At 65.1% G+C, this 55185-nt stretch carries 56 protein-coding genes; 14 read left to right on the forward strand and 42 right to left on the reverse strand.

Annotated elements, in window-relative coordinates:
* The 11 genes from ACEN8I_RS21250 to ACEN8I_RS21300 form a co-directional block, all read right to left on the reverse strand.
* A partial coding sequence (locus ACEN8I_RS21250) for a GTP-binding protein (protein ID WP_413328703.1) occupies window positions 1–122 on the reverse strand: 122 nt, incomplete at its 3' end.
* Window positions 123–269: 147 nt separating this feature from the next.
* The gene (gene fusA, locus ACEN8I_RS21255) at window positions 270–2372 is read right to left on the reverse strand and encodes an elongation factor G (RefSeq protein WP_413330606.1); all 2103 of its coding nucleotides are present in this window, start codon (window positions 2370–2372) and stop codon (window positions 270–272) included.
* Window positions 2373–2594: 222 nt separating this feature from the next.
* Window positions 2595–3068, reverse strand: a complete 474-nt coding sequence (gene rpsG / locus ACEN8I_RS21260) for a 30S ribosomal protein S7 (RefSeq protein ID WP_011481226.1) — start codon at window positions 3066–3068, stop codon at window positions 2595–2597.
* Window positions 3069–3304: 236 nt separating this feature from the next.
* A complete protein-coding gene (gene rpsL / locus ACEN8I_RS21265; RefSeq protein WP_007851137.1) occupies window positions 3305–3682 on the reverse strand; it encodes a 30S ribosomal protein S12 in 378 nt (125 codons plus the stop codon).
* Window positions 3683–3929: 247 nt separating this feature from the next.
* Window positions 3930–5144 carry a D-alanyl-D-alanine carboxypeptidase family protein gene (locus ACEN8I_RS21270; protein ID WP_413330607.1) on the reverse strand — a complete coding sequence of 405 codons (1215 nt, stop codon included), beginning with the start codon at window positions 5142–5144 and terminating at the stop codon, window positions 3930–3932.
* Between the two features lie 53 nt (window positions 5145–5197).
* Window positions 5198–5839, reverse strand: a complete 642-nt coding sequence (locus ACEN8I_RS21275) for an alpha/beta hydrolase (RefSeq protein WP_413330608.1) — start codon at window positions 5837–5839, stop codon at window positions 5198–5200.
* A gap of 27 nt (window positions 5840–5866) precedes the next feature.
* The gene (locus ACEN8I_RS21280; RefSeq protein WP_007875021.1) at window positions 5867–6205 is read right to left on the reverse strand and encodes a (2Fe-2S) ferredoxin domain-containing protein; all 339 of its coding nucleotides are present in this window, start codon (window positions 6203–6205) and stop codon (window positions 5867–5869) included.
* 43 nt (window positions 6206–6248) lie between these two features.
* A complete protein-coding gene (locus ACEN8I_RS21285; protein WP_413330609.1) occupies window positions 6249–6521 on the reverse strand; it encodes a DUF2798 domain-containing protein in 273 nt (90 codons plus the stop codon).
* A 177-nt stretch (window positions 6522–6698) separates the two neighbouring features.
* Window positions 6699–7793 carry a VanZ family protein gene (locus tag ACEN8I_RS21290; RefSeq protein ID WP_413330610.1) on the reverse strand — a complete coding sequence of 365 codons (1095 nt, stop codon included), beginning with the start codon at window positions 7791–7793 and terminating at the stop codon, window positions 6699–6701.
* 138 nt (window positions 7794–7931) lie between these two features.
* A complete protein-coding gene (locus ACEN8I_RS21295; protein ID WP_007875025.1) occupies window positions 7932–8360 on the reverse strand; it encodes a CopD family protein in 429 nt (142 codons plus the stop codon).
* Window positions 8361–8433: 73 nt separating this feature from the next.
* Entirely contained in the window at window positions 8434–8715 is a 282-nt protein-coding gene (locus ACEN8I_RS21300; RefSeq protein WP_413330611.1) for a hypothetical protein, read from the reverse strand.
* A 398-nt stretch (window positions 8716–9113) separates the two neighbouring features.
* Here ACEN8I_RS21300 and hemB point away from each other — a divergent pair, with 398 nt between their 5' ends.
* Genes hemB through ACEN8I_RS21325 form a run of 5 tightly spaced genes read left to right on the forward strand, consistent with a single transcriptional unit; the run spans window position 9114 to window position 13268 of the window.
* Window positions 9114–10130 (forward strand): porphobilinogen synthase, encoded by a 1017-nt coding sequence (gene hemB, locus ACEN8I_RS21305; RefSeq protein WP_413330612.1) that lies wholly within the window; start codon window positions 9114–9116, stop codon window positions 10128–10130.
* A 4-nt stretch (window positions 10131–10134) separates the two neighbouring features.
* On the forward strand, window positions 10135–11250 hold the full coding sequence (locus tag ACEN8I_RS21310; protein ID WP_413330654.1) for a magnesium transporter CorA family protein: 1116 nt from the start codon (window positions 10135–10137) through the stop codon (window positions 11248–11250).
* A gap of 41 nt (window positions 11251–11291) precedes the next feature.
* Window positions 11292–11888: a DUF2799 domain-containing protein gene (locus ACEN8I_RS21315; RefSeq protein WP_413330613.1), complete on the forward strand. Its 597-nt coding sequence runs from the start codon at window positions 11292–11294 to the stop codon at window positions 11886–11888.
* A 55-nt stretch (window positions 11889–11943) separates the two neighbouring features.
* Window positions 11944–12666 carry a DUF72 domain-containing protein gene (locus ACEN8I_RS21320; protein WP_413330614.1) on the forward strand — a complete coding sequence of 241 codons (723 nt, stop codon included), beginning with the start codon at window positions 11944–11946 and terminating at the stop codon, window positions 12664–12666.
* A 35-nt stretch (window positions 12667–12701) separates the two neighbouring features.
* A complete protein-coding gene (locus tag ACEN8I_RS21325) occupies window positions 12702–13268 on the forward strand; it encodes a DUF1003 domain-containing protein (protein ID WP_413330615.1) in 567 nt (188 codons plus the stop codon).
* 4 nt (window positions 13269–13272) lie between these two features.
* Here the strand turns inward: ACEN8I_RS21325 and ACEN8I_RS21330 are convergent, their stop codons facing one another.
* From ACEN8I_RS21330 to ACEN8I_RS21345, 4 genes are read right to left on the reverse strand one after another with little or no spacing between them, the layout of a single operon-like run.
* Window positions 13273–13935 carry a glutathione S-transferase family protein gene (locus tag ACEN8I_RS21330; RefSeq protein WP_413330616.1) on the reverse strand — a complete coding sequence of 221 codons (663 nt, stop codon included), beginning with the start codon at window positions 13933–13935 and terminating at the stop codon, window positions 13273–13275.
* Between the two features lie 4 nt (window positions 13936–13939).
* Window positions 13940–14818 carry an amidohydrolase family protein gene (locus ACEN8I_RS21335; protein WP_413330617.1) on the reverse strand — a complete coding sequence of 293 codons (879 nt, stop codon included), beginning with the start codon at window positions 14816–14818 and terminating at the stop codon, window positions 13940–13942.
* 2 nt (window positions 14819–14820) lie between these two features.
* Window positions 14821–15510: a dienelactone hydrolase family protein gene (locus ACEN8I_RS21340; protein ID WP_413330618.1), complete on the reverse strand. Its 690-nt coding sequence runs from the start codon at window positions 15508–15510 to the stop codon at window positions 14821–14823.
* A gap of 54 nt (window positions 15511–15564) precedes the next feature.
* Complete coding sequence (locus ACEN8I_RS21345) at window positions 15565–16173, reverse strand: 2-hydroxychromene-2-carboxylate isomerase (RefSeq protein ID WP_413330619.1); 609 nt, start codon at window positions 16171–16173, stop codon at window positions 15565–15567.
* 139 nt (window positions 16174–16312) lie between these two features.
* Between ACEN8I_RS21345 and ACEN8I_RS21350 the strand changes: the two genes are divergently transcribed.
* The 4 genes from ACEN8I_RS21350 (at window position 16313) to creC (ending at window position 19914) form a co-directional block, all read left to right on the forward strand.
* Complete coding sequence (locus ACEN8I_RS21350; RefSeq protein ID WP_413330620.1) at window positions 16313–17059, forward strand: SDR family oxidoreductase; 747 nt, start codon at window positions 16313–16315, stop codon at window positions 17057–17059.
* A gap of 121 nt (window positions 17060–17180) precedes the next feature.
* Entirely contained in the window at window positions 17181–17813 is a 633-nt protein-coding gene (locus ACEN8I_RS21355; RefSeq protein ID WP_413330621.1) for a MarC family protein, read from the forward strand.
* A gap of 6 nt (window positions 17814–17819) precedes the next feature.
* The gene (creB, locus tag ACEN8I_RS21360) at window positions 17820–18518 is read left to right on the forward strand and encodes a two-component system response regulator CreB (RefSeq protein ID WP_413330622.1); all 699 of its coding nucleotides are present in this window, start codon (window positions 17820–17822) and stop codon (window positions 18516–18518) included.
* Between the two features lies 1 nt (window position 18519).
* Complete coding sequence (gene creC, locus ACEN8I_RS21365; RefSeq protein ID WP_413330623.1) at window positions 18520–19914, forward strand: two-component system sensor histidine kinase CreC; 1395 nt, start codon at window positions 18520–18522, stop codon at window positions 19912–19914.
* Between the two features lie 14 nt (window positions 19915–19928).
* Here the strand turns inward: creC and creD are convergent, their stop codons facing one another.
* From creD to ACEN8I_RS21395, 6 genes are all read right to left on the reverse strand, one after another.
* Window positions 19929–21305, reverse strand: a complete 1377-nt coding sequence (gene creD / locus ACEN8I_RS21370) for a cell envelope integrity protein CreD (RefSeq protein ID WP_413330624.1) — start codon at window positions 21303–21305, stop codon at window positions 19929–19931.
* Between the two features lie 102 nt (window positions 21306–21407).
* Window positions 21408–21989, reverse strand: a complete 582-nt coding sequence (locus ACEN8I_RS21375; protein WP_413330625.1) for a Crp/Fnr family transcriptional regulator — start codon at window positions 21987–21989, stop codon at window positions 21408–21410.
* 13 nt (window positions 21990–22002) lie between these two features.
* The gene (locus ACEN8I_RS21380; protein WP_413330626.1) at window positions 22003–22677 is read right to left on the reverse strand and encodes an ABC-type transport auxiliary lipoprotein family protein; all 675 of its coding nucleotides are present in this window, start codon (window positions 22675–22677) and stop codon (window positions 22003–22005) included.
* Window positions 22674–23606, reverse strand: a complete 933-nt coding sequence (locus ACEN8I_RS21385) for an MlaD family protein (protein WP_413330627.1) — start codon at window positions 23604–23606, stop codon at window positions 22674–22676. Before ACEN8I_RS21385 ends, ACEN8I_RS21380 begins: the two co-directional genes overlap by 4 nt.
* Window positions 23607–23618: 12 nt before the next feature.
* Window positions 23619–24407 carry an ABC transporter ATP-binding protein gene (locus ACEN8I_RS21390; RefSeq protein ID WP_413330628.1) on the reverse strand — a complete coding sequence of 263 codons (789 nt, stop codon included), beginning with the start codon at window positions 24405–24407 and terminating at the stop codon, window positions 23619–23621.
* The gene (locus ACEN8I_RS21395; RefSeq protein WP_413330629.1) at window positions 24404–25534 is read right to left on the reverse strand and encodes an MlaE family ABC transporter permease; all 1131 of its coding nucleotides are present in this window, start codon (window positions 25532–25534) and stop codon (window positions 24404–24406) included. Before ACEN8I_RS21395 ends, ACEN8I_RS21390 begins: the two co-directional genes overlap by 4 nt.
* 335 nt (window positions 25535–25869) lie before the next feature.
* On the opposite strand from ACEN8I_RS21395, the gene ACEN8I_RS21400 reads away from it, so the two are divergent.
* Window positions 25870–27615 carry a GMC family oxidoreductase gene (locus ACEN8I_RS21400; RefSeq protein WP_413330630.1) on the forward strand — a complete coding sequence of 582 codons (1746 nt, stop codon included), beginning with the start codon at window positions 25870–25872 and terminating at the stop codon, window positions 27613–27615.
* A gap of 34 nt (window positions 27616–27649) precedes the next feature.
* Here the strand turns inward: ACEN8I_RS21400 and ACEN8I_RS21405 are convergent, their stop codons facing one another.
* The 14 genes from ACEN8I_RS21405 to ACEN8I_RS21470 form a co-directional block, all read right to left on the reverse strand.
* Window positions 27650–28108: a MarR family winged helix-turn-helix transcriptional regulator gene (locus tag ACEN8I_RS21405; RefSeq protein WP_413330631.1), complete on the reverse strand. Its 459-nt coding sequence runs from the start codon at window positions 28106–28108 to the stop codon at window positions 27650–27652.
* A 168-nt stretch (window positions 28109–28276) separates the two neighbouring features.
* Window positions 28277–29266, reverse strand: coding sequence for a Bug family tripartite tricarboxylate transporter substrate binding protein (locus ACEN8I_RS21410; RefSeq protein ID WP_413330632.1), 990 nt, complete (start codon window positions 29264–29266; stop codon window positions 28277–28279).
* An 87-nt stretch (window positions 29267–29353) separates the two neighbouring features.
* Window positions 29354–29773, reverse strand: coding sequence for an acyl-CoA thioesterase (locus ACEN8I_RS21415; protein WP_413330633.1), 420 nt, complete (start codon window positions 29771–29773; stop codon window positions 29354–29356).
* 5 nt (window positions 29774–29778) lie between these two features.
* Window positions 29779–30564 (reverse strand): SDR family NAD(P)-dependent oxidoreductase, encoded by a 786-nt coding sequence (locus tag ACEN8I_RS21420; protein WP_413330634.1) that lies wholly within the window; start codon window positions 30562–30564, stop codon window positions 29779–29781.
* Window positions 30561–31817, reverse strand: a complete 1257-nt coding sequence (locus ACEN8I_RS21425) for a thiolase family protein (protein ID WP_413330635.1) — start codon at window positions 31815–31817, stop codon at window positions 30561–30563. Before ACEN8I_RS21425 ends, ACEN8I_RS21420 begins: the two co-directional genes overlap by 4 nt.
* Before the next feature lie 19 nt (window positions 31818–31836).
* A complete protein-coding gene (locus ACEN8I_RS21430; RefSeq protein WP_413330636.1) occupies window positions 31837–33696 on the reverse strand; it encodes a feruloyl-CoA synthase in 1860 nt (619 codons plus the stop codon).
* An 82-nt stretch (window positions 33697–33778) separates the two neighbouring features.
* On the reverse strand, window positions 33779–34552 hold the full coding sequence (locus tag ACEN8I_RS21435) for a crotonase/enoyl-CoA hydratase family protein (RefSeq protein ID WP_413330637.1): 774 nt from the start codon (window positions 34550–34552) through the stop codon (window positions 33779–33781).
* A 234-nt stretch (window positions 34553–34786) separates the two neighbouring features.
* Entirely contained in the window at window positions 34787–35620 is an 834-nt protein-coding gene (locus tag ACEN8I_RS21440) for a phosphate/phosphite/phosphonate ABC transporter substrate-binding protein (RefSeq protein ID WP_413330638.1), read from the reverse strand.
* 116 nt (window positions 35621–35736) lie between these two features.
* Complete coding sequence (locus ACEN8I_RS21445) at window positions 35737–36195, reverse strand: hypothetical protein (RefSeq protein WP_413330639.1); 459 nt, start codon at window positions 36193–36195, stop codon at window positions 35737–35739.
* A gap of 36 nt (window positions 36196–36231) precedes the next feature.
* Window positions 36232–37713, reverse strand: coding sequence for an ammonium transporter (locus ACEN8I_RS21450; protein ID WP_413330640.1), 1482 nt, complete (start codon window positions 37711–37713; stop codon window positions 36232–36234).
* A gap of 412 nt (window positions 37714–38125) precedes the next feature.
* Window positions 38126–40198, reverse strand: coding sequence for a penicillin-binding protein 2 (mrdA, locus tag ACEN8I_RS21455; RefSeq protein ID WP_413330641.1), 2073 nt, complete (start codon window positions 40196–40198; stop codon window positions 38126–38128).
* A 249-nt stretch (window positions 40199–40447) separates the two neighbouring features.
* The gene (gene mreD / locus ACEN8I_RS21460; protein ID WP_413330642.1) at window positions 40448–40966 is read right to left on the reverse strand and encodes a rod shape-determining protein MreD; all 519 of its coding nucleotides are present in this window, start codon (window positions 40964–40966) and stop codon (window positions 40448–40450) included.
* Window positions 40963–41886, reverse strand: a complete 924-nt coding sequence (gene mreC / locus ACEN8I_RS21465; RefSeq protein WP_413330643.1) for a rod shape-determining protein MreC — start codon at window positions 41884–41886, stop codon at window positions 40963–40965. The genes mreD and mreC overlap by 4 nt, the downstream gene beginning before the upstream one ends.
* A 61-nt stretch (window positions 41887–41947) precedes the next feature.
* Entirely contained in the window at window positions 41948–42991 is a 1044-nt protein-coding gene (locus tag ACEN8I_RS21470; RefSeq protein WP_007872262.1) for a rod shape-determining protein, read from the reverse strand.
* A 309-nt stretch (window positions 42992–43300) separates the two neighbouring features.
* Here ACEN8I_RS21470 and gatC point away from each other — a divergent pair, with 309 nt between their 5' ends.
* From gatC to gatB, 3 genes are read left to right on the forward strand one after another with little or no spacing between them, the layout of a single operon-like run.
* Entirely contained in the window at window positions 43301–43600 is a 300-nt protein-coding gene (gene gatC / locus ACEN8I_RS21475) for an Asp-tRNA(Asn)/Glu-tRNA(Gln) amidotransferase subunit GatC (protein ID WP_413330644.1), read from the forward strand.
* Window positions 43597–45111, forward strand: coding sequence for an Asp-tRNA(Asn)/Glu-tRNA(Gln) amidotransferase subunit GatA (gene gatA / locus ACEN8I_RS21480; protein ID WP_413330645.1), 1515 nt, complete (start codon window positions 43597–43599; stop codon window positions 45109–45111). The genes gatC and gatA overlap by 4 nt, the downstream gene beginning before the upstream one ends.
* Before the next feature lie 5 nt (window positions 45112–45116).
* Window positions 45117–46574, forward strand: a complete 1458-nt coding sequence (gene gatB, locus ACEN8I_RS21485; protein ID WP_413330646.1) for an Asp-tRNA(Asn)/Glu-tRNA(Gln) amidotransferase subunit GatB — start codon at window positions 45117–45119, stop codon at window positions 46572–46574.
* A gap of 38 nt (window positions 46575–46612) precedes the next feature.
* On the opposite strand, the gene ACEN8I_RS21490 is transcribed toward gatB, so the two are convergent.
* Window positions 46613–47272: a DUF4124 domain-containing protein gene (locus ACEN8I_RS21490; protein ID WP_413330647.1), complete on the reverse strand. Its 660-nt coding sequence runs from the start codon at window positions 47270–47272 to the stop codon at window positions 46613–46615.
* A gap of 9 nt (window positions 47273–47281) precedes the next feature.
* The gene (gene pyrE, locus ACEN8I_RS21495; protein ID WP_413330648.1) at window positions 47282–48034 is read right to left on the reverse strand and encodes an orotate phosphoribosyltransferase; all 753 of its coding nucleotides are present in this window, start codon (window positions 48032–48034) and stop codon (window positions 47282–47284) included.
* Between the two features lie 10 nt (window positions 48035–48044).
* On the opposite strand from pyrE, the gene ACEN8I_RS21500 reads away from it, so the two are divergent.
* On the forward strand, window positions 48045–48911 hold the full coding sequence (locus ACEN8I_RS21500; protein ID WP_413330649.1) for an exodeoxyribonuclease III: 867 nt from the start codon (window positions 48045–48047) through the stop codon (window positions 48909–48911).
* Between the two features lie 223 nt (window positions 48912–49134).
* On the opposite strand, the gene ACEN8I_RS21505 is transcribed toward ACEN8I_RS21500, so the two are convergent.
* The 5 genes from ACEN8I_RS21505 to ACEN8I_RS21525 all read right to left on the reverse strand — a co-directional run bounded on the left by ACEN8I_RS21505 (window position 49135) and on the right by ACEN8I_RS21525 (window position 55116).
* On the reverse strand, window positions 49135–49521 hold the full coding sequence (locus ACEN8I_RS21505) for a response regulator (protein ID WP_413330650.1): 387 nt from the start codon (window positions 49519–49521) through the stop codon (window positions 49135–49137).
* 6 nt (window positions 49522–49527) lie between these two features.
* Entirely contained in the window at window positions 49528–52425 is a 2898-nt protein-coding gene (locus ACEN8I_RS21510) for a PAS domain S-box protein (protein WP_413330651.1), read from the reverse strand.
* 21 nt (window positions 52426–52446) lie between these two features.
* A complete protein-coding gene (locus ACEN8I_RS21515) occupies window positions 52447–52788 on the reverse strand; it encodes an Hpt domain-containing protein (protein WP_413330652.1) in 342 nt (113 codons plus the stop codon).
* Between the two features lie 300 nt (window positions 52789–53088).
* Window positions 53089–54246: an HPP family protein gene (locus ACEN8I_RS21520; protein ID WP_413330655.1), complete on the reverse strand. Its 1158-nt coding sequence runs from the start codon at window positions 54244–54246 to the stop codon at window positions 53089–53091.
* Between the two features lie 27 nt (window positions 54247–54273).
* A complete protein-coding gene (locus tag ACEN8I_RS21525; RefSeq protein WP_413330653.1) occupies window positions 54274–55116 on the reverse strand; it encodes a M48 family metallopeptidase in 843 nt (280 codons plus the stop codon).
* Window positions 55117–55185: the final 69 nt, after the last annotated feature.

The raw sequence follows: 55185 nt of genomic DNA on the forward strand, positions 1-55185 counted from the left end.
CCGAACTTCGATGCCAGAACCGTCGTGATCGCCGCCGTCAGCGTCGTCTTGCCATGGTCCACGTGGCCAATCGTGCCTACGTTGACGTGCGGCTTGGTCCGCTCAAATTTGCCTTTTGCCATTTTTCTCTCCAGATAAAGAACATGCCCGTGTACGGTTTAACGTCTGCACTGTGTTGCTGATTCGCTTCGCACGGGTACAAAGCGGCACACAATCGCAGACAAGAAAAAAAGCTGCCGGCCCCATCCGGGACCGGCAGCTGAGCTTATTTACTTGGCGCGGGCAGCCATGATGGCTTCCGACACATTGCGCGGAGCTTCAGAGTAGTGCTTGAACTCCATGGAGTACGTTGCACGGCCCTGCGACATCGAACGCAGTGTGGTCGAATAACCGAACATTTCCGACAGCGGCACTTCGGCCTTGATGGCCTTGCCACCACCGACCATGTCTTCCATGCCCTGCACCATGCCGCGGCGTGAGGACAGGTCGCCCATCACGTTGCCGGCGTAGTCTTCAGGCGTTTCGACTTCCACAGCCATCATCGGCTCCAGAATCACGGGGCCGGCTTTCTTGCAGCCTTCCTTGAAGCCGAAGATGGCAGCCATCTTGAAGGCCAGTTCGTTCGAGTCCACGTCGTGGTACGAACCGAAGTGCAGCGTGACCTTGACGTCGACCACGGGGTAGCCTGCCAGCACGCCGGACGTGACGGCTTCGTTGATGCCCTTTTCCACGGCGGGGATGAATTCACGGGGAACCACACCGCCCTTGATGGCGTCGACGAACTCGATGCCCTTGCCGGCTTCGTTGGGCTCGATCTTGAGCACAACGTGGCCGTACTGGCCCTTACCGCCGGACTGGCGCACAAACTTGCCTTCGGCTTCTTCCACGGTCTTGCGGATGGTTTCGCGGTAGGCCACCTGGGGTTTGCCCACGTTGGCTTCCACGCCGAATTCGCGCTTCATGCGGTCGACAATGATTTCCAGGTGCAGCTCGCCCATACCGGCGATGATGGTCTGACCGGATTCTTCGTCGGTCTTGACGCGGAAAGAAGGATCTTCCTGCGCCAGACGCTGCAGGGCGATGCCCATTTTTTCCTGGTCGGCCTTGGTCTTGGGTTCCACGGCCTGTGCAATCACGGGCTCAGGGAAGACCATGCGCTCGAGCATGACGATGGCATCGGGATCGCACAGCGTTTCGCCGGTGGTCACGTCCTTGAGGCCCACGCAGGCGGCGATGTCACCGGCGCGGATTTCGCTGACCTCTTCACGGTTGTTGGCATGCATCTGCACGATACGGCCGATACGCTCTTTCTTGCCCTTGACCGGGTTATAGACGCTGTCGCCCTTCTTCAGGACACCGGAATAAACGCGTACAAAGGTCAGCTGACCCACAAACGGGTCGGTCATCAGCTTGAAGGCCAATGCGGAGAACTTCTCTTCGTCGTCTGCCTTGCGGAACACAGGCGCCTCGTCTTCGTCGGTGCCGCTCACGGGCGGAATGTCCACCGGCGACGGCATGAATTCAATCACGGCGTCCAGCATGCGCTGCACGCCCTTGTTCTTGAAGGCGGAGCCGCAGTACATCGGCTGGATTTCGCTGGCGATGGTGCGCGTGCGGATACCCAGCTTGATTTCGTCTTCGGTCAAGTCGCCTTCTTCAAGGTACTTGTTCATGAACTCTTCAGACGCCTCGGCAGCAGCCTCGACCATCTTCTCGCGCCATTCCTTGGCGGTCGCCACCAGTTCAGCGGGAATTTCGCTGTAGGTGAACTTCATGCCCTGGGACGCTTCGTCCCAGATGATGGCCTTCATCTTGATCAGGTCAACCACGCCGGTGAAGTTTTCTTCGGCGCCGATGGGGATCACCATGGGCACGGGGCTGGCCTTCAGGCGCAGCTTCATCTGTTCAACGACCTTGAAGAAGTTCGCGCCGGTGCGGTCCATCTTGTTGACGAACGCAAGGCGAGGAACCTTGTACTTGTTGGCCTGGCGCCAGACGGTTTCGGACTGGGGCTGAACGCCGCCCACGGCGCAGTACACCATGCAGGCGCCGTCAAGCACGCGCATGGAACGCTCCACCTCGATGGTGAAGTCCACGTGGCCCGGGGTGTCGATGATGTTGATGCGGTGCTCGGGCAGGGACGTGTCCATGCCGCGCCAGAAGCAGGTGGTGGCGGCGGAGGTAATCGTGATGCCACGCTCCTGCTCCTGCTCCATCCAGTCCATGGTCGCTGCGCCGTCGTGCACTTCACCAATCTTGTGGTTCACGCCGGTGTAAAAAAGGATCCGCTCGGTGGTGGTGGTCTTGCCGGCGTCGATGTGCGCGGAGATACCAATGTTGCGGTAGTTTTGAATGGGGGTAGCGCGGGACATAAATTACTTTCAGTTCGGGGTTACGAACAAAGACTCGTTGAAAGACTGCCCGGCACCCGGGCATCCTTCATTTCTTCTACGCGTCTGCCTGCAGGGAATCATGTTGTGCACGACACCCGGCTGGCAGAAACTGGGGCTGAACCGCCGGCGATCAAGGTGGCTCACACCTTCAAATCACCCGGCAACCCCTCAATTCAGCGCAGCAAATACTGCGCTCAACAATCAGAAGCGGAAGTGGCTGAACGCCTTGTTCGCTTCTGCCATGCGGTGAACTTCGTCACGCTTTTTCATGGCGCCGCCGCGGCCTTCGGTCGCTTCCATCAGCTCATTGGCCAGGCGCAGGGACATGGACTTCTCGCCGCGCTTCTTGGCGGCTTCCTTGAGCCAGCGCATGGCCAGGGCCATACGGCGGACGGGACGCACTTCAACCGGCACCTGGTAGTTGGCACCGCCGACACGGCGGGACTTCACTTCAACCATGGGCTTGATGTTGCCGATGGCCATGTGGAAGGCTTCCAGCGGATCTTTGCCGGGGTTCTTTTTCTCGATAAAGTCGAGCGCGCCATAAATGATGCGCTCTGCGACGGCCTTCTTGCCGCCTTGCATGATCACGTTCATGAACTTGGCGAGATCAACATCGCCAAATTTCGGATCAGGAAGAATTTCACGTTTAGGGACTTCGCGACGACGTGGCATTTTTTCACCTCTTTGCTTCAGTTGGCATTGCCCAGACATCCTGTCTTTGCAATACCGCGAGAGTTATCAAAACCCTCACTTACTCGACCGGTGCAACCATTTGCACTTGGGTCACTTCGTTTCAAACACCTGCCAGGGCGAGTGAAACACCTGTTTTTTGAAGAACTATCACAGACTTTCGTGACAACTTCTTCTGGCGCGAGCTCTCAATGAAGAGACAACCCGAGCCGATTGGCTTATTTGGCCTTTGGCTTCTTCGCACCGTACTTGGAGCGCGACTGCTTGCGGTCTTTCACGCCTTGCAAGTCGAGCGAGCCACGGACGATGTGGTAACGCACACCGGGCAAGTCCTTGACACGACCGCCGCGAACCAGCACCACGCTGTGTTCCTGCAGGTTGTGGCCTTCGCCGCCGATGTAGGAGATGACCTCAAAACCGTTGGTCAGGCGCACCTTGGCAACCTTACGCAGAGCGGAATTGGGCTTCTTTGGCGTCGTGGTGTACACACGGGTGCACACACCGCGGCGCTGCGGGGAATTCTCCATCGCAGGGCTCTTGGACTTGATCTTTTCGACCTCGCGCCCCTGACGGACTAACTGATTAATGGTTGGCATTGAAAACGTCCCTAAACGTCTGAAAACTGATTTACCGTGTTGATACGGGCACAAATATTTCCCGCCGTGAAAGCGGAAAAGCCTTCTAGTATAAACCGGTTGGGGGAAACGCTCAAGTAAAAGGCGGAAAGCGCCAAGCCATGCCTGCGCGCGCAAGGCAAGGCCAGCAGGCCTTTTCGGGATTTTGACGCCCCGCCAGGCTCAAATCGTCGGGAATGTTAGTGCACACTCCCGATTTTGGCCTGCCTTATTTGATCCAAAGCCGGATCGCATCCCAGGCACGACCCAGAATGCCGGCTTCTTCCACCGCCTCCAGGGCCACCAGCGGCACCTCGGCCACCGGCGTCGGGTTGTCGCCCAGCATGACCTTCAGCGTACCCACCGCCTGCCCTTTGGCAAAAGGAGCCACCAGCGGGTCCGGCCGGGCTACCTGAGTCTTAACTTTGGGTGCGCTGCCGGCGGCCACGGCCACCACGATGGCCTGGGGGCGGCCCAGCTTCACAGTGGACGACTTGCCTTTCCAGACGGATGGGGCGACCACGGCCTGGCCGGCGTCAAACAGCTTGACCGCCTCATAGGCGGTGTAGCCCCAATTGAGCAATTTTTGCGATTCATTGGCGCGGGCGCTGTCGCTGGTCGTGCCCAGCACAATGGCCAGCAGGCGCCGTCCGCCCGGCGCGCCGCCAGCGCCCAGGTTGGGGAAGTCGCGCTTGGCCGTGGCGATCATGCAGTAGCCGGCGGCGTCGGTATGGCCGGTTTTGAGGCCGTCCACCGTGGGGTCGCGAAACAACAGGGTATTGCGGTTGGTGTCGTTGGCGGCCGGCGTGCCGGGATAGCGGTACTTCTTGATGGCCGAGTAGCCGATGTAGTCGGGGAAATCCGTCATCAGCCGCGTCGCCAGGATGCTCAGGTCGCGCGCCGTGGTGGTGTGGCCCACCTCGGTCAGGCCTTCGGGGTTCCTGTAGGACGTCGATTTCATGCCCAGCGCCTTGGCCTGCTCATTCATGAGCTGCACAAAATGCTCGGCCGTGCCGCCCACGCCCTCGGCCAGCGCCATGGTCGCGTCGTTGCCCGATTGCACCACCATGCCCTTGATGAGGTCCTCGACAGGCACCTGCATTTTCGGGTCGATGAACATGCGCGAACCCGGCATCTTCCAGGCACGCTCGCTGACACCGAAGGTCTGCTTCAGGTCAATCTTCTTGGATTTGAGCGCGTCGAAGACCAGGTATTCAGTCATCAGCTTGGTCAGCGAGGCCGGCTCGACTGGGGAGTCGATGTCCTTGGCGGCGAGGATCTGGTTGGCGGTGACGTCCAGCAGCAAATACGAACGCGCGGCGATTTCAGGCGCTTGCGGTGCCTGGGCGTGCGCCTGGGGCAGCACCGCGAAGAAAGCCAGGAGGGCGGCGGCGAAAGCGCGCAGGCCGGGGACCGGGCGGGAAGCCTTGAATGAAAGGTGCATGGGGTATCGCTGAAAAGTAGGAATTTAAAAAACAAAAAGCCTGGCGGCGCGGGTCAGGCTGAAGGCGAGGACAGGTGGCGGACCACGAGATTTTTCAACAGGGGCAATTGTCCATGAAAGAAATGGCCGCCCCCGGGGACAACCGTAACAGGCAGTGCCTGCGGGCGCGCCCAGTCCATCACGGCCGACAGCAGCACGGTGTCGTCCTGCTCGCCGTGCACCACCAGGGTTTTGAGGTGCGCGGCCGGGTCAATCGGCGCGGCCGGCGCGCGGCTCACGCTGGTGCCGACCAGCACCAGCTTCTCGATAGCGCGGCTGGCGGCCAGGCGCTGGAAGGCATGCGTGGTCACAAAAGCGCCGAAGGAGAACCCGGCGAGCGCCAGCGGCTGCCCGGCGCTCGCCGGCGCGGCGTGCTCCACCACCGCCAGCAGGTCCTCGAGCTCGCCCCGGCCTTCGTCGTGGCTGCCCGCGCTGCCGCCCACACCTCGAAAATTAAAGCGTACCGCTGTCCAGCCGCAATGCACAAAAGCCCGCGCCAGTGTCTGCACCACCTTGTTGTCCATGGTGCCGGCAAACAGCGGATGCGGGTGCGCGATGACCGCCACGCCGCGCGACTCGCCGGCGGGGAGGTCCAGCGCTACTTCCAGCGCACCCGCCGGGCCCTGGATGATGGATTTTTGGGTTTGGGAGTTCACGAAAACCGCTTTCTTCAATCGGGAGGCCTAGCGCCCCAGGTGCGCGGGTGTGAGCAGGCGCTCAACCACCTTGCCGTTTTTGAGGTGCGATTCGACGATCTCGTCGATGTCGCTGGCGTCCACATAGGTGTACCAGACCGCTTCCGGGTAGACCACGGCCACCGGGCCGCCGGCGCAGCGGTCCAGGCAGCCGGCCTTGTTGACCCGCACCTTGCCGGGCCCGGCCAGCCCGGCGGCCTTGACCTGTGACTTGCAGCGGTCAAAGCCTTCCTGCGCGCGGTGGTCGGCGCAGCAGTCTTCACCGTTGGCGCGCTGGTTCAGGCAAAAGAAGATATGGCGTTCGTAATAGGAATTGTGTTCAGGCATGTGGTGACTTTAGAGGATGTGGTGGTCGATATGTTCCGCGGGGTCAGGCGGTCTCGACGACAAAAGCCGTCGCCTTCCTCACCAGCGGGATGACCAGCAGCAAGGTCGGGAAGGCAATGACCCAGGAAACAGCCCAGGCGCCCAGCCAGACGCGCAGGACGCCGGGCGCGAGGCCCACGCCTTTGAGGGTGCTGATGAGCGAGACGATGCAGGTCATAAAAACCGACAGCAACAAGGGCGTAACCCAGCGCGCACTGCGTGCGGGGAGCTTGGCGAAACCGAAAGGGGTGCGCGATGAGGATTTCGAAGAGTTCATACATGTTTCCATAAGCCGTCCAGTCAAGGCGCCTTTCCCGCGGCCGGCAGGCCTGAGGGAAAACACACGCCCGGCATGGCCGGCGGTGGTTGGCGCGTTGATTGACGTAAACGCTTACGGCAACTCTTGAGGGAGATCGCGGTGCGATGGTAGCAGATGAAGGGGTGCCGCGTGCGGCTAGGCTTTGGGTTCCCGGCCAGATAGCCGCACCAGTACATATAAAAGCGCCGCATACGGCCAGAGCCAGCCCAGCCACTGGACCACCCCGTGAAAGCGGATGAAACGGCCCTGCTCCCAGGTCTGCAGCGTCTGCGCGAAATAGGGGTCCGCCGGCGCCTGGTTGAGCAGCCCCAGATGAATGGCCAGCGCCAGCAGCGCCAGCGCGGCCGCGGCGCGGCGCGGCGCGGCCAGCATCAGCAGGGCCAACACGGCCGCCAGGCCTATGCCCGCCTGTACGGGTATGTCCAGCCAGGCCCAGGCGTGATCGGGGCCATAACTCAGGGCTGCGGAAAGTGCCGATGCCACGATGCCGGCCGCGATCACCGCCGCCGAGAAGGCAGCCCGCTGCCAGAGCCTGCGGATCACGCAATAGCCGAGCAGGCAGGGAATCAGCGCGCCCAGCGCCACGCAGACCAGTTCCGCGACGGGCACCAGGGGTTGCAGTTCCACATCACGCACCGGCATCCACTGCAGGAAAGGTGTATCGGCCAGCGCATCGGCCAGGGCCGCCTCCAGCCGCTCGAAGACCTGCCCCAGTCCCATGGGCACGGAGGCCGGAAACAGCAGGGCCATCGGCCAGAGCACCAGCAGCACCAGCGCGCCCCGCGCGTCATGGGCAAACCAGCGCGCGCGAAAGCGGCTCCAGCGGTCCACCACGCCGGTTTTCTCCAGCGCCCAGGCAAAGCAGGCCCCCAGCCAGGCACCCAGCGTGTTCAGCAGCAGGTCGAGATTGGAAGGAATGCGCACCGGCAAATAGCTTTGCAGCGTCTCCATGGACAGCGACAGCAGGCCGCTGGCCAGCACCGCCACCGTCACGGCCCAGGACACGCGCCGGCTGCGCAGGGCCGACAGCGCCAGCAAAAACCCCAGCGGCGCGTAACCGAGCAGGTTGGCGCCCACGTCAAAACCGGTCCAGTACTGCGGCAGCGGTGCCGTCAGGAAGCGAAAGGGCGAGATGCCCTGGTCGCGCCAGTCCGTGAAGGGATAAAGGCTGGCGTAAACAATCAGGCAAATGGCGGCCAGTGCGAGGGGCCAGGCAGTGGTTCTGTGCACACCCCCGCCGTCCTCACTGCGCTTCGCTTCGTGTAGTTCCTCCCCCCCTTGCAGAGGGCGACGCGAGGCGCCCGGCAAAGCCGGCTCGCCCGCGTCTGCTGGTGGAGTCGGGGGCTTCATAGGATTGTTGTCTTGCGCCTAAAAAGGCTTGACCACGACCAGGATGACCGCGGCCAGCAGCAGCAGCACCGGCACTTCATTGAACCAGCGGAACCACTTGTGACTGCGCGTGTTGCGATTGGCGACGAACTTCGCGAGCAGGCGGCCGCAGGCATGGTGGTAGCCGATCACCAGCACCACTACGGCCAGCTTGGCGTGCATCCAGCCGTTGCCGGGGCCGCGGCCTATACCGTAACCCAGGTAGAGCCACAGGCCAAAAGCCAGCGCCGGCACGGCCAGGATGGTGGTGAAGCGCATCAGCTTGCGCGCCATCAGCACCAGCCGCTCGCGTTCGGCCACGCTTTCCGGCGGCACCATCGCCAGGTTCACAAAGATGCGCGGCAGGTAAAACAGCCCGGCAAACCAGCTGGCGATAAAAACGATGTGGAGTGATTTGACCCAGAGCATCCGGGTAGTTTAGTCCGCCGGCCGTTCGGCATTGGCAGGCGAAACGCATGCACGGCCGCCTGGCAGCCATGGCTCAATAGGTCACTTTGATGTTCGCGTCCGAGACACTGACCCGGACTTTCTCGGACTCGAGGTCGGCCTTGTTCACGATTTGGGGGGTGCCGACGGCAACCTCAAAAGGATTGTGGAGGCTGGACGATCCTTTGATTGCGCTGACGTATTTGCCTGAGCCTGGCGGCTTCTCGTAATCAATGTGCACGGTGGCCTTGCCGCCGACGGCGGTGATGCTCATGCTGTTGGAATTGCCTAGGTCTATCGTCTTGCTGTCGTCATCGTCAACGGTAACGGTGGTCATGATTGATCTCCTCAAAGAGCGAGGCCCTGATGGAGTAACGGGCCGGTGAGGCCACTGTAGGGCCGCAGCGGCCGGGTGACGATTACAGGCAATTACGCGGCGGCGTATGCGAGTCCGGGCAAAACGCCGGACAAAAAAATGCCCGGTTGGCACGAGGCCACCGGGCTGGCAAGCCTTTTTGCTGTCACACGCAAAGGCCCCGCTCAGGGAGGAAAAGCGGGATGCAGTCACCAAATGGTAACCACACGTATCAATTCTAACCACGGCTGTCAGGCCTTGGCAATGCTTTTCTAAGTAAACTAAGAAACATTCATGTAAAGTCGGCCCATGCGCTCCTGGGCGCGGGCAGTCCGCCAAATAGCTCGCGGCTTTTCCGAAAGCTTTGGCACAATTTGCGCATGACTTTCCACGCCTCCAACTTCGCCCCCTTTCCGGCGGGCCGCCCCCGGCGCCTGCGCCGCGACGCCTTCACCCGCAACCTGGTACGCGAGCACACACTTACCGCAAACGACCTGATTTATCCCGTGTTTGTGGTGGATGGCAAGCAGCAGCGCCAGCCTGTGACCTCCATGCCAGGCGTCGAAAGGCTGAGCCTGGACCTGCTGCTGCCAGTGGCCGAGGAATGCGTGAAGCTGGGTATTCCGGTCATGGCCTTGTTCCCGGTGGTCGACGCCTCGCTCAAGACCTATGACGGCAAGGAAGCCACCAACCCGGACGGCCTGATTCCGCGCGTGGTGCGCGAACTCAAGAAAAATTTCCCTGGCCTGGGCGTGATGACCGACGTCGCGCTGGACCCTTTCACCACGCACGGCCAGGACGGCCTGCCGGACGAGAACGGTTACATCCTCAATGAGGAGACGGTGGCCATGCTGGTCCGGCAAGCGATGTGCCAGGCCGAGGCCGGCGTGGACATGGTCGCGCCCAGCGACATGATGGACGGCCGCATAGGCGCCATCCGCCAGGCGCTGGAAGCCAAAAAGCTGATCCACACCCGCATCATGGCTTACAGCGCCAAGTACGCGAGCGCCTTTTACGGCCCCTTCCGCGATGCGGTGGGCTCGGCCGGCAACCTCGGCAAGGCGGACAAAAAGGTCTACCAGATGGACCCGGGCAACAGCGACGAAGCGCTGCGCGAGGTGGCCATGGACATCGCCGAGGGCGCCGACATGGTGATGGTCAAGCCCGGTATGCCTTACCTGGACGTGGTGCGCCGCGTGAAGGAAGAGTTCAAGGTGCCCACCTTCGCCTACCAGGTCAGCGGCGAATACGCCATGATGAAGGCCGCCGCGCAGAACGGCTGGCTGGACCACGACGCGGTCATGATGGAAAGCCTGCTGGCCTTCAAGCGCGCCGGCGCCGACGGCGTGCTGACCTATTTCGCCATCGATGCCGCGCGCAAGCTGCGGCAAGCCTAAAGCGGTGCGCGTTTTCACCATCAGCGCCGGAAGCCAGGGCGTCGTCGAAACCGAGGCCCTGCCGACCCAGCTGCCGGCGCAGGGTTTTGTCTGGATCGCCTGCGCGCGCCGCGAATTCGAGGTGCTGCAGGCCCAGATCCAGGCCAGCCTGCAGCTGCTGTGCGGCACCCAGCTGGTGGACCTGCATGTCTCCGACCTGCTGAACAACCAGTTGCCCTCACATTACGACTACACCTCGCAGTACGACATCCTGGTGTTCCGCCGCCTGGCCGCGAGCCAGACCGAAACCGACCTCAGCCAGCCCGGCGAGCCATTGCAGGCGCGCCTCAAGCGCAGCGGGCCGCCGGTGCTCAAGCGCATAGATACCAGCCCGGTTGGCTTCGCCGTATTCGACCAGTTGCTGCTGACGGTGCATCCCGCCGATTGCGCGGTGCGCGACGCCTATGCCTCCCGGCTCCTGAACGCCACCACCGCCGAGTCGCGCTCCAGCGGCGTCAAGCTGCCCGCCAGCCCCGCCGACATGATGCTGCGCATCGTGAACCAGATCGTGGACGGCTACCTGGAACTGCGGCGCGAACTCACGCGCCAGCTCGACCACTGGCAGTCCGAACTGCTCAGGCCCGGCACGCGCTTTACCAACTGGAGCTCGGTGCTCGACGCGCGGCTGGCCATGCACCAGCTGGATGAAATCTGCGAAGACCAGCGCTCGGCCGTGCAGGACTGGATCGATTCCGTGGAGACCTGGCCCGAAGGCGGCACGCCCGCCCTGGTGCGCGAACGCGAGCTGCTCAAGGTGCGCTCGCGCGATGTGCTGGAGCACATAGAGCGTGTGGTCCACCACGTGCGCCGCATGGAGCAAAGCGCCGAAACGGCGGTGCAGATGCATTTTTCGGCGCAAAGCAACCGCACCAACGACATCATGCGCACGCTGACGGCGCTGACCGCCATCTTCCTGCCGCTGAACCTGATCACCGGCTTCTTCGGCATGAATTTCGAGTTCATGCCTTTTCTTCACACCTCCACCGGCTTCTGGTGGACCGCCGGTTTTATGGTCCTGATCGTCGCCGTGGTCGGGACGGTATTCTGGCGCAAGCAATATATCGCCCGAACTCGCGGCTAGGCGCGCCGCAATCCCCAGTCCATTCGCAGGAGACGCCGCCCATGTCTGCAGACCTGACCCGCTCCTTCTTCAACGCCATCCGGCCTTTGGCGGTTCTGCTGGCCATCCCGGCACTGCTGGCCGGCTGCGAGAGCCTGAGCCCGGCCGAGTGCGCCACCGCCGACTGGCGCCAGCTGGGCGTGCAGGACGGCAGCCGCGGCCGCACCGACCGCGCCGCCGACTATTACGAGTCTTGCGCCAAAGCGGGCATTGCCGTGAACGTGGCCGTCTACCGCGCCGGCCGCAACCAGGGCTTGCAAAGCTACTGCCAGCCGGCCAACGCTCTCAACGAAGGCCTGGCCGGCAACAGCTACGAAGGCGTCTGTCCCGCGCCCATGGACCAGAACTTCCGCAACATCCACGGCATCGCCTGGCGTGAGCAGGACGCCCGCAAGACCCTGGCGCGGCTGCAGTACGAGCAGGACCAGATGCAGGCGGAACTGCGCGACGCCAAAACCGCCGAAGACCGCAAGCGCACCCTGCGCGAGCAGCTCGCGCGCTCGGACCGGCGCATCGAAGAAGCCCGCTACGCGGTGCGCGATGCCAGCTACCAGCTCGACCGCCTGCGCAGCGACATGCGCCAGCGCGGCCAGTACTGACAAACAGGAACAAGGCCGTCATGCAGCCCGGCGGCACGCATCCCGACAAAACGGCGTGCGGGTGGGCTGCGCGGGCTGGAGCCTGCCGCGCGAGACCTGGCCGGAATTTCCCGAGGGCGGCAGCCACCTGCAGCGTTATGCCGCGCGCTTTAATGCGGTGGAAATCAACTCCTCCTTTTACCGTCCGCACCAGCCGGCCACCTATGCGCGCTGGGCTGCCAGCGTGCCTGCGGATTTCCGCTTTTCGGTCAAGCTGCCCAAAACCCTCACCCACGAAAAACGCCTGCGGGGCGGTGAGGACGTGCTCGACACCTTCCTCGCGCAAGCCAATTGCCTCGGCGAGAAACTCGGCTGCCTGCTGGTGCAATTGCCGCCCAGCCTGGCTTTCGACGCGGCCTCGGTCGGCGATTTTCTGGCCGGGCTGCGACAGCGCCATGCCGGCGGCGTTGCGCTGGAGCCGCGCCACGCGAGCTGGTTCACGGCGCCCGTCGACGCCCTGCTCAAGGAACTCAGGATCGCCCGGGTGTTGGCCGACCCGGTGCTGTTCGACGCGGGCCGTGGGCCCGGCGGCGACCCGGCCCTGGTCTATGTGCGACTGCACGGCTCGCCGCGCATGTATTACTCGGCCTATGCGCCGCAGGTGCTTGATGCGCTGCTTGTCCGGCTCGAACATGAGGCGGCGTCTGACGCCTCGGTCTGGTGCGTCTTTGACAATACAGCCAACGGTGCCGCGGTGCCCGATGCGCTCTACCTCGCACGAGGCCTGGTGCAACGCTGATCCCGCCGGCCGCGCCGCCGGCGAAAGGATGACCCATGAAAAACCGTCTTAACGGGAGCACCCAGCCCAAAGTCTGCGCCGACGATCTCACACGCGAAAATGTGCAGTCCATGCGCCGCGTGGAGGAAATGGCACTGGCCAACCGCAGCCGCGCCGACCGCATGGCAGCCTTCATCGCCGGCTTCTGCGGCTCCATGCCTTTTGTCTGGCTGCACGCGGCCGCTTTCGCAGGCTGGATAGCCCTTAACACCTGGCCGGGGCTGGCGCATTGGGACCCGTATCCCTTTACCTTCCTCACATTGGTGGTCTCGCTCGAGGCGATCTTTCTTTCGTCCTTCATCCTGATCAGCCAGAACTACGAGCTGCGCATCAGCGACAGGCGCAACCAGCTGGACCTGCAGATCAACCTGCTGACCGAGCAGGAAAACACCAAGATGATCCAGATGCTGGAGCGCATCGCCAAAAAAGTCGGCGCCGACAGCGGGGGCGACCCGGATATCCGCATCCTCAAGGAAAACACCAACCCGGAAAAGCTGGTCGCCCAGATCGAGCAGGCGCAGCACGAGGACTCGCCTGCCGCAACGGTCGCGAAGAAAAACTAGCGTTTCAAACCCAGGGCTGGGCCAGGCCTTCGGCCTCGAAGGCCTTGATCACCGCGGGGCGTGCCAGCGCACGCTTGAGGTAGGCACCCAGGTGCGCGCGATCACGCGCGGGTTTGGATGCGAAATTGCGCGTCCAGCGGCACAGCATCAGCGTGTAGATGTCCACCGCCGAATACTTCGCGCCCAGCAACCAGGGCTGGCCATGCGTTTTTTCCAGCCGCGCGAGTTCCGCGTCCAGCTGGTCAAGCATCAGGCCGACCTTGGCCTCGGCGTGCGATTTCAGCTCGGCCACACCCGCGCTGTTGCCGGCATCCATCCAGCGGTCGGTGTAGAAATAAATGATCAGGGTGGACTGCAGGGTGTTGGTCAGCCAGACCAGCCACTTGTAGAAATGCGCGCGCTCCACGGTGCCCAGCGCCGGGGCCAGGCCGGCCTCGGGGTGCATGTCGCACAGGTGCAGGCAGATCGCGGCAGTCTCGTAAAGCACCAGATCGCCGTCGACGAGCGTCGGGATCAGGCCGTTGGGGTTGAGCTTGCGGTAGGCCTCCGAGCGGTGCGCGCCCGTGCTGGTGTCGACCAGGATTTTTTCAAAGGGAACGCCCAGTTCCTGCAGCAGGATATGGGGCGCCATGGCGGCGGTGCTGGGAGAAAAATGAAGTTGGTACATCAAGCTATTGTGCCGTGACGCCGAAGATGCCAGCCGCATTGCCCCAGGCAATTTTGCGCGCCACGTCAGGCGGCAAACCGCCCAGCCAGGCGCGGTAGCCCTTCATGAGCTCGTCGTAATACAGCCAGCGCTGGTTGACCCAGGTGTCGGAGCCGATCATGAAACGGCCCGGGTACTTGAGCAGCAAGGCACGCCACTCAGGGCACAGCTTTCCGGCGTCGCAGGTCAGGCCCGGCCGGTAGGACAGCTCGCCCATGAGCTGCGGGTATTTGCCCAGCAGTGCGTCGACCCTCTCCACGGGTGCGCCGCCTATGCCGGTGTGCGCCCAGACCAGCCGGGCGTCGGGCGCGTGGGCCATCAACAGGTCTATGGCCGTGTCGTCCACATGGGCCAGCACCGACAGCCTGTTTTGCGCGGCGAACTGCATCAGCTTGCGGGCCACCGGGCCGTTGGCATTGGCGCTGTCATAGAGGTGGAACTCGCCTATGCCCTTGTACGGCCCGGCCTGGTCGCCAGCCACGCCGCGCGCGAACTCGGTTTGCACCATTTCGTAAATGGACTCGTCGCGAAACCAGTTGTCGTAGTCGGCCCGATTGCGGTAGAGGCGGATAAAAGGAACCACGGTGACGCCGGCCTTGCGTGTCTCAGCTATGGCGGCCAGCGACTTGGTGCCGTCGTTGGGCCGCGAGTTGGCGACGATGGCCTTGACGCCATTGCGCCGCATGCGCGCCAGCACGTCGGCCGGCGAATGCGGACCCGTGTTCCCGTTCCACGCCTCCTCGTTGTAATGCAGGTGCGTGTCAAACAGCGGCCCGGCATAGTCGGCCGCAAAGCCCGGCGCTGCGCAGGCCGCCAGGATGAGGGCTGCCCATGCGCCGTGCATGCTCAGCCCAGCTTGGCGGCGAAGAAGGCCAGCGAACGCTCGCGCGCCAGCTTGGCCGCCGCTTCGTTATAAGAGCCGCGCTGGTCGCAGTTAAAGCCGTGGTTAGCCGGGTAGACATGCACCTCGACTTCCGGATGCGCCTTGGTGAAAGCCTCTATGCCCTCCATGGGAATCCAGTGGTCCTGATCGCCGAAGTGGGCCATCACGGGGCACTTGGGCTGGCGCGCGATTTCTTCCTCGGCCGTGATGCCGCCGCCGTAATAGGGGATCGCCGCCGACAGGCCGTCCAGCAGGCAGGCCGCCCGCCAAGTCAGCAGCCCGCCCCAGCAAAAACCGATGATGCCGACCTTGCCGCCGCCGGCCTTGGCCGCATGGTCTATCGCCGCTTGCAGATCCTGCAGCACGCCGGCGCCGGGCAAGGCGCTGACGGCGGTTTTGAGTTCGAAGCCGGCTTTCATGTCTTCTTCGCTGTAGCCCATTTCCACGCCGGGCTTGACGCGCTCAAAGGTCGCGGGCGCCACCGCGAGGTAACCCTGCTCGGCAAAGCGGTCCGTGACGGCGCGTATATGCGAGTTGACGCCGAAAATCTCCTGCACCACCACGACGCCGCCCCGCGGCTTGCCTTCGGGTTGTGCGACATAGGCCGGCACGACAAAACCGTCGGCGGCAGTGAGATTGATGAATTGACCCATGGGATGCTCCTTGAGGATTATGTAAGTTGAGTGGTGAATAAGTCAGCAGCCGCTTCAGGCGCCCGCCATGAGTTTGCGCTCGACGAAATCAAGCCGGTCCTGGCCCCAAAACAGTTCGCCGTCCACCACATAGCTGGGCGCGCCGAACACACCGGCGTCTATCGCCTGCTGGGTGTTGGCCTCATAGCGCTCCTGCACCGCCTGGCTGAAGGACTGCTCCAGCCGTTCGGCGGGCAGGCCGCATTCGGCGAGCAGCTCGGCCAGCACCTTTTCATCGGCGATATGGCGCTCGCGCACCCATACGGCGCTGAAGATGGCGCCGCCGATTTTCATCGCGGCTTCGCTGCCGTCATGCAGGTCCACCGCGATGATGAGGCGCGCCGCGTCGTCGCCGGAAACCGGGAAGTACTTGGGCTTGAGGTTCAGCGGCGCATGCAGGTAGTCTGAATAGCGCTGCAGCTCCAGCAGCCGGTAGGCCTGGCGCTGCGGCGCCCGCTGGGCCAGCGGCAAGCCGCCCGAGATCGGGAACACCTTGCCGCCCAGGTCTATGGGCAGCACCCGCACGGTGGCGCCCGCCGCCCGGGCGATTTGCGCAAAGCGCTCATGCCCCAGGTAGGTCCAGGGGCTTTGCGGGGTGAAATAGTAGTCCACGGTGGTGCTCAAGAGTGTCTCCGTCAGTGTCTGTGGATGGGTGGGCCGCGCCGCCGGCGGCCGGGCATTGCGCAAGATACGGCTTAGGGTACATTGATCCGCCCAATCCTTGTTTTTACCCGGGATTGCCATTTTCTGCAGGAGGTGCGGTTTGTCAAAAGTTGTTCTGATCACGGGTGGCTCGCGCGGCATAGGCGCGGCCTCGGCCCTGCTGGCGGCGCGCCATGGCTGGGCGGTGGCCGTCAACTACGCCAGCAACTCGCTGGCCGCCGACGAGGTGGTGCGGCAGATCCGCCAGGCCGGCGGCAACGCCATCACGGTGCAGGCCGACGTGGCCGATGAGGCGCAGGTGCTGGCCATGTTCGAGAAAGTGGACGCCAAGCTGGGCCGGCTGGACGGCCTGGTCAACAACGCCGGCGTGGTGGACCGCACCACCCGCGTCGACGCCATCACCCTGGCGCGGCTGCGGCGCATGTTCGAGATCAATGTGTTCGGCTCCTTCCTCTGCGCGCGCGAAGCCGTCAAGCGCATGAGCACGCGCTACGGCGGCGCGGGCGGCTCCATCGTCAATGTGTCCAGCGCGGCGGCCCGTCTGGGTGCGCCGGGCCAGTATGTGGACTACGCATCGGCCAAAGGCGCCATCGACACCTTTACCGTCGGGCTGGCCAAGGAGGTCGCCACCGAGGGCATACGCGTGAACGCCGTGCGCCCCGGCATCATTGACACCGACATCCACGCCTCGGGCGGCCTGCCCGACCGCGCCCGCGACCTGGCGCCCCAGGTGCCCATGCAGCGGCCCGGCACCGCCGACGAGGTTGCCGCCTCGATTGTCTGGCTGCTCGGCGACAATGCGGGCTACACCACCGGCGCGTTGCTGGATGTGGCAGGAGGCAGGTAATGCCCCCACGCTCGTCACTGCGTGTACTTCGCTGCCCCCCCGAGGGGGCGCTGCGCCTGCGGCCCGGCAAAGCCGGTTCCGCGGCCCTGGCTGAAATTTGGGTTGCCTTTTGGGAGTAACGATGGACTTTAAACCGCTTGTCACTTTGCTGGCCATCGTCAACCCGCTGGCCATCGTGCCTTTCTTCATCCATTACACGCAGGACTTTTCCGACGAGCAGCGCCGCCGCACCGTGCTGGTCGCGTCCTTCACAGCCTTTGTCGTAATCGCCATCAGTGCGCTGCTGGGCCTGCAGATCCTCGACTTCTTCAGCATCTCGCTGGCGAGCTTCCAGGTCGGCGGCGGCATGCTGCTGCTGATCAGCTCCATGAACATGCTAAACGCGCAGCCGGCCGAAGCCAAGCCGCAGACCAATGAAATGGAAGACGGCGCGGCCAAGGCCGCGCGCGGCGCCAGCATCGCCGTGGTGCCGCTGACCATTCCGCTGCTGACCGGGCCGGCCACCATGTCCACCGTTGTGATTTACGCCGAAAAGGCCAAGACGGCGCTTCAGCTGTCCATGCTGGTCGGTTACGGCATCGTGATCGCCCTGGCCACCGCCATCTGCTTTTCACTGGCCGAGCCGATTGCCCGCGTGCTGGGCAAGACAGGCATCAACGTCATGACGCGGCTGATGGGTCTGATCCTGGCCGCGCTGGCGGTCGAGGTGATGGCCGACGGCCTGAGCAAGCTGTTCCCTATTCTTCGTTCCTGAACCCCGATGGCTGGCGCGCGCATCCTGCTGGTGGAGGACGACCCGGCAATCGCCCGTTCCATCATCTACGCCCTGGAGCGCGACGGCCTCACGGTGACACACAGCCTGTTGCTGGGCGACGCGCGCGCCCAGATCAGCCGGCAGCCGCCCGATGCCGTGATCCTGGACGTCGGACTGCCCGACGGCAGCGGCCTGGATTTGTGCCGCGAGCTGCGCGCCGCCGGCGGCCTGCCGGTGCTGATGCTCAGTGCCCAGGGCGAGGAAATCGACCGCGTGCTGGGCCTGGAGCTGGGCGCCGACGATTACGTGAGCAAGCCTTTCAGCCCGCGCGAGCTGCTGGCGCGTGTGCGCAGCCTGCTGCGGCGCGCGCGCATGCCGGCTCCCGCGCCAACGCTGGCGGCCAGCCCTTTCGAACTCGACACCGCCGGCCAGCGCGTGAGCCTGCACGGCCGCCCGCTCAACCTGACGCGCCGCGAGTTCGGCCTGCTGGCCGATTTGCTGCGCCACCGCGGCCGCATACGCTCGCGCGATGAACTGCTGAACGCCGTCTGGGGGGCGGGCACGGACAGCACGGACCGCACCGTGGACACCCACATCAAGACCCTGCGCGCCAAGCTGCAAGAGGCCGCACCGGGACACGACTACGTCACCACCCACCGCGGCATGGGCTACTCCCTTGACATGGCCCGCGGCAAAGGCGACTGACATGCGCCTGGGCATACGCCTGCTGTTCGGTTTTTTCCTGGTCACCGGGCTGGCGGCGTTTTTCACGCTGCGCGTCTTTATGGCCGAGGTGAAGCCCAGCGTGCGCGAGGTCATGGAAGACATGATGGTGGACACCGCCAACATCCTGGCCGAACTGGCCGGCGACGACCTGGCGGCCGGCGCCATCGCCGACGGCCGCTTTGCCAGCCATGTGCGCAACTATGCCAGGCGCCCTATAGACGCGCAGATCTGGGGCCTGGCCAAGCAATCGCTGGATTTTCGCGTGTACGTCACCGACGCCGGCGGCAAGGTGGTGTTCGATTCGGAGAACGCGGCGACCGGCCAGGATTATTCGCGCTGGCGCGACGTGGCCCTGACCCTGCGCGGCGAGTACGGCGCGCGCGCCACCCGCGAGGTGCAGCAGGACGACCGCAGCTCGGTGATGTATGTGGCCGCGCCGGTGCAGCGTGACGGAAAAATCATCGGCGTGCTGACCGTCGCCAAGCCCATGTCCACCATTCAGGCCTTTATAGACCGGGCCGAGCGCAAGATCCTGTTAAGCGGGGCGCTGCTGCTGGTGCTGTCGCTGGCCATCGGTGTGGCGGTAACGCTGTGGGTGGTGTGGAGCATTCGCAAGCTGCGCGGCTATGCCAACGCCGTCGGCCAGGGCGAAAAACCCGCGGTTCCGCAGATACCGGGTGAGCTTGGCGAGCTGGCCATGGCAGTCGATGCCATGCGCCTGAAGCTCGAGGGCCACGAGTACATAGAAGATTACGTGCGCGCCCTGACGCACGAGCTCAAAAGTCCGCTCGCCGCCATCCGCGGTGCCGGCGAGCTGCTGCAGGACGAGCTCCCCGAAGACGCGCGCCGCGAGTTTTCGGGGCAGGTACTGGCCCAGTCCGGCCGTATGCAGGCGCTGGTGGACCGCATGCTCGAGCTGACGAAGCTGGAGCAGCGCCATGCACAGGTAGAGCGCGAGCGCCTTCCTTGGGCCGGGGTCCTCAAACCCTTTGAGGTAGCGGCCGGCAGCCGGGCCCAGCATGCGGTCAAAGTCGTAATCAGCCCGGAACATGCCGACGTGCATGCGGAGCCCGGCCTGCTGGGCCTGGCGCTGAGCAACCTGATGGAAAACGCGCGCTCGTTCGCGCCCCAGGGCTCGACCATCACGCTGGAGGCAGGACCGGACCGCATCGCCGTGCAGGACAGCGGCCCCGGCGTGGCCGACTACGCCCTGCCCCGGCTGGGCGAACGCTTTTTCTCGACCGTGCGTCCCGACGGCCACACCAAAGGCTCGGGCCTGGGGCTGGCCATCGTGCGGCAGATCATGCTGCTGCATGGCGGGCGCATGGTGGTACGCAACACCCAGCCCGGCTTGCGGGTCGAGCTGCATTTCTAGCCGGGCCGCGCCCATCACCCGGCCGCCTTCACGGGTTCGGGCTTGGGTGCTTCAACCTGCTTGAAGCGTGCATACCAGTCCACCTGGCGCGTCAGCATCATGATGGCTGCGAGCACGGCGAACAGGGCAACGGCGCCCAGCAGCAAAGCTGTCTGCTCCCGTTGCAGCAGCACAAACAACATGCCATACAGCGTGGCGATGCCCAGGCCGAAAGGCAGCCCTCGCGACCAGCGGCCCAGCATGTGGCTGGCGTAATAGGTCAACAACAGCACGCAGGCGGCCGACGCAATCGCGTAAGCCGACTCGAAAGGCATGTGCTCCGACAAACTCACCAGCAAGAGGAAAAACATGCTCATGGCCGCGCCCACCAGCAGGTACTGGATCGGGTGCACGCGCAGTGACTTCATGAATTCAAACAGCCCCACGGCCAAAAAAGTCAGGCCTATGAACAACAGGCCGTATTTTGTGGCCCGGTCGCTGAGCGCGTACGTGTTGGAAGGATCGACAAAGGTCACGCTAAAGGCCTCGACGCAGGTATTGTTGGCCGAACCGTCGCTGTACGACGGGCAAGCGGCCTTGCGCTTGCCCGCATCCACTTGCGCCACCTCCTGCTGCGCGGTGCTGGCCAGCGAGCTGACGCGCCAGTTGGCCACAAAACCCTCCTCCGTAACATTGCGGTCCACCGGCAGGAACTGCCCGCCAAAACTCGGGTGCGGCCAGTTGGAGGTGAGCTGCACACGGGTGTCGCCGCCCAGCGGCACGACTGAAATGCTTTCGGTACCCGTCAGCTCGAGTTGCAGTTGCGCCTGCAGCGGCATGGTGCCAATCAGGGCCATTGACAGTGGCGCATGCACGCCGCGCGGATAGCTGCCGTAAAAGGTACCGGGTTTGAGCGCCAGCAACTGCTCGCCGATCTTGACGCTGGCATGGCGTATGCCGCGCGCGTCGGACACCGCCATCATGAGCAGCGGCTGACCGCAGTTCATGCGCGAGCCGGCATGTTCGGCCACGGGCTTGAGAGATTCGGTGTCGGCCCATTCGGCCACGATGTCGGCTTTGAGGTCAAACACCTGCGTCGCATGCAAGCCTCGGGCGCGCGCCTCGAGCTTGCTGCCGCCCTTGAGCGTGAGTGAGGCCGGTGCAGCCACCAGCAGGAACTCACGCCGCTCGGTTTGCACCTTCTTGTCGTCGTACTTGACGTCCCACTCCTCGGTGCAGGCACGGTGGATCAGCGGACCGGTCAGCGTCTGCGGGCCGGCCAGGCTCTGGGCCACGCTTTGGATGGCAATCTGGCGGTAGTTCTGGCGGTCGTGCACCACGTCGCTGATTTTCATCAACGCGACGACCAGCAACACGATCACCAGCGCGAGTGCGGCGACTTTCTGTTTCATGACTTCCTTTCGTTTGAACAACGAAGGGGAGTTTGCAAACCGTGTGTGAAGCCGGAATGAGGCCGAGCAGCTTGTGTGAAGCGAAAGTGAAGTGCGGGCGCTTCAGCGCGCCGCCGTTTCCGCAGCTGCGGTCGCTTGTTTTCTAAGTATTCTGACCAACTGATTACTGGTATTGCGCAAGCGCTGCGCCATCATTTGGGTGATCTTGACCAGCAGCTTGGCACCCACGCCGGGGTGGTCACGGATCAGCAGAGCGATTTCGTGGCGGCCCCAGACACCGGCCTCCACCGGCTCGATGGCGGTGCAGGTGGCGTAGCGCGGCTCGCTGTCAAGCATGGACATGTCGCCCACCGCCGCGCCGGCGCGCACCACCGCCACGCGCGACACGGCCGCCTCGGCGCCAGCATCGGCGTCTGCCGGCAATTCCAGGCGTTTGGTGACGTCCACCGTGCCCTTGAGAATCAGCATCATCCAGTCGCCAGCCTCACCTTCACGGATCATCACCTGGCCCGGCTCTGCGCGCACCAGCAGCATGGACGCGCCCAGGATGTCGGCCTCAGCCGGTGTGAAGTCCTGCAACAGCTGCGAGGTCTGCAGCAGGTCCGGGCCGTAGGCGCTCAGGCGTTCGCAGCAGCCGAAGACATGCAGCCCGGCGGCGTCCAGCTGTTCCTGCAGCGTTTTCATAGTGCGGCACGCCTCAGCGCGCGGGGGTTTGCTGCAGCCATTGGTCGATCTCGGCAATGGCCGCGTCGGTGGCGGCCGTCAGGGCCTGCACGCCGCCGGGCGCGTCGCTGCTGAGTGCCGGCCGCTGCACGATGACGTTGCGCTGGCCCACCAGTTTTTCGCCGGCGGGCGTGATTTCCAGCAACGTGGCGCGCAGGCGGATCAGGCCGACGCTGTCCGTGGGTGAGCTGAACAGGTGGCTGAACTCTTCAAGGTCCAGGCGCAGCAGCAGCGGCAGCACCGCGTTCTGGCTGCGGTTCAGCGCCACGCTGGCCCCGGCGTTGAACACAGCGCGGCGCTGGCCCAGTTGCTCGCGCACTCGCTGGCGCACCAGCTGCGCGGGCGGCATGCTCCAGCGCGCCTGCGAATAAGGACGCAGCTGCTGCGTGTCGGCATAGCCCAGGCGGTACAGCACCGCCATGTTGTCCAGTGCGCCGCCCGGGGTGGAGACGTCGTCCAGGGCCAGCGGCGGCAGCGGCGCCTGGCGCGTGGTGGGCAGGGTGGTGGTCGGGCCCGGGCCGAAGTCGTACATGGTGGCGCGCGTGGGCTTGTCGGGCAGGCCCGAACAGCCGGCCAGCGCCAGGGCGGCCAGCAGCGCGCACAGCAAGCCGGTGGCCCGCGAAGCGGATTTGGAAAAAGTGGACGTCATTTTTTCACTCCAGAGGCGGAAAAGCCGGGTTCGCCGGGGCCGGGCACGGGCGGGCCGTTGCCGAAGATCAGCGACTGCGGGTTGTCGTCGACCGCGCTCACGGTGCGGCGCATCTGGCGCATGGCGCGGGCGGTTTCGTCGGCGACCTCGCCGAGCTTGGGCAGCGTTGCGGCACTGAAGGTCTCCACGCCCGCAGCCAGCGCGGTGCCGCCTTCGGAGAGCTTGTCCAGCGGCCCGCCCTTTTCATTGAGGCGGGTGGCAGTCGTGCTGATATCGTCCGCGGCGGTTTTGACGGACTTCAGCGTGGCCGTGGTGTCGCGCGACAGGGCCGGCAGGGATGCCACTGTGGGCTCCAGCCCTTTGGCGACCCGGTCCATGCTGCCGGCGGCGTTGCCGAGCTGCTTGATGGCCGCAGTCATGGCCTGCTGGTTTTCGTCCGACAGCAGCTTGTTCAGCCGCGTGCTGGCTTCCTCGACCTGGTTGAAGATCACCTCGCCTTGTTTGAGCAGCTTGTCCAGGCCGCCGGGCTTGAGCGGAATGCGCGGCGGGTCGTCGTCGTTGACGGCCAGGCGCTCGGTGGATTTGCCGTCGTCGTCGAGCTGGATGAACCCCAGCCCGGTGACACCCTGCGAGGCCACGGTGGCGAAAGTGGACTTGGTGACGGGCGCGCTGCGGTCTATGGAGACGCGGATCAGCACATTGCCCTTGACCTTCTCGTCAAAGCCTATGAGCTCGATCTTGCCCACCGGCACGCCGCGAAAACGCACCGCCGCCTGCGGCTGCAGGCCGGAGACGGTCTCGCTGGTGCTCATGTCGTAGAGATCGCGCTGAGTGTTGTCGCGCGTGAGCCAGACGGCCAGCAGGGCCAGCAAGGCGGTGACCACCAGCACAAACGCACCGGCGGCCATGGCATGGGCTTTGTTTTCCATATCGAAGCCTTTCTAGACTGTAAAAGGGTATTCGCGTAATAGCTCCATCGCGCGCTGACCCCTTTCCCCGAGGAAAAATTCATGGATAAAGGGGTGCGGGAAAGCCACCACTTCCTTGGGCACATCGTTGACGATGACCTTCTGCTCGGCCAGCACCGCGATGCGGGTGCTGAGCTCGAACAGCGTGTCCAGGTCGTGCGTCACCATGACCACCGTGAGTTCCATGTCGCGATGCAGCGAGCGCAGCAAAGAGACGAAGCTGTCGGAGCTTTCGGGGTCCAGCCCGGCCGTGGGTTCGTCGAGCAACAGCAGCGGCGGGTCCATGATGAGGGCGCGCGCCAGGGCCACGCGCTTGATCATGCCGCCCGAGAGGTCGCTGGGCATCTTGTCGGCCGCATCGGGCCCCAGGCCCACCATCTGCAGCTTGACCATGGCCGCCTCGTAGACCAGCGCGCGCGGCAGGGTCTTGAGTTCACGCAGCGGAAAGGCGATGTTCTCCAGCACGGTAAAGGCCGAGAACAGCGCGCCCTGCTGGAACAGCATGCCGACACGGCTGGCCGCACCCTGCTTGCCGAGCTCGGCCGCAGGCCTGCCCAGCACCGTGATCTCGCCCTGGGTTGGCTTCTCCAGCCCCAGCATCTGGCGCAGCAGCACCGTCTTGCCGGTGCCCGAGCCGCCGACCAGGGACAGCACCTCGCCGCGCTCCACAGTCAGGTCCAGGTCCTTGTGCACCACGGCCTTTTTCTCGCCGTTGGGGAACACGGTCCAAAGCTTTTTGATGTCGACGATGGGGTCGCTCATATGCCGACACTCTTGAACAGAACGGCGAACAGCGCGTCGACGAGGATGACCACGGTAATGGACGTCACCACCGAGGCCGTTGTCCCCTGCCCCAGGCTTTCGGTGTTGGGCTTGACGCGAAGGCCGTAATGGCAGCCGACCAGCGCGATCAGCACGCCGAAGACCACCGACTTGGACGTGGCCAGCGTAAGGTTGGCCACATCCACCGCGGCCGGCAGCGAATTGATGAAGTAGGACGGCGTGACGTCCATGGAGATGTCAGCGGCCAGCATGCCGCCCAGCAAGGCGGCAATCGTGGTCCAGACGCTGATCAGCGGCATCACCACGGCCAGCGCCAGCGCGCGCGGCATGACCAGGCGAAAGCCGCGCGCGATGCCCATGACGCGCATGGCGTCGAGCTCTTCGGTGACGCGCATCACGCCGATCTGCGCCGTGATGGCCGAGCCGCTGCGCCCGGCAATCAGGATGGCGGCCAATACCGGGCCGAGTTCGCGAATCAGCGAGATGCCCAGGATGTTGACGATGAAGGCGTCGGCGCCGAACTGGCGCAACTGCTGCGAGATCAGGTAGGCCAACACCACACCGATCAGAAAACCCACCAACGCGGTAATGGGCAAGGCGGTGGCGCCTATGTGGAACAAGTGGCCCGACAGGTCGCGCCAGGGGCCGTCCTGCGGCCGCCGCACCAGGTGGATGATGTCCAGCAGCAGCTGCCCGATCAGGCGCACCAGGCCCTTGAGATGGTCCAGCAAGCGCAGCACCCGCGTACCCAGCAGGATAAAGGGCTCGGTCCAATCGGGCTTGCGAGGTTTGGGCGGGTCGGTGCTGAACTTGGCGACGGTTTCCAGCACCGCGCGTTGGTTGGGCCCGGCCTGTAGCTGCGCAGGCCAGCTGCGGCCCCAGTGGTTCCACAGCACCTGCGCGCCCAGGTGGTCGAGTTTGCCGACCTGCTCCAGATTCCAGCCCACCGGGGAAGAGCTGCCATCTTTCAGGCCCTGGAGCTGCGCGGTCAGCGCGTCCCAGACCTGCTCACCTGTGAGGCCGGCGGCCGTCCACGCACCTTGCACGACAAACAGCCGGCCTTGCGGCGTGTCCTGCAGTGCGATGCGGGGCGTGGAGTCTTCCATAAACATTAGTCAGGCCAGGCGCAAGCCGGCAGTTTGCAATGTACGAAACACAAAGTTGCATGGTAACTGCTGAAAACGTCCTTGCCGCACAGTCGCCAGCGCTGTCGCCCTGGTCCTACACCGTGACTGGAAGACGGCCAAAGTCCACGTGCTACGGCCCCAGCGGGTAATCCCCGCCGTGCGGCCATTCGGGTTTTGCCACAATCGGCCAGAGTGCGGCGGTCAGCCCCGCGTTAGGCTGGGCTGGCAGCATGGATCCCGCGGTGCGCTCCGGCCGCTACCGCCAGCCCGGTTTTTCCGGCTAATCTTCCAATAACGACGAGACAAAGGCATCCATGCAAGACGAGAGCCAGGTTTTTGACTACATCATCATCGGCGCCGGTACCGCGGGCTGCCTGCTGGCCAACCGCCTGAGCGCCGATGCGTCCAAGCGTGTGCTGCTGATCGAGGCGGGCCGCAAGGACGACTACCACTGGATCCACATCCCGGTGGGCTATCTCTACTGCATAGGCAACCCGCGCACCGACTGGCTTTACAACACCGAACCCGACGCCGGGCTCAACGGCCGGGCGCTGCGCTACCCGCGCGGCAAGACCCTGGGCGGCTGCTCCAGCATCAACGGCATGATCTACATGCGCGGCCAGGCGCGCGACTACGACCAGTGGGCCCAGCTGACCGGCGACATGGCTTGGCGCTGGGAAAATTCCCTGCCGCATTTCAAGCTGCATGAAGACCACCACAAGGGCGCCGACGCGATGCACGGCGCGCGCGGCACGGCGCCCGAGCTGATGCAGGACAAGAGCCAGCCCTACCAGAAGGTGCTGCGCCACCGCAACGCCGGCGGTGAATGGCGTGTGGAAAAGCAGCGCCTGCGCTGGGACATCCTGGACGCGTTTGCCGAAGCGGCGCAGCAGGCCGGCATACCGGCCAGCAGTGACTTCAACCGGGGCGACAACGAGGGCGTGGGCTACTTCGAGGTCAACCAGAAAAGCGGCTGGCGCTGGAACACCGCCAAGGCCTTTTTGCGGCCCGCCTGCTACGCGCGCCCCAATTTCGAGCTGTGGAACAATGCCCAGGTATGCAAGCTGGTCATAGAAAAGCAGCCGGACGGCAGCCAGCGCTGCACCGGTGTGGAAGTGTGGGCCGGCAGCGAGCGCGTCACGGCGCACGCCACGCGCGACTCCGGCCCCATGGGAGAAGTCATCCTCTGCGCGGGCAGCATAGGCTCACCGCAAATCCTGCAGCTCTCTGGCATAGGCCCGGCCGCCCTGCTGCAGCAGCACGGCATCCCCGTGCTGCAAGACCTGCCCGGCGTGGGCGCCAACCTGCAGGACCACCTGCAGATCCGCTCGGTCTACAAGTTCCACGGCGACAAGCGCTGGGGCCTGTCGCTCAACACCATGGCCAATTCGCTCTGGGGCAAAGCGCGCATCGGGCTGGAATACGCGCTGCGCCAGACCGGCCCCATGAGCATGGCGCCCTCGCAGCTGGGCGCGTTCACGCGCAGCTCGCCTGACCAGCCTTATCCCAACATCGAGTACCACGTGCAGCCGCTGTCGCTGGACGCTTTCGGCGAGCCGCTGCACGGCTTCAATGCTTTTACCGCCAGCGTCTGCAACCTGAACCCGACCAGTCGCGGCACGGTGCACATCAAGAGCGGCCGATTCGAGGATGCGCCGGCGATCGCGCCCAACTACCTGAGCACGGTCGAAGACCGCAAGGTGGCGGCCGATTCGCTGCGCGTGACGCGCAACATCGTGAGCCAAAGCGCGCTGGCCAAGTACCGGCCTGAGGAGTTCAAGCCGGGTGTGCAGTTCCAGACGGACGAAGAACTCACGCGGCTGGCCGGCGACATCGCCACCACCATCTTCCACCCGGTGGGCACGACCAAGATGGGACGCACAGAAGGGCCCGAAAGCGACCCGATGGCGGTGGTGGATTCGCACCTGAGGGTGCGCGGCATCCGCGGGCTGCGCGTGGTCGATGCCGGGGTGATGCCGCTGATCACCAGCGGCAACACCAACTCGCCCACGCTGATGATCGCGGAAAAAGCCGCGGCCTGGATCCAGGCCGGGATCTGAGCGCCTGTTCAATGTCTAACCGGGGTCGCGCGGTTCAGCGGTAGATTTTTTGCAGAAGGCGCATGAGCGTCTTCTTTTCCGCGGCGCTCAGCCGCTGGGTGGCCTCGGTTTCAAGGTCGACGGCCGTGCCTTCGGCATCGCGCATCAAGGCCTCGCCCGCATCGGTAAGGTAAAGCCCCACGGCGCGGCCGTCCTGCGGGTGCGGCTTGCGATGCACCAGCTTGCGCTTTTCCAGCGTGACGATTTTCCCGACGAGGTTGGGCGGCAGGATGCTGAGCGCGCCGCAGAGCTGGCGCGAGGTGATGCCGGGGTTGTGCGTGATCAGGGACAGGATCGAAAAATCCACATGCCTGAGGTCGTAGACCGCCATGCGCTTGCTGAACAACTCAATGACCTTGAGGGAGGCGCGCGTGGCGTTGTAGCCCACCAAGGTTTCGAGATAGGAGGTATCCACCTCCTCTACCGCGGGAGCGGGTTTGGACGACACTGGCATAGGGGATCAGGGGGCTTTCGTTATCGGGCAACGCTGTCGGCACGGGCAGGCGGCCAGGCTAGCCTCGATTATGCCAACGCGCCCGGACGGCAGCCGGGCCGGGCCGCCAAAGCCTTAGAACCTGTGCACGGCCTGAACGGGGCCGTGAACAGGCTCTCAGCCGGAACATCAGGACTCGGCGGTGAAGCCGACTTTTTTGATCAGCGGTCCCCAGCGCTCGAACTCGCGCTTCTGGCTGACGGCCATGTCCTCCGCGGTGCCGCCGTAGGGAATCAACCCCACCACCGTGAGCGACTCGATAACGGTTTTGTCCTGGATGGCGGCATTGATGGCGGCGTTGGCCGCGGCAACCATGTTGGCCGGTGTTTTGGCGGGCGCGTAGAAACCGAACCACTCTTCCACCGTCAGGTCGGCAAAGCCCTGTTCGGCGAAGGTCGGCACCTCGGGCACAAAGGGTGAACGCTGCTTTCCCGAGGTGGCCAGGATGCGCAACCTGCCGGCCTTGTGGTTGGGAATGAAGTCGCCGTGCGGCGTCACCATCGCAGCGAGCTGGCCGCCGACCACATCGGTCACGCCGGGCACCGAACCGCGGTAAGGCACGTGCTTGAGCTCCACGTGGTTGTTCAGGCCCAGCAAGGCACCGATGAAGTGCGGGGTCGAGCCCGCGGCGGGCGAGCCGTAACTGGCGTCCTTGGGGTTGGCCTTGGCCCAGGCGAGGAAGTCCTGCACGGTCTTGACCGAGGCCGGCACCAGCGGCCCGACGGCCAGCCCATGGTGGATCATGGAGGCGGTGCCCACCGTGACGAAATCCGCGAACGGGTCGTAGGACAGCTTTTTGTAGATATGCGGATACAGCGACAGGCAGGAGAACGGCGACATCGCCAGCACCGAACCGTCCGCCGGGGCCGTCTTGAGCACCTCCAGCGCGATGCGGCCGCCGGCGCCGGTCTTGCTGTCCACGATGCCGTTATTTTTGGAATAGGCTGTGCCGCCAAGGCGGTCGCCCACACGGCGCGCGCAGATGTCGCCCGCGCTGCCGGCCGGAAAGCCGTAAAGAATCTTGACCAGTTCGAGCGGCGCGGCCAGGGCCGGGAAAGGCGCTAGAGCGGCCGCGGAAAGCGCCGCTGCGCTCTGCACAAAATGACGACGTGTTTGCATGAGATGTCTCCTTGTAGTTAAGTCCACGGGTCGAAAAGCAAAATCCGCGAGGCGCCGGACATCTCCGGACGCGTCAGTCAAATTTCTTCAGCTGCATTGGCGGCGTATGTCCGGGGGCACGGCAATGGCCTTCATACGGTCGGGTTTGTCGGGGTGGCGTATGCAGAAGGCGCGCGTCTCCCGCCCTTCGCAAATCAAATCCTCGCCGCGGCGGATCACATGCCGCTGGATGAACACCTTGTCCCGCCATTCCTCCACACTGGTGTGGATACGCAAGGTCTCGCCGTAGGTGGCGGGCTGGCTGAATTTGGTGTTGATCTCCAGCAGCGGGGTGCCGACGATGCCGGTGGTCTTGACCAGTTCCCGCCAGGGCGGCACGCCGCAGGCCATGAAAAAGTTCAGCGATGCGGCGTCCATCCAGCGCGAGAAATTGGGGAAGAACACGATCCCCGCAGGATCGCAGTCGCCGAACGCAACCTTCACTTCATAAACAATGGTTTTTTCCATTCGGCTCACCTTGGCGCCATGCGCAGCGCACCGTCCAGGCGTATGACTTCGCCGTTCAGGTGGTCGTTGTTCACGATGTGCACCGCCAGCTGCGCGAACTCCTGCGGCTTGCCCAGGCGCGGCGGAAAGGGAATGCTGGCAGCCAGCGAAGCCTGGACGGCTTCGGGCAGCTGCGCCATCAGCGGTGTGGCGAAGAGGCCAGGCGCCACCGTGCAGACACGGATGCCATGCTGCGCGAGGTCGCGCGCCATGGGCAGCGTCATGCCGGCCAGCCCGGCCTTGGAGGCGCTGTAGGCCTGTTGCCCGACCTGGCCGTCGAAGGCGGCCACCGATGCGGTGAACATCATCACGCCGCGCTGGCCATCTTCCAGCGGAGCGAGCTTGGCGCAGGCGGCCGCGAACAGCCGGCTCACGTTGTAGCTGCCGACCAGGTTGATGGTGACCACCCTGGCAAAGTCCTCCAGCGGCGCTGGCGTGCCGTCCTTGGCCACGATGCGCTTGGCGGTGCCTATGCCGGCGATATTCATCAGGATGCGGGCCGGGCTGTGCGCACCAGCCGCCTTGTCGAGTGCAGCCTGTACGCTGGCGCTGTCGGTGATGTCGCAGTGGCAGGCCAGTGCCGCGCCCGCGCCTTGGGCCGTGCAGATGTCGGCGGCGACTTTTTCCGCGTTGGCAAGATTGATGTCCAGCACGGCGACCTTGGCGCCCAGGCGCGCCAGTTCACGGGCGGTGGCTTCACCCAGTCCCGAGCCGCCGCCGGTGACCAGCGCCGCGAGTCCCTGAATATTCATGGCGCTTCTCCTTGCGGGTTCTCCAGCAACAGGGCAATGCCCTGGCCGCCGCCCACACAGGCCGACGCAATGCCGTAGCGCATGCCGGCGCGCTGGATCTCGCGCGCCACGGTGACCGTGAGGCGCACACCGGTCACCGCCAGCGGGTGGCCCATGGCGATCGCCCCGCCGTTGACGTTGAGTTTGCTGAGATCCAGGTCCAGCTCACGCGCGACCGCCAGCGTCTGCGCGCCCTGGGCTTCATTGATTTCAAAGCGGCCGATCTGCTCCAGCCTGAGACCGCAGCGCTCGAGCAGCAGGCGGATCGCGGGAGCCGGGCCTATGCCCATGATCTCGGGCGGCACACCGACGACCGCGGCGGCCACCACACGCGCCAGCGGCTTGCCGCCCCGGGCTTTCACGTAGGCGCCGGAGGCCACGACGGCGGCCGCGGCCGCGTCCACCAGCGCCGCGCTGTTGCCGCCGGTCTGCACGCCGCCGGCATGCACCGCCCTGAGCTTGGCCAGAACCTCGACGGGGGACGGCCGCGCATGGGTGTCCTGCGCGACTTCCGTGAGCTTGCCCTGCAGGCTGATGCCGCGCGTGGCGTAGCCGGGCAGTTCGAATTTCTCGCTGACCACCGGCACGATCTCCCCGGCGTGAAAGCCGGCGTCCCGGGCCGCCACGGCCTTGGCGAAGGAGCTGGAGGCGAATTCATCGACCGCTTCGCGCGTGATACCGTATTTCTTCGCGAGGTTTTCCGCGGTCTGGATCATGTCGATGCCGGCGGCCGAGTCCTTGAGGGCCTCCCACATGAAATCCTTGAAGCCGACGGGCGCGCCCAGCTTGAAGCCGGTGCGGTGCTCAAAGGCGGCGATCGGGTTGCGCGTCATGCTCTCGGCGCCGACCACCAGCGCCACGCTGGCGGCACCGCTCTGGATCTGTTCGCCGGCCTGCCGGAACAGCTCGAAGCCGGTGCCGCAGATGCGCTGCACCATGATGGCGGGCACCTCGACCGGCACGCCGGCGTACAGGCCTATATGGCGCGGCAGCATGAATTGCTCGAAATCGCCCGGGGCCATGTTGCCGGCAATCACCGAGTCGACGTCGCCGGGGCTGACGCCCGAGCGCTGCAGCACGGCGCGCGCGGCCTTGATGCCGAGGTCGGTGGGCGACACGTGGCCGAGGGCGCCGCAGTAGTCGACCATGGGCGTGCGCATGCCGTCCAGCATCCAGACGTCCTGGAAGGCGGAGAAAAATCCTTTGTGTTGCATGGCGGTAGGGTTCGTGGTTTTAGCGTGCAGCGGGTTTAAGGATGGGGTGCGCGGCGTCCTCGTGCAGGGCCGCCACAAGCGCCGCCCGGTGCGTGAGCACGGCGCGCTGGTTGATGGAGCCCTTGTCGGTGACCTCGCCCTTGTCGAAAGAAGGCGGCTCGTGCATCAGGAGCAATCGGCCTATGCAGCTGGCGCTGCCGGTGGCGTTCTGCGCGAGCGTGTCCAGCACAAGCTGGAAATGCGCGATCACCTGCTCGCATTCAAGAACCTCGCGCAGCGGCGCCTCGGGCGCAAGCCCCGAGAGCGCGCGCACCGCAGGGGTCGGAAACACCAGCGCGCCCACTTCCCTGAGGTTGATGCCCGTGAGGACCACGTCCTGCACATAAGGCGCCCCAGCCGCGATGATTTTTGCGCGCAGCGGGCCTACGCTGACAAAGGTGCCGGTGGCAAGCTTGAAGTCTTCGGCGATGCGCCCGTCGAATTTGAGCCCGAGGTGAATGTTGCCCTCGTCAATCCATTTGACGGCGTCGCCGGTGCAGAAAAAGCCTTCCTCGTCGAAGGCCTGCGCCGTTTCCTGCGGCGCCCGCCAGTAGCCGGGCGTGATGTTGGGGCCCTTGTAGCGGACCTCGGTCTTGCCGTCGATGTCGGCCAGTTTGAGTTCGATGCCGGGCGCGGGAACGCCCAGGTCGCCGGCCTTCACCTCGGGACTGGTCACAAAGATGGCGAAGGGCCCGGATTCGGTCATGCCCAGGCCGGTGGCCATGACGATGCGCTCACCCACTTCCTTTTCCTCGGATTCATACAGGCTGTCCCAGACAGGCTGGGCGAGCGAAGCCCCGGCGTAGAAGAACATCTTCACGCGCGACAGCAGCTTGCGCCGCAGTTCCGCGTCCGTTTTCATGGCGTTGGCGATCGCCTCAAAACCGGTCGGCACATTGAAGTAGACCGTGGGGGCGATTTCGCGCAGGTTGCGCAGGGTCTCGTGCATGAGCGCGGGTGTGGGTTTTCCGTCGTCGATGTAAAGCGTTCCGCCGTGGAACAGCACCATGCCGAAGTTGTGGTTGCCGCCGAAGGTGTGGTTCCAGGGCAGCCAGTCGACCAGCACGGGCGGCTCCTCCTGCAGCACCGGCATGGACTGCGCCATCTGCTGCTGGTTGGCGCACCACATGCGCTGGGTGTTGATCACCGCCTTGGGCATCTTGGTCGAGCCGCTGGTGAACAGGAACTTCACGATGGTGTCCGGGCCGGTGGCCTGCATGGCGCGGTCCACCTCGGCCGTCGCGGGCGTCGCGGCCAGGTCCGCGAAGCGCGTACTGGCGCGGCCCTCGATCTGCCCCGCGCCCAGCAGCACCTCGACCCCAGGCTCCAGCACGGCCTGTATGGCCTTGCCATAACGCTGCGCATCGGCGGCAAACACCAGGCCTGGCGTCACGGTCTTGACCACATGGCGAAGCTTGTCGTAGTCCTGGCTGACCAGCGAATACGGCGGCGAAACCGGCACAAAGGGCACGCCGGCCACCAGACAGCCCAGGGCAAGCTGCGCGTGTTCAAGGCCGTTCTCGGACAGTATCACCACAGGCCGCTCGGCGCTGAGGCCGCGGTCCAGCAATCCCTGGGCGATGCTGCGCGCCGCAGCCCAGGCCTGGGCGTAGCTGAGGTGCCGCCACTCGCCCGTCGTCCCGTCCACCAGCTTTTCGCGCCGCGCCATGAAGCTGCGCCCGGGCGCGGCCTGCGCCCAATGCCACAGCCGGTCGGTGATGCGGACGGGGTAGTCTTTCAGGTCCTGGTCGGCACGCAGGTAACGGACACCGGGCCGGCCTTCGCGCAGCACGGCACGGGTCACGCCAAAGCGCAGCGGGCGGAATTTGGGGGCGCTCATGATGGTTTCTTTGTCTCTTGTCTCTGCTGTTTTTGCTTTGCGTCTCTTGCTCACCGGGCCTGTGAGGCACCCGCCGGCGGGCTCAGGCTTTTTTCACCTTGGCGGCCCTGCCGCTCAGAAAGTCCTTGACGCGGTCCTTGGCCTCAGGCGCGCTTTGCGCCACCGCCGCCATCAGGGCCTCGGTGAAGAATCCCTGGTCGGCCGGCTGCTCGGCGATGCGCGGCAAGGCATGCATCAGGGCGTAATTGGTCAGCGGCGCGTTTTTCGCGACCTGGCCGGCCAGCTCCAGCGCCTTGTCAAAGGCCTGGCCTTGCGGCACCAGGTATTGCGCCAGGCCTATGCGTTCGCCTTCCTGGGCGCTGTAGACGCGGCCGGTCAGCATCATGTCCGTCATGCGGGCCGTGCCTATCAGGCGCGGGATGCGCACCGCGCCGCCGCCGCCGACAAAAATGCCGCGCGAGCCTTCGGGCAGGGCGTAAAAAGCGCTTTCATCGGCGACCCGGATGTGGCAGGCGCTCGCCAGTTCCAGGCCGCCGCCAACCACCGCGCCGTGGAGCGCGGCGATCACGGGTACGGGGCCGTACTGCAGGCGGTCCAGCGCGGCGTGCCACATGCGCGAATGGTGCAGGCCCTGGCTGGCGTCGCGCTCCTGCAGCTCGCTGAGGTCAAGGCCTGCGCAGAAATGGTCGCCCTCGCCGTGGATCACGGCGGCCCTGGCGGCGGGCGGCAGGTTTTCAAACATGTCGCGCAGTGCCAGCACCAGGGCATCGCCCAGGGCATTGCGCTTGGCGGGACGCGCCAGGCGAATCACGGCAATGTCGCCGCGCATTTCGAGAATCAGGTGTTTTGGGGTCATAGGAATCTTTTCAGTGAGGCCAATTATGATTATGAATCATAACTATTACAACGAGACCGCGCGGCTTTTTTGGCAGTGGAAACCCTAGGAGACTATAAAAGGCGAGGCGGTCGCAGCGGGATAAAAGAAGCCCGCAGGAAGAAGCCCGCAGGTAATGCGGCGGGGATTCCGAAAGCGCCCGGCAGGCGCAGCCAAGGTCAGGCCGGCGTGATGAAAGCTCGAATCAGGAAAGGCTCAGATATTGAGCCACTTGAGCAGCTCGCGCATGCGCGGCTCGGACGTGGTGTCGAACTGTTCCACGCCTATGCGCTTGAGCACGTCCTTGCCGGCGTCGCTGGCGGGCAAGGCCAGCAGTTCTTCCTGGATGGCCTTGAGTTGCTCGGGCTTGATGCGCTTGTGCGCCACCATCGGAAAGTAGGGTTGTGGCACGCTCTTGTGGATGATGCGCCCGCCGTCTTTCTCCCACTTCTTGGCGATGCCTGAATAGGAGGCCACGCCGCCCACGTCGGCGAATTTGTTGTCCAGGTAGAAGCCGACAGCGGCCTGCTCGCGCACGAACTGCACGTTTTCCTTGCCCACCAGGATGCCCTTGTCGCGCAGTTCCGCGGCGCAAAAGCGCGACATGTAGGCGATCTGCTCGGGCAGGGCGATGCGTTTGCCCTTGACGTCCTCGATGGTCTTCAGCTCGGAACCCTTGGGCGCGATGATGAAGCACTGCCCGTCGGGTTTGGTGCTGGCAATGTAGCTGTAGCCGTAGTCGCGCATGCCGCGCGCCGGGTAATCGCTGGGGCGGGCCATGACCAGGTCGAAACGGCCGGTCTGCATGCCTTCCTCGAGTTGCTTGAATTCGCGCGCGAACACCACGCTGACCTTGGCCTTCATGGCTTTGCCGATGACCTCGGCCAGGCCCTGGTATTTGGCGATCACCTGGGCATGGTCCAGCCCGCCCGAGGTGCCTTCGCTGATGCCCAGCACCAGTTGCTGGGCCGGGGCTTGTGCTTGTGCGGCGCCGAACCCGAGCAGGCCGGCTACCGATACGAATGCCAACGCCATCAAATCGCGCAACATAAGCTACTCCTTATACAGAGTCCGCATGCTAAAGGCAGCCCTTGGGACTGGCTAGCTGTGATTACCCTTAAGGGCGCACCCCGGCAGACGGGCGACACCCGGCAGCCGGCAGCGATTCAACGCAGGCTCTTCACATAACGCGGCGCGTTCGGGTCGCGGTGCTTGCGTTCGCGATGGCCCTCTTCGCCGAAGATCGCGCCGAAGGTCGATTCGATGAAGCCCGATTCCGGGTAAACCTCTTCCTCGGTGTCTATGGAGCGCGCGCTCTGGCGATCCGCCTGGGGCGGCGGTGCCAGCACAGGGGCGCTGCGCTCCTTCACAGCCTCCGACACCATCTGCACCAGCGGCAGGCGCGGCTTGGGATCGGGCACGGCCATGATCTCCTCCAGCCTGTCGGCCCAGACCGCCAGATCGGGGTGGCCGTCCTCGATCGCCCTCTCGCGCGCAAAGCGCGCGATCTCGGCCGCGTACTCAAGGTTGCCGGCCATCCACTCGGTGTCGGTCACCCGGCCGGTCTTGCGGCGCAGCAATACATGCAGGTGGGCCGCGATGGCGATTTTCTCGTTGGAAGGCATGGCGTGGTGTCCTTCAAAGGGTGAAATACCGGCAACTCAGGTGCCCAGGCGTTCGGCATGCTGGGTGATGTCGAGGCCGTCACTTTCCGAGGCTTCGCTGACGCGCAGGCTGACAAGCAGCGAAGTGATCCACAAGGCCAGCGCCGTCATGAACAGGCTGTACAACATGACCGAGCCCGCGCCTATGGCCTGCGTCAGCACATCGCCTTGCGCGCCGGAGATGGCCTTGCTGGCGAACACGCCCGTGAGCAGCGAGCCCACGATGCCGCCCACCCCGTGCACGCCGAACACGTCGAGCGAGTCGTCGGCATCGAGCAGGCGCTTGAGCCCGGTGGCGCCCCAGTAACATGCCAGCCCGGCGGCCACGCCGAACACCAGCGCCGCGCGTGGCGAGACAAAACCGGCGGCCGGCGTGATCGCGACCAGGCCGGCCACCAGGCCCGAGCACAAGCCCAGCAGCGAGGGCCGCCCGCGCACCGCCCACTCAGCAGCCATCCACGACAGCGCGCCGGCCGCGGCCGCGATATGGGTGACCGCCATGGCCAGGCCGGCCCGGCCGTCGGAGGCCACGGCGGAGCCGGCGTTGAAGCCGAACCAGCCTACCCACAACATGCCGGCGCCGGCCATGGTCAGGCCCAGGTTAAAGGGTGTGAAGGGCTCGCGGCCGTAGCCGCGGCGCGGGCCGAGCACATAGGCGCAGACCAACCCGGCGATACCGGCATTGATGTGCACCACCGAGCCGCCGGCAAAGTCCAGCGCGCCCATGCGGGCCAGCCAGCCGTTGGGCTCCCACACCCAGTGGGCGATAGGCGCATAGACGATAACCGTCCACAGCGACATGAAAATCAGCATCGCCGAAAAACGCATGCGCTCGACGAAGGAGCCAACCACCAGCGCCGCCGTGATGATGGCAAAAGTCAGCTGGAACATCGCATAGACCGATTCCGGAATGTTGGGCGCGACGTGGCTGACCGCGACCTTTTGCGCATCCTTCACATAATCCAGCCCGGTGAACCAGAAGCGATCGGTGCCGCCCAGGTAATGGCCCCAGGTGCCGCTGCCGGGCGTGAAAGCGATGGAATACCCTACGGCGAACCATAAAAGGCTGACGGCGGCGCAGATGGCGACGACGCAGGCCATGACGTTGAGCACGCTTTTCTTGCGTACCATGCCGCCGTAAAAAAGGGCGATGCCCGGAAGCGTCATGAGCAGCACCAGCGCGGTGGAGGTCATCATCCAGGCGGTGTCGGCGCCGTTGAGCGTCTCAGCCCCCACCAGGCCCGGCTGGGTCAGGGGCGCGGGAGGCGGGGCTGATGCGGCTGCCACGGGAGCAGGCGCCGCGGGCGCGGGAGCCGCCGGCGGTGGCGCGGGAGTCGCGGCGGCCGCCGCAGCTTCGGCGGCGGCGCTGGCCGCGGCTGAGGCTGCAGCGGACGCGGCAGGCGCCTGCGCCATGACCTGCTGGCAGGCCATGCCGACCCAGATCGCCAAGCCCCACGCCACAAAGCTCTTCAGGTACATAAACGCCCGCCTTTCTTGCATTCAGCCAACAATCCGTAACATTTAAAGGCCGAAGGCATAACTCATGCCAGTGCCTGCCAGCGAGGTTTTTAGGTAGTTTTAAGTACAAATGCGTGCATAAGGTGCATGCGGGCGCCATGGTGTGGCGCGCCGCGGCACGGACTGCGGGCACGCTGCGCGGGCTTCGGGGGCGGGAAACCCCCAATGCACTATGCCAGTGCACGGGCTACATTGGATGACTTGCTGACGAGCCTTGCTGCTCGCAACGCGAGGAGCCGAGGAGACACGAGAAAGTCATTAGAAGTACACAGGCAACAAGGCATTCCAAAAGATGCCTTGCTGCAAAAAGCGCTGGTAACCCCAGCGCTTTTTTTATGCCTGCCGTTTTCCGGCAGGCTTGCCGGGCCGACACTCAGTCGGGATTGATGCCGGCCGCGGCCATGGGCGGGGGCAGCTTGCTCAGCGCCTCCGCAATGGCCGCCGCCTTGGCCTTGGCGGCCGCCGCCGCGGCGGCGGTGGTGGGCCCGGGAGCGCCGCCGCCTGCCGACATCAGGCCGGCCATCTCGGAGGCCTGGCGCGGCTTGCCGATGGGCGCGGCGGCCAGGCCTTTTTGCACCGCGATCATGTCTTCCTCGCTCGGGTACTGGCCCAGCAGCACGTAGTCAAATACCCGGCGCGCGATGGGCGCCGCCACGCCGGCGCCCCAGCCGGCGTTTTCCACGATCACGGCCAGCGCGATCTTGGGGTCCTCGGCCGGCGCGAAAGCCATGTACACCGCATGGTCGCGCTGGTGTTCCTCCATCTTGGCGCTGTTGTATTTGTCCTTCTGGCCTATGGTCACGGCCTGGGCCGTACCGGTCTTGCCGCCCGAAAGATAACCCGCGCCGGCAAACACCCGCGCCGAGGTGCCCTCTTGCGTGACGCCCACCAGCGCCTTGCGCACGATGGCCACGTTCTCCGGTTTGTAGCCCAGGTCCTGCGGCGGGTCGGCCGGCAGCGGGTGCATCACGCGCGTGACCGGGTCCTGCGTGCCTATGACCAGCCGCGGCCTGTGCTTGATGCCGCCGTTGGCCAGCGCCGCCGTGGCCTGCGCCAGCTGCAGCATGGTGAAGGTGTTGTAGCCCTGGCCGATGCCCAGGGAAATCGTTTCACCGGGATACCACTTCTGCTGCTCGGGCCGCTTGTAGGCCTTGCGTTTCCATTCCTGGCTGGGCAGCACGCCGCGCACCTCGCCGTTGATGTCGATGCCGGTAAGCTGGCCGAAACCCAGCGGCTTCATGAAGTCGTGCATGGCGTCGACGCCCATCTCGTTGGCCAGCGAGTAGTAATACACATTGCTGGACTTGACGATAGAGCGGTACATGTCGACCGCGCCCAGCGCGATGTCGCCGTGGCTGCGGAAGGTGTGGCCGCCGAAGGTCCATGAGGCGTTGTCGTTGACGATGAAGGTCGGCGAGCGCTTGCCGGTCTGCAGGGCGGCCATGGCCATGAAGGGCTTGTAGGTCGAGCCCGGCGGGTAGGTGCCGCGCAGCGCGCGGTTGAGCAGCGGCTTGTCGATGGACTCGTTGAGCGCCTGCCAGCTTTCGGCATCGATGCCGTCGACGAAAAGATTGGGGTCAAAGGTCGGCTTGCTGACAAAGGCCAGCACGTCGCCGGTTTTCGGGTCCAGCGCCACCAGCGCGCCGCGCCGCTCGCCGAACATGTCTTCCACGAGCTTTTGCAGGCGGATGTCCAGCGACAGCATCACCGTGTTGCCGGGCGTGGCCGGGTTGCTGGCCAGCTTGCGCACCGCGCGCCCGCCGGCCGAGGTTTCCACCTGCTCAACACCGGTGATGCCGTGCAGCTGCTGCTCGAAGCTTTGCTCGACGCCGAGCTTGCCGATGTAGTCGGTGCCGCGGTAGTTGCCCTCGTCGTCGCTGCCTTCGATGCTTTCTTTTTCAGCCTGGTTGATGCGGCCTATGTAGCCCACCACGTGGCTGCCCAACTCGCCGTAGGGATAGCTGCGAAACAGCCGGGCCTTGATGTCGACGCCCGGAAAGCGAAAGCGCTGCGCCGCGAAGCGCGCCACTTCCTCGTCGGTCAGGCGCGTGCGTATGGGCAGTGACTCGAAATTCTTGGACTCCTCGCGCAGGCGCTTGAAGCGCCGCTTGTCGCGCAGCTGGATGTCGACCACTTTTTCCAGCGCGGCAATCGTTTCCTCGAGGTTCTCGACCTTGGACGGCGTGATCTCCAGCGTGTAGGCCGAATAGTTGGTCGCCAGCACGATGCCGTTGCGGTCCAGGATCAGGCCGCGGTTCGGCACAATGGGCACGATGGCCGTGCGGTTGCTTTCGGCCTGCTCGTTCAGGTCGGCATGGCGGTACACCTGCAAATACACCAGCCGCGCCGCCAGCAGCGCAAACGCGCACAACACCACAAAACTCGCCACCAGCACCCGCGCGCGAAAGCGCGACAGGTCGGCTTCAACGTTGCGCAATTCAGTCATGGTGGTCCGACTCTACTGCCGGATGAAAGTGCCCGCAATAAGGAGGCGATGCGAAGCGAGCCGGTAAAAGGCCAGCATGAGCCGCGGAACTGGCTTTGCCAGGCCGCAGGCGGACGGCCCCCGAGGGGCTGGAGCCCGCGGCTCCAAGCCTGCCTGCGCAGGCTTGGACGGGCGGCAGAGGCGAAGTGTCTCGCGAGCCGCGGCCTGCAAGGCCTCGGGAGCTACACGCAGTGAGCGACCGTGGGGGCCTCATAGCGGTCGGTTTTGATCAGGATCGGGCGCCCGCCGCTGCGGCACCAGCAGCAGCACGCTCACGACGGGCCACAGCAAGGCCTCGATCAGGGGCGCCAGCAGCATGATCCAGCCCGGGAAGATGCCGCCGCCTATCATGCGGATCACAAGCTCCACGCCGTGCGCCACGACGAACAGCGGCAATACCTGCAGGGCCTGCGAGGGCACCGTGAACCAGAGAAGGCGGCGATGGATCATCGTGGCAAAAAAGCTCAGCGCCGTGTACGACAGCGCATGCTGGCCCAGCAGCGAGGATTGGTGCACGTCCATGCCCAGGCCGAACATGAAGGCCACGCCTATGCCCACGCGCAGCGGCTGGTGCACGTTCCAGAACACCAGCACCAGCGCGAGGAAGTCGGGCATCCAGGGCACGCGCCCCAGCGGCAGCATGTCCAGCAGCAGCGCCGCGATGAGGCTGCACCAGATGAACACCGGGTTGGCGGGCAGCAGCAGCTGCTGACCAGAGCGCATGATCATTTCGCGGCCCCTTTCTTCTTGGGCGTCGCTTCGGGTGCGTCAGGTTCGGGCCGCGGCGGGATCAGGCCGGTGCCGGGCTTGACCACCATCACGTGCCGCGCCCCCGTCACCAGCGCCTGGGGCGTGCAGTAAATCTTGGCGAAGGCCGATTCAGCGCGCCGCTCGATGCGGCTGATTTTGGCCACCGGCAGGCCGGCCGGGTAGACGCCGTCCACGCCGCTGGTGGTCAGCAGGTCGCCCTGCTGCACATCCGAGTTGCTGCCCATGAACCGCAGTTCCAGCCCGCTGCCCGAAACCGCCGGGTCGCCATAGGCCACGCTGCGCGCGCCGGTGCGCACATTGAGCACAGGAATGGCCAGGTCGCGGTCCACCAGCAGGGTGACTTCGCTGACCAGCGGATGCACGCGAGTGACCTGGCCGAGCACGCCGGACTCGTCCAGCACCGGCGAGCCCAGGTCCACGCCCTGCGCCATGCCCTTGTCGATGATCACCTTGCGGGTATAGGGGTCGGCCGCGTCGTACAGCACTTCGGCGGCCATGACCGGCGTGCTGAGCTGCTCGCGCAGGCCCAGCAGCTTGCGCAGGCGGTTGTTTTCCTGGGTCAGCTGCTCGACCTGGCCGGCGCGCATCGACTGCAGCGCCAGCTTGCGGCCGGCTTCCTCGCTGGCCAGCTTGGCCTGGCTCAGGGTGGTGAAATATTCGCCGCCGCCGCGGATGGCGCGCACCGGCTGCAAGGCCAGCCATTGCACCGGGTACAACGCGGTGGCGAGCACGGCGCGCACCGGCTGGGTGATGCGAAAGCGGGTGTCGGCGACCATCAGGAACAGCGACAAGGCGCTGAAAAACATCAGCTTGGACAGCGCCGACGGCCCCTGCTTGAAAAAGGGCGGCGGGGATCTGTCAAGGGTTCCTAAGGGCATGGTTCGCTGTCAAGCTGGCCCCGCTTCATGCCGGCGCGCGGCACGAGATACGGCGTTGCGCTTATTCCGAGGTGAAGATGGAACCCAGGCGATCCATGCGCTCCAGGGCGATGCCGCAACCGCGCACCACGCAGGTCAGCGGGTCTTCGGCCACCAGCACCGGCAGGCCGGTTTCCTCGGCCAGCAGGCGGTCCAGGTCGCGCAGCAAGGCGCCGCCGCCGGTCAGCATCATGCCGCGCTCGGCGATGTCGGCGCCCAGCTCGGGAGGGGTCTGCTCCAGGGCGTTCTTCACGGCGCTCACGATGTTGTTGAGCGGGTCGGTCAGGGCTTCAAGGATTTCGTTGCTCGAAATCGTGAAGCTGCGCGGCACGCCTTCGGAAAGGTTGCGGCCCTTGACTTCCATTTCCTTGACTTCGGAGCCCGGGAAGGCCGAGCCTATGCTCTTCTTGATGGCTTCGGCCGTGGGCTCGCCGATCAGCATGCCGTAGTTGCGGCGGATGTAGTTGATGATGGCTTCGTCGAAACGGTCGCCGCCGACGCGCACGCTGCCCTTGTAGACCATGCCGCCCAGCGAGATCACGCCGACCTCGGTGGTGCCGCCGCCGATGTCGACGACCATGGAGCCGCTGGCTTCGGACACCGGCAGGCCCGCGCCTATCGCGGCGGCCATGGGCTCCTCAATCAGGTACACGTCGCTGGCGCCGGCGCCCAGGGCGCTTTCGCGGATCGCGCGTCGCTCGACCTGGGTCGAGCCACAGGGCACGCAGATGATGATGCGCGGGCTGGGCTTGAGCAGGCTGCGCGGGTGCACCATCTTGATGAACTGCTTGAGCATCTGCTCGGTCACGGTGAAGTCGGCGATCACGCCGTCCTTCATGGGACGTATGGCTTCGATGTTGCCGGGCACCTTGCCGAGCATGGCCTTGGCCTCGTGACCGACGGCCTGGATGGTCTTCTTGCCTTGGGGGCCGCCTTCGTGGCGGATGGCAACGACGGAGGGCTCATCGAGCACAATACCGCGGTCGCGTACAAAAATCAGGGTGTTGGCAGTGCCGAGGTCAATGGCCAGGTCGGTGGAAAAATACCGACGAAATGCTTCAAACATATGCAAGAGTCCAGTTGGGGCATGGGCATACTTCGTTGCGCCATCGCCTTTTTATTGATTAAGCCATTATCGGGAAAGTCGGGCCAGAGGCGTTGGAAACCTTGCTTCAGGCACCTAAAAAGCGCCTAAAGAGTGCATCCGGCCCTGATTTCACACCAAAGGCGGGATAATACCGCATCCCCTGTAGATCGATGGGTCCATGAGGGCCGTTTTTTCAGCTTTACACCTCGTTTCAGGCCCTTGTTTCTCCGCTATTTTCCCCCCGTCTTTCCCCCACGAATTCCGCTGTATTTTCCTTCATACCTACCCATGGCATTGACACCCCAAGACATCGCCCGCGTCGCCAACCTGGCGCGGCTGGAATTGCGCCCCGACGAAACCGAGCGCACCCTGAGCCAGATCAACGGCTTTTTTGCCCTGGTGGAGCAGATGGACGCCGTCAACACCGAAGGGGTGGAGCCGCTGGCCCACCCGGCGGCGGTGATCGGCGACGTCGCCTTGCGCCTGCGCGAGGACATCGCCAGCGAACCCAACCAGCGCGAAGCCAGCCAGGTCAGCGCGCCCGCCGTGGAGCACGGCCTGTTCCTCGTACCCAAGGTGATCGAATGAGCGGCGGCCTGAACAACACCGCGCTGCACGAGCTGGGTGTCGCGCAGCTGGCCGCCAAGCTGGCCGCGCGTGAAGTCTCCAGCGTGGAAGCCGCGCAGCATTTCCTGGCCCGCATCCAGCAGGAAAAGCTGGGCGCCTTCCTGGCAACCGACGCCGATGTGTCCCTGGCCCAGGCCAAGGCCGCCGATGCGCGGCTGGCCACCGGCGAGCGCACGCCGCTGCTGGGCGTGCCGCTGGCGCACAAGGACGTGTTCGTCACGCGCGACTTCCCCACCACGGCCGGCTCGAAGATGCTGGAAAACTACCGCAGCCCGTTTGACGCGACCGTCGTGAGCCGGCTCGGCGCGCAGGGCGCCGGCATGGTCACGCTGGGCAAGCTCAACTGCGACGAATTCGCCATGGGTTCGGGCAACGACAACAGCGCCTACAAGCCCGTGAAAAACCCCTGGGACACCAGCCGCATTCCGGGCGGCTCCTCGGGCGGCTCGGCCGCCGCCGTGGCCGCGCGCCTGGTGCCGGCCGCCACCGGCACCGACACCGGCGGGTCGATACGCCAGCCGGCGTCGCTGACCGGCATCACCGGCATCAAGCCCACCTACGGACGCTGCTCGCGCTACGGCATGGTGGCCTTTGCCTCCAGCCTGGACCAGGCCGGCCCGATGGCGCGCAGCGCGCTTGATTGCGCCCTGCTTCTGTCCGCCATGGCCGCGCCCGACCCGGACCGCGACTCGACCTCGCTGGACCTGCCCGCCGCCGACTATGCGGCCGACCTGCTGGCCGCGCGCCCCGCCTCGGCCGGCGACAAGCCGCTCAAGGGCCTGCGCATTGGGTTGCCCACGCAGTTCTTCGGCACCGGTTGCGCGCCCGACGTGCTGGCCGCCGTGCGCGGCGCGCTGGCCGAATACGAAAAGCTGGGCGCCACGCTGGTGGACGTGAGCCTGCCGCTGACCGAACTGTCGATCCCGGTGTATTACGTCATCGCGCCGGCCGAAGCCAGCAGCAACCTGAGCCGCTTTGACGGCGTGAGATATGGACACAGAGCGGCCACCTATCGCGACCTCGACGACATGTACAAAAAGTCGCGCAGCGAAGGCTTCGGCGACGAGGCCACGCGCCGCATCATGATAGGTACCTATGTGCTCTCGCACGGCTACTACGATGCCTACTACCTAAAGGCGCAAAAGATCCGCCGCCTGATTGCGCAGGATTTCCAGACCGCCTTCACGCAGTGCGACATCATTGCCGGCCCGGTGTCACCCACCGTCGCCTGGAAGATCGGTGAAAAATCCGACGACCCGGTGGCCAACTACCTGGCCGACATCTACACCCTGTCGTCCAGCCTGGCCGGCCTGCCCGGCATGAGCGTGCCGGCGGGCTTCGGCGCCGGCGGCATGCCCGTGGGCCTGCAGCTGATCGGCAACTACTTCAAGGAAGCGCAGCTGCTGGGCGCGGCCCACCAGTTCCAGCTGGCAACCGACTGGCACACGCGCGCACCAGCAACATCGGCATGACAGACATGAGCAAAGACACGAAATCCCCGCTGGTGCAGGGCTACGAAGTCGTCATCGGCTTTGAGACCCACACGCAGCTCACCACCCAATCGAAAATCTTCAGCCGCGCCTCCACCGCCTTCGGCGCCGAGCCGAACACGCAGGCCAGCGCCGTGGACTTCGCGCTGCCCGGCGCGCTGCCGGTCATGAACAAGGGTGCGGTACAGCGTGCCATCGAGTTCGGCCTGGCCGTCAACGCGCACGTCGCCGAGCGCAGCGTGTTCGCGCGCAAAAACTACTTCTATCCCGACCTGCCCAAGGGCTACCAGATCAGCCAGTTTGAAATCCCGGTGGTGCAGGGAGGCAGCGTCGAGTTTTTCCTGGACGGCGAAAAACGCTCGGTGCGCCTGGTGCGCGCCCACCTGGAAGAAGACGCGGGCAAGTCACTGCACGAAGACTTCATCGGCATGAGCGGCATAGACCTGAACCGCGCGGGCACGCCGCTGCTGGAGATCGTGACCGAACCCGACATGCGCTCCTCGGCCGAGGCCGTCGCCTACGCCAGGGAACTGCACAAGATCGTCACCTGGATAGGCATCTGCGACGGCAACATGCAGGAAGGCAGCTTCCGCTGCGACGCCAACGTCTCGGTGCGCAAGCCGGGCGAGCCGCTGGGCACGCGCCGCGAAATCAAGAACCTGAACAGCTTCAAGTTCATGCAGCAGGCCATCGACTATGAAGTGCGCTGGCAGATCGAGGAGATTGAAAGCGGCAGGCCTATCCAGCAGGCCACCGTGCTGTTCGACCCCGACACGGGCGAGACGCGCAGCATGCGCACCAAGGAAGACGCGGCCGACTACCGCTACTTCCCCGACCCCGACCTGCCGCCGCTGGTGATCTCACGCGACTGGGTGGAAAAAACCCGCTCGGAAATGTCGGAGCTGCCACGCGTGATGGCGGCGCGCTTCGTCAAGGATTACGGGCTGCCCGAATACGATGCCGGCCAGCTCACGCAGAGCAAGGCGACGGCCGCGTTTTTTGAGGCGGTGGCCGAGGCCGGCCAGCAAGCCAAGCTGGCCAGCAACTGGGTCATGGGCGAGTTGTCACGGCGCCTGAACAGCGAAGAGAAACCGATCGAGGACTCCGCCGTCAGCCCAGCGCAGCTGGCCGCCCTGATAGGCCGCATCGCCGACGGCACGATTTCCAACAACGCCGCGAAACAGGTGTTTGACGCGCTGTGGACCGGCGAGGGCTCGGACGTCGACGCTGTCATCGAGGCCAAAGACCTCAAGCCGATGAGCGACACCGGCGAACTCGAGAAGATCATCGACGGCGTGCTGGCCGCCAATGCGAAGAATGTGGAAGAGGTCAAGGCCGGCAACGCCAAGGCCATGAACGCGCTGGTCGGCCAGGCCATGAAGGCCACCAAGGGCAAGGCCAACCCGGCGCAGGTCAACGAGTTGCTGAAGAAAAAACTGGGTTAGGACGCCGCTCCTCCCGGGGGCACCGGGCGCCCGCCCCTTCAGTTCTTGGCGCTGGGCGCCGGGGGGCTTATGGAACCTTCTCTCAGGGCCCATAGCTGTTTGAGCTTGACCAGCTCTTCGTCAAAGCGCTGGTTGACGCGCTTTTTCTCCTGCTCCTGGTCCGCGACGAATTTCCGTTGCACAGCCGAACTGCGCTCGTTCTCTTCGAGCTTGCGCTTGAGCCCGGGCGGCGCCTTGCTGGGGTCTTTGACGTAGAACTCGAATTCGGCCTGGATGGCCTTGCGCTGCTCGGCCAGCTCCGCCGTCCGCTTGTTGGAGGCCTTGATGACCTCGTCGACCTGGGCCAGGGCGATAACGCGTTCCTGGTCATGCACGGCGCGGCTGGGATAGCGCAGCAGCAGCGCGCGGTCCCGGCGCTTGTCCTCGGCCTCACGCGCGCGCGCCTCGGCGGCGGCCTTGTCCTTTTCTTCCTGCGCCGCGCGTTCCTGCGCGGTCAGCGAGGGCCCCACCTGGCGCTTCACCGTGCCCGAGCTGTTCAGTTCCTGCTGGGTGCGGTCTATGCACTCGATGATGGGGCGATCCGCCGTGATCTTGCGGCCTTTTCCGTCCACACAGGTATAAATCTGTTGGGCTGCCGCCTGACTCGCCGTGAATGCGGCAGACACCCAGATGACCGTAAGCACTGTTCGCAAGAGCAAATCGACTCCTTAATCCACGCCGTAGCGTTCCCGGTAGGCCAGCACGGCCTGGTAGTGCGTCTTCAGAGACAGTGCATCGGAATTGTTGGACCCCGGCGTGTCGCCCTGTGCTGAGAGATATTGCAGCAAGTCGGTCAGGCGCGCAATCGCGCAAACCTGAAGGCCCAGGTGTTTCGTAACATATTGCACGGCACTATGACTCACGTCCACGCCGTTTTCCGTGGCCTTCTCCTGGCGATCCAGCGCCAGCGCCATCGCGTGGGGAACGGCGCCGGCGGCCCGAATGATGGCGATCGATTCGCGCGCGGCCGTGCCGGCGGACATCACGTCGTCGATGATGAGCACGCGGCCCTTGACCGGCGCGCCGACCAGCGTGCCGCCTTCGCCGTGGTCCTTGGCTTCCTTGCGGTTATAGGCAAAAGGGTAGTTGCGCCCCAGCCGCGCGAGTTCGATGGCCACCGCCGCGGCCAGCGGGATGCCCTTGTAGGCCGGCCCGAAAATCATGTCGAAGGCCAGACCCGTGCGCTTTTCCTCGGCCAGCAGATGGCGCGCATAGAATTGCGCCAGCCGTCCCAGCTTGGCCCCGTCGTCGAACAGGCCGGCGTTGAAAAAATACGGGCTCATGCGCCCAGCCTTGGTCTTGAATTGCCCGAAGCGCAGCACGCCCGCCTCCACGGCGAACTGCACGAATTCCTGTGCCAGCGCGCCGTCCGCGGAAGTTGCCCCGTTCCTGTTGTCCTGTTGTTGCCCTGCCGTGCTCATTGGAAGTCCCATGTTTAAATTGACCAGCCTCAACCTCAACGGTATCCGCTCCGCGGCCAGCAAAGGCCTGTTGGACTGGGTTGCACAGTCCATGCCGGATTGTATTTGCGTGCAGGAGCTCAAGGCCCAGGCGGCCGACATGAGCGGCCGTTTTGAGGAAATTGCCGGCCTCAAAGGTTATTTTCATTTCGCCGAGAAGAAAGGCTATTCGGGCGTGGGCATCTACACGCGCCATGAGCCCAGCGACGTGATCGTGGGCTACGGCTCGACCGAATTCGACGCCGAAGGGCGCTATGTGGAGCTGCGCTTTGACAGGCCCGGGCGCAAGCAAAGCCCCAAACTCTCCATCATCAGCTGCTACTTCCCCAGCGGCTCCTCGGGCGAGGAACGCCAAGCCGCCAAATTCCGCTTCCTGGCCGAGTTTTACCCGCGCCTGCTGGCCCTGAAGGAAACGCGCGATTTTGTGCTGTGCGGCGACGTCAACATCGCGCACCAGGAAATCGACCTGAAGAACTTCAAGGGCAACCGAAAGAACAGCGGGTTCCTGCCCGAGGAACGCGCCTGGATGACAGAACTGCTGCGCGACGCCGAACTCGCCAATGAGGCGGTCCAGGAGCTGACGGAGCGCACCGGCCCTTCCATCAGGGGCGGCGGCATGGTCGACGTCTACCGCAAGCTGCAGCCCACAGCGACCGATGCGGCCTACACCTGGTGGAGCAACCGCGGCCAGGCCTATGCAAAGAACGTGGGCTGGCGCCTGGACTACCACCTGGCCACACCCGCCTTCGCGGCGCTGGCCCGCAGCGAGCACATCTACAAGGAACAGCGCTTTTCCGACCACGCGCCCATGAGTGTGGACTATGAATTCAAACTATGACCCCCGCCCAGGCTCACTGCGTGTAGCCCGTCCCCCCCTTCCAGGGGGCGGCGCCTTGGGCCGGCAAAGCCGGACCCTCGGTCCCCGCTGGTGAAATACCCCCGCTGGTTACGCCCTGAACTCTTCATACAAGCCGGGGCCGCGGAACCGGCTTTGCCGGGCCGCAGGCGCAGCGGCCCCCTCGGGGGGCAGGGAGCTACACGCAGTGAGCGACCGTGGGGGCCTAGTTCTGTTCTGCCCAGATCCGCTGGATCTGCGTGGACAGCTCCATGGGATCGAAGGGCTTGGGAATCACCTCCAGCGCGCCCAGGCCCTTGTAGACCGCCACCTCGGCGGCCTGCACCTTGGCGGTCATGAAGATGACCGGCGTGCCGGCCGTGGCCGGCAGCTGGCGCAGGCCCTTGAGCGTGGTGGGGCCGTCCATGCCGGGCATCATGACGTCCAGCAGCAGCAGGTCGGCCCCGGCGCCGGGCGCGGCATCCAGCGCCTCCTGGCCGGAGGCGCAGGCGATCACGGTGAAGCCTCCCACGGCTTGCAGCGCCATCTGCGCCACCATACGGATGTCGGGCTCGTCTTCAACATAGAGGATGCGGTTCAGTGGTTTGGTCATGATGGTTCAACTCAAGGCTTGGGGACGGGTTGGGCCCGGATCGCCGGGAATCTGAAGGACTCGCTGAATTGTATTAAGCAGTTCGGTGTTTGAGGTATGGGCCTTGACCAGGACCGCGTCGGCATACCGGCCGTCCGAGGCTTCCACGTCGCCGGCCGAGAACACGATCACCGGCGGGCGCGGATCCAGCGCGTCGATGTCCTCGAACAGGTCCCAGCCCGAATGGCTGCCCAGCGCCAGGTCCAGCAGCACCAGGTCGAAGGTATGCTCGCGCAGCAGGGCGCGGGCCTCGTCCAGCGTGGCGGCGAATTCGAAGCTCGCGAATTCCTGGGCGATGGCGGCGGTGATGCGCTGGATGTCCAGGTCGTCTTCGACATGCAGGATGCGCGGCTTGCCCGAGTCCAGGCTGGCGACGGCGCGGCGCAGGCTGTGCACCAGCAGGTGCTCGTCGATAGGTTTTTTCAGCCAGTCCGAGACCGTGTGCGGCTTGCGGTTGAATTGCAGTTCGCCCTGCTCTGCCATGGCCGAGATGACCACGACGGGCAAGTTGCGCGTGCTCTCGTCCTCGCGCAGCTGGCCAATGAAAGACACTCCGTTCTGGCCGGGCAGCTTGAGGTCCACCGTCACCGCGTCGTAGCTGTTGGAGGCCAGGCTGGCCAGCGCCTCCTCGGCGCTGTAGGTCATGTCCGAATCAAAGCCGGCCTTGCCCAGCATCATGCTGATCAGCCGGGCCACGTCGGGATCGCCCTCGCAGATCAGGATGCGCGGGCGCGACGACACCGTGGGCGGCCGCAGGGGCTTGAGCAGCGGCACCGGATTTGTCCATTCGGGCATCTCAAAAAAGAAGGTGGTACCCACGCCCGCCTTGCTGGAAAACCCGATGGTGCCGCCCATTTTTTCGACCAGGGCGCGGGAAATATTCAGGCCCAGCCCGGTTCCGCCTTTCTGGCGGGTGTCGGAGGAGTCGGCCTGCGAGAACTTCTGGAAAATTCGGGCTCTGAATTCCTCCGGAATGCCGGGGCCGACGTCGACCACCTCGGCCCGCACCTTCTGCGCCGTGCGCGAAAGCCTGACCTCCACCGGGCTGCCCGCCGGCGAAAACTTCACAGCGTTGGACAGCAGGTTGGTCAGCACCTGGGTCATGCGGTCGCTGTCGATGCGCACGTGCATCGCCTCCCCGGGCGCCCGCATCACAAGGCTCACGCCGTGCTGGCCGGCAAAGCCCTCGTTGGCGACCAGCGTCTGCTCCACCAGTTGCCGCATGTCCACCACCTGCAGGTCCAGGCGCAGCTTGCCGGATTCGATTTTTTCGCTGTCCAGGATGTCGTTGATCAGCCGGATCAGGCGCTCGCAGTTGTTTTGCGCGATGGTCACCAGGCTCTTGACGGCATCGGGCAACTGGCCTGCCACGCCGCCCGAGATCAGGCCTAGCGAACCGCGTATCGAGGTGAGCGGCGTGCGCAGTTCGTGGCTGACGGTGGAAACGAATTCGGTCTTCATGCGGTCTATGCGCTTGAGCTCGGTGATGTCGGTGCCCAGCGAGAAAAAGCCGATCACTTTGTCCGCCGCCGAGCCTTCGCCGTAGCGCGGGAAATACTGCATCGCGTAGTGCCTGCGCTCGCCCTGGGGCGTGACTTGCGTGCGCTCGTAGCGCACCGTATGCCCGCTCAGGACCTCGTCCACCTTTTCCCGCACCGTTTCATACACCTGGGGACCCAGCACGTCGGCCAGCGGCTTGCCGTCGATCTGCTCATAGCTCAGGCCGAAGTTATCCTCATAGGCCCGGTTGTGAAAGCGAAAGCGCTGGTCGGTGTCCAGGTAGGCGATCAGGGCCGGCACCGTGTCGGTGACCTGGCGCAGCTGCGACTCGCTGGCCCTCAGGGCCTTGGTGATACGCTTGCTTTCGGTGATGTCATGCATCAGGGCGGTGAACACGCGCCGCCCGCCCACCTGCACGTCGCTGAATGACACGCTGACCGGGAATTCGGTGCCGTCCTTGCGCAAGGCGAGCACTTCGCGCCCGGAAATCCGGAAGGCGCCGGGCCGCGCATGCATCATCGCGGTGAATTCCTTGTACTGGCCGCGCAGGCGCTCGGGCACCAGTTCCGAAACGTCGCGCCCCACCAGCTCACTGCGCTCATAGCCGAAGAGTTGCAGCGCGGCGGCATTGGCCTCCAGCACGATGTCCTCCGAAGTGGTGGTGATTACGGCCTCCACCATGCCTTCGGTGATGCTGCGGCTCATCGCTTCGCTGTCGCGCAGCTGGGCCTCGCCGCTTTTTCGCACCTGCTCGTAATGCTTGACCACATAGACCACCCAGCCCAGCATGACGAAAAACAAGGCACTGGCGGCCACGATGAGGCTCAGCGCCCACTGCGCGCTGCGCTCGGCCGCCGCCTGCGCGTCACGCCACTTGTAGGACTCGCGGTTGCGCGCGCCTTCGAGCAGTGCATTGGTGCGCAGGCGCAAATCACGGCTGGCCTGGCTCGCCAGGACGGCCGCCGCCGCCTCGGAACCGCCTGCCTGACGCGCCGCGATGGCCTGGTTCGCGGTCTCGGCACGCTGGTTGATCAACTCGTCAAAATCCGCCGACTCCTGCAGCACATTGGCGCGGCGCGTGCGAGCCCTGACGGCGCGCAATTCGACCCGGGCTTCCTGGAAGGCCGCCAGGTCGTCCTCGCGACCGCTCAGCAGGTACTGCCGCAGCGTGGACTCGGCCGTTCGCAGGCTGGAGTCCACTCGCTCCAGCATCACCAGCGTGTCCTCGGTCCGCACGCGGGACTGCGCCGTTTCCAGCAGGCGGCTGATGGCCATATAGGACGCCGTGCCCACCACAACCATGAGCACCACACCGCCAGCCATCGCGACCTTGATCTTTTTCAGGAAGATGGCGGAGGATGGCATGGGCAGTTCTTTCGCAAGCCTTCAGGCAGCGCCGTGAAAGCGCTGCTGCAATTGCTCAACGGCCCGGCCCACCTCGGCCTGCGCCTCGGGGGCCAGCGATTGCTCCGCGCCAACGTGGGGGCTCAGGGCCAGTTCCAGCGCCTGTGCGGCCAGCCCGAGTTCCGCCCAGCCGAAGGTGGCCGCGGAACCAGCCAGGCTGTGCGCATGGCGCTCCAGCGTCGGCAAAGCCTGGGCCAGATCCTCGCCGCGCAGAATCTGCTGCCAGAGCAACCCGACCTGCTCCAGGCGGCGCGGAAGGGAACGGGTGTAATCGGCGCGCTGCTCCTCCAGGAATGCGATCAGGGCCGGTTCGGTGCGCGTCATGGCATCGGGGTGGAGGGTGCCCGCCCATCCGTGTCCGGCCACCGCGCGAAAAAAGCGGCTTGTCCTGAAAGAAGAGGAGGGCTCATGCGGTCCATCTTAAGGCGCAAGTATCAAAAAGCAGCGTAGGACAAGTACGAGTGGTTGCCATCCTGGACGCCCCTTCAACATGGGCCCATCCCACTCGAAAATCGCACAAGACAAGTTCGTTAAACCTTATGCCTTTATATGGAGCGAGTTACATCGAAAACCGCGCGGGAAATGAATACATTTGACCTCATCCATCACACGCTTCATCCTTGATCAAGCGGCCGGGTCGGCAGCCTTCCCGAGCGCCGCGACCAGATCCGACTGGGTAATAATCCCGACCAGCCGCTCACCCTCGCCGATGATGGGGATGTGGTGGTGGCCCGTGCTGCCGAACAGCGGCACCAGTTCCACCAGCCGGCGCTGCCGGCCCGCCACGCGCACGTTGCGGGTCATGATCTGCCCTACGACCTCGGGCTTGTCCGAATACACGCTGCGCGTGCTGCGCACCAGTTGCCTCAGCTTGGCGTCAAAGCCCTCGTACAAGTCCAGGTCGGCGGCGCGCATGAAGTCCGCCACCGTGATGATCCCCGCGATGCGAAAGCCGCGGTCCACCACCGGCAGCGCCTTGATGCGGCGCTCCCTCAGCAGGGCCCAGGCCTCCTCAAGCGGCGTGCCGAATTCCACCGTCACCAGCTCACGCGACATGATGTCTTCGCAGCGCACCTCGGCCAGCTTTCGGTCGTAGGCGCGTAGCCGCGTTTCGGCCAGCAGGGCCTTGAGGTCGTCGCGGCTCACATCCAGCACCTGGTTGTAGCGTGCCAGTACGGCGTCCAGGTCGGCGTCGAGCTGCCGGTCCTGGTCCGAGGGCGCCGCGCCCGGCGGCGGCAGCTGCGTGTGCGGGTAGGCGCGCCGCGTCGCGTTGTTGTACAGGATGCCCATGAGCACCAGCAGCACCGAATTGAGCATCACGGGATAGAAGGCGAACACCGGGCTGGAGATGCCGCCCAGCACCATCATGAGCGCCGTGGCCCCGCCCGGCGGGTGCAGGCAGCGCAGCGCCAGCATCAGCGCAATGGCCGTGGCCACCGCCAGGGCCGCGGCCAGTTCGGGCGAGCCCAGCAGGTGCGCGCCGTGCACTCCGGCGATGCCGGCCAGCGCCGACAGCGTGTTACCGCCCACCACCGGCCAGGGCTGCGCCATCGGGCTCGCGGGCACGGCAAAGATCAGCACCGCGCTGGCCCCCAGCGGCGCCACCAGCCAGGGCAGGCCGGGCAGCACCCCGCCGGCCAAATGACACAGCAGCCCCGTCAGGAAGATGCCGAACAGCGAACCCGCCACCAAACGCAGGCGTTCGCGCGTGTTGATGCGGGTGCGTGCCGGGCGAAAAGCCCGCCACCAGGCGCGCGAAAAGAATGCGGCGCGCTGCGTCAAACCGGTCACCGCGGGCGGCCAGCCGGGTCAGCCGCGGGCGCGTTGGTACAGACCCTGCACCTTGGGCACATTGGCCTGCAGTTGCTGGATGCGCTCGGGGCCCGAAGGATGGGTCGAAAGAAAACTCGGGCCGCCGGCGCCGCCGCCGGCCTGGCCCATTTTTTCCCACAGGCTGACGGCCGCCTGCGGGTTGTAGCCGCCGCGCGCGGCCAGCTCCAGGCCCACCAGGTCGGCGTCGGTTTCGTCCTCGCGGCTAAACCGCAGCGTCAGCAGTTGCGTGCCTATGCTCGCGGCCAGGTCGCCGACCTGGCCCAAGCCCAGCAGCTGCGCGCCCAGCGACAGCAGGGTACCCGTACCCTGGCTTTTGGCGATACGCGCGCGGGCATGCTCGCGCAGCGCGTGGGCCATTTCGTGGCCCATGACCATGGCCGCCTCGTCGTCGGTCAATTTGAGCTGGTCGAGGATGCCGGTATAAAAGGCGATCTTGCCGCCCGGCATGCAAAACGCGTTGATCTGTTTGCTGCCCAGCAGGTTGACCTCCCAGCGCCATTGTTTGGCGCGGTCGTTCCACTGGGCGGTCTGCGGCACCAGCTTCGCGGCGATAGCGCGCAGCCGTTGCAGCTGCGGGTGGCCCTGCGGCGCCAGCGCGCCCTTGGCGCGGGCTTCGGCCAGCAGCTTGCTGTATTCCTGGGTAGCGGCGCTTTCGATCTCGTCGGCGGGCACCAGGTTGCGCAACTGGGACGCGGGCCCGACATCCACCTGAGCACGCAGCGGCGTGGTGGCGGCGGTCGCCGCGGCGCCGGCGGCGGCCAGCAAAAATGCCCGGCGGCCAGGCCAGGCGGAGTGTTTGGCATCGCATAAAAAGCACATGGGTGAATAATAGTCACAAATCGAAATGACCATGTCAGACAAAACCCCCTCCGCCGAGCTCCCCCCTCC

This window comes from Polaromonas sp. CT11-55, from assembly GCF_047303325.1.
Taxonomy (GTDB): domain Bacteria; phylum Pseudomonadota; class Gammaproteobacteria; order Burkholderiales; family Burkholderiaceae_C; genus Polaromonas.

What these genes read in the sequence shown, in the direction of transcription:
- ACEN8I_RS21330 (WP_413330616.1), bottom strand. Translation starts at nt 13,935, where the DNA reads ATGTACCAACTTCATTTTTCTCCCAGCACCGCCGCCATGGCGCCCCAT.
- creC (WP_413330623.1), top strand. Translation starts at nt 18,520, where the DNA reads ATGCGCCTGGGCATACGCCTGCTGTTCGGTTTTTTCCTGGTCACCGGG.
- ACEN8I_RS21410 (WP_413330632.1), bottom strand. Translation starts at nt 29,266, where the DNA reads ATGCAAACACGTCGTCATTTTGTGCAGAGCGCAGCGGCGCTTTCCGCG.
- ACEN8I_RS21355 (WP_413330621.1), top strand. Translation starts at nt 17,181, where the DNA reads ATGGACTTTAAACCGCTTGTCACTTTGCTGGCCATCGTCAACCCGCTG.
- rpsL (WP_007851137.1), bottom strand. Translation starts at nt 3,682, where the DNA reads ATGCCAACCATTAATCAGTTAGTCCGTCAGGGGCGCGAGGTCGAAAAG.
- gatC (WP_413330644.1), top strand. Translation starts at nt 43,301, where the DNA reads ATGGCATTGACACCCCAAGACATCGCCCGCGTCGCCAACCTGGCGCGG.
- fusA (WP_413330606.1), bottom strand. Translation starts at nt 2,372, where the DNA reads ATGTCCCGCGCTACCCCCATTCAAAACTACCGCAACATTGGTATCTCC.
- ACEN8I_RS21335 (WP_413330617.1), bottom strand. Translation starts at nt 14,818, where the DNA reads ATGCACGGCGCATGGGCAGCCCTCATCCTGGCGGCCTGCGCAGCGCCG.
- ACEN8I_RS21340 (WP_413330618.1), bottom strand. Translation starts at nt 15,510, where the DNA reads ATGGGTCAATTCATCAATCTCACTGCCGCCGACGGTTTTGTCGTGCCG.
- ACEN8I_RS21295 (WP_007875025.1), bottom strand. Translation starts at nt 8,360, where the DNA reads ATGCTCTGGGTCAAATCACTCCACATCGTTTTTATCGCCAGCTGGTTT.
- ACEN8I_RS21430 (WP_413330636.1), bottom strand. Translation starts at nt 33,696, where the DNA reads ATGAGCGCCCCCAAATTCCGCCCGCTGCGCTTTGGCGTGACCCGTGCC.
- ACEN8I_RS21510 (WP_413330651.1), bottom strand. Translation starts at nt 52,425, where the DNA reads ATGCCATCCTCCGCCATCTTCCTGAAAAAGATCAAGGTCGCGATGGCT.
- ACEN8I_RS21425 (WP_413330635.1), bottom strand. Translation starts at nt 31,817, where the DNA reads ATGCAACACAAAGGATTTTTCTCCGCCTTCCAGGACGTCTGGATGCTG.
- ACEN8I_RS21515 (WP_413330652.1), bottom strand. Translation starts at nt 52,788, where the DNA reads ATGACGCGCACCGAACCGGCCCTGATCGCATTCCTGGAGGAGCAGCGC.
- rpsG (WP_011481226.1), bottom strand. Translation starts at nt 3,068, where the DNA reads ATGCCACGTCGTCGCGAAGTCCCTAAACGTGAAATTCTTCCTGATCCG.
- hemB (WP_413330612.1), top strand. Translation starts at nt 9,114, where the DNA reads ATGACTTTCCACGCCTCCAACTTCGCCCCCTTTCCGGCGGGCCGCCCC.
- ACEN8I_RS21385 (WP_413330627.1), bottom strand. Translation starts at nt 23,606, where the DNA reads ATGGAAAACAAAGCCCATGCCATGGCCGCCGGTGCGTTTGTGCTGGTG.
- ACEN8I_RS21315 (WP_413330613.1), top strand. Translation starts at nt 11,292, where the DNA reads ATGTCTGCAGACCTGACCCGCTCCTTCTTCAACGCCATCCGGCCTTTG.
- mreD (WP_413330642.1), bottom strand. Translation starts at nt 40,966, where the DNA reads ATGATCATGCGCTCTGGTCAGCAGCTGCTGCTGCCCGCCAACCCGGTG.
- ACEN8I_RS21525 (WP_413330653.1), bottom strand. Translation starts at nt 55,116, where the DNA reads ATGTGCTTTTTATGCGATGCCAAACACTCCGCCTGGCCTGGCCGCCGG.
- creB (WP_413330622.1), top strand. Translation starts at nt 17,820, where the DNA reads ATGGCTGGCGCGCGCATCCTGCTGGTGGAGGACGACCCGGCAATCGCC.
- creD (WP_413330624.1), bottom strand. Translation starts at nt 21,305, where the DNA reads ATGAAACAGAAAGTCGCCGCACTCGCGCTGGTGATCGTGTTGCTGGTC.
- pyrE (WP_413330648.1), bottom strand. Translation starts at nt 48,034, where the DNA reads ATGAGCACGGCAGGGCAACAACAGGACAACAGGAACGGGGCAACTTCC.
- ACEN8I_RS21375 (WP_413330625.1), bottom strand. Translation starts at nt 21,989, where the DNA reads ATGAAAACGCTGCAGGAACAGCTGGACGCCGCCGGGCTGCATGTCTTC.
- ACEN8I_RS21505 (WP_413330650.1), bottom strand. Translation starts at nt 49,521, where the DNA reads ATGACCAAACCACTGAACCGCATCCTCTATGTTGAAGACGAGCCCGAC.
- ACEN8I_RS21500 (WP_413330649.1), top strand. Translation starts at nt 48,045, where the DNA reads ATGTTTAAATTGACCAGCCTCAACCTCAACGGTATCCGCTCCGCGGCC.
- ACEN8I_RS21390 (WP_413330628.1), bottom strand. Translation starts at nt 24,407, where the DNA reads ATGAGCGACCCCATCGTCGACATCAAAAAGCTTTGGACCGTGTTCCCC.
- ACEN8I_RS21395 (WP_413330629.1), bottom strand. Translation starts at nt 25,534, where the DNA reads ATGGAAGACTCCACGCCCCGCATCGCACTGCAGGACACGCCGCAAGGC.
- ACEN8I_RS21400 (WP_413330630.1), top strand. Translation starts at nt 25,870, where the DNA reads ATGCAAGACGAGAGCCAGGTTTTTGACTACATCATCATCGGCGCCGGT.
- ACEN8I_RS21415 (WP_413330633.1), bottom strand. Translation starts at nt 29,773, where the DNA reads ATGGAAAAAACCATTGTTTATGAAGTGAAGGTTGCGTTCGGCGACTGC.
- ACEN8I_RS21285 (WP_413330609.1), bottom strand. Translation starts at nt 6,521, where the DNA reads ATGAACTCTTCGAAATCCTCATCGCGCACCCCTTTCGGTTTCGCCAAG.
- ACEN8I_RS21405 (WP_413330631.1), bottom strand. Translation starts at nt 28,108, where the DNA reads ATGCCAGTGTCGTCCAAACCCGCTCCCGCGGTAGAGGAGGTGGATACC.
- ACEN8I_RS21270 (WP_413330607.1), bottom strand. Translation starts at nt 5,144, where the DNA reads ATGCACCTTTCATTCAAGGCTTCCCGCCCGGTCCCCGGCCTGCGCGCT.
- ACEN8I_RS21435 (WP_413330637.1), bottom strand. Translation starts at nt 34,552, where the DNA reads ATGACCCCAAAACACCTGATTCTCGAAATGCGCGGCGACATTGCCGTG.
- ACEN8I_RS21420 (WP_413330634.1), bottom strand. Translation starts at nt 30,564, where the DNA reads ATGAATATTCAGGGACTCGCGGCGCTGGTCACCGGCGGCGGCTCGGGA.
- gatA (WP_413330645.1), top strand. Translation starts at nt 43,597, where the DNA reads ATGAGCGGCGGCCTGAACAACACCGCGCTGCACGAGCTGGGTGTCGCG.
- ACEN8I_RS21445 (WP_413330639.1), bottom strand. Translation starts at nt 36,195, where the DNA reads ATGCCTTCCAACGAGAAAATCGCCATCGCGGCCCACCTGCATGTATTG.
- mrdA (WP_413330641.1), bottom strand. Translation starts at nt 40,198, where the DNA reads ATGACTGAATTGCGCAACGTTGAAGCCGACCTGTCGCGCTTTCGCGCG.
- mreC (WP_413330643.1), bottom strand. Translation starts at nt 41,886, where the DNA reads ATGCCCTTAGGAACCCTTGACAGATCCCCGCCGCCCTTTTTCAAGCAG.
- ACEN8I_RS21470 (WP_007872262.1), bottom strand. Translation starts at nt 42,991, where the DNA reads ATGTTTGAAGCATTTCGTCGGTATTTTTCCACCGACCTGGCCATTGAC.
- ACEN8I_RS21440 (WP_413330638.1), bottom strand. Translation starts at nt 35,620, where the DNA reads ATGTTGCGCGATTTGATGGCGTTGGCATTCGTATCGGTAGCCGGCCTG.
- ACEN8I_RS21380 (WP_413330626.1), bottom strand. Translation starts at nt 22,677, where the DNA reads ATGACGTCCACTTTTTCCAAATCCGCTTCGCGGGCCACCGGCTTGCTG.
- ACEN8I_RS21325 (WP_413330615.1), top strand. Translation starts at nt 12,702, where the DNA reads ATGAAAAACCGTCTTAACGGGAGCACCCAGCCCAAAGTCTGCGCCGAC.
- ACEN8I_RS21450 (WP_413330640.1), bottom strand. Translation starts at nt 37,713, where the DNA reads ATGTACCTGAAGAGCTTTGTGGCGTGGGGCTTGGCGATCTGGGTCGGC.
- ACEN8I_RS21280 (WP_007875021.1), bottom strand. Translation starts at nt 6,205, where the DNA reads ATGCCTGAACACAATTCCTATTACGAACGCCATATCTTCTTTTGCCTG.
- gatB (WP_413330646.1), top strand. Translation starts at nt 45,117, where the DNA reads ATGAGCAAAGACACGAAATCCCCGCTGGTGCAGGGCTACGAAGTCGTC.
- ACEN8I_RS21300 (WP_413330611.1), bottom strand. Translation starts at nt 8,715, where the DNA reads ATGACCACCGTTACCGTTGACGATGACGACAGCAAGACGATAGACCTA.